Origin of the sequence: Mycobacterium sp. DL99 (assembly GCF_004762045.1) — a bacterium.
GTDB lineage: Bacteria > Actinomycetota > Actinomycetes > Mycobacteriales > Mycobacteriaceae > Mycobacterium.
The window spans coordinates 3,647,008-3,704,678 of the sequence record NZ_SJOM01000007.1 but is presented as its reverse complement, the minus strand read 5'-3'; the positions used below and the strand labels follow the sequence as shown (position 1 = coordinate 3,704,678).

Genomic DNA, 57,671 nt, shown 5'->3' with positions numbered 1-57,671 from the left:
CACGGCGTCGAAGCGGGCTTGTCGATCGACTCGCCCGCCCGCGCCCTCGGCGTGCTCATTCAGCGATAAATCCACGTCAGCGACCGTGCCACCCCCTCAACCCATGGCAAACAGTAACCTGAGGCGCCCGACTCGCTCTCTCCGACAGCACTATTGCCCACCGCATGCGGTGTAGATGAGCTGGGTCACTACGTGCGGCGAATCGTCCTGACGGCAACCCTGATTCGATCGGCGTCGACTACGTCACGGTCAGCATCGTTTTTGCGGTCCCGAGGGTTAACATCAGTGCCGATTCGCCGTTCGGGACGCCAAAAGTGGGTCCAGTTGTCGGTTGTCCGTATGGGTGTCGTGATTCGCACCCCTGGTCAGCGGGCGACGGGTTACTGTCTCGGGTGGCGTTGCAACTGACAGTGGGAGGGTATTGATGAGCGCGTATCGAACCGTGGTGGTCGGCACGGACGGATCTGATTCGTCGTTGCGTGCAGTCGACCGCGCCGGTCAGATTGCCGCCGGCTCGAATGCCAAACTGATCGTGGCAACCGCGTACTTCCCCCAGAGCGAAGATCAGCGTGCCGCCGATGTGCTCAAGGACGAGGGCTACAAGATGGCCGGCAATGCGCCGATCTACGCCATCCTGCGCGAGGCGACCGACCGTGCGAAGGCCGCCGGCGCCACGGACATCGAGGAGCGGCCCGTCGTCGGCGCTCCGGTCGACGCCCTCGTCGAGTTGGCTGAGGACGTCCAGGCGGATCTGCTGGTTGTCGGCAATGTCGGCCTGAGCACGATCGCCGGCCGGCTGCTGGGCTCGGTGCCCGCGAACGTGGCACGGCGGTCGAAGACCGACGTGCTCATCGTCCACACCAGCTGAGCCACACCCGCTGACTGACTACCAACCGCGCTCGCGCCACTCCCCGAGGTGGGGACGTTCGGCGCCGAGCGTGGTGTCATCGCCATGGCCGGGGTATACGACGGTGCGGTCGTCGTAGACGTCGAACACCTTGGCGCTCACATCACCCAGTAGGCGCTCGAAGTCACCGGGCTGCCAGGTCTTGCCGACACCGCCGGGAAACAGGCAGTCACCGGTGAACAGGTGTGTGACACCGTCGGGCGCCTTGAGCGCCAGCGCGACCGAACCCTCGGTGTGACCCTGTAGGTGGATCACGTCGAACGTGAGGTCGCCGATCCGCACGGTGTCCCCGTCGGCCAGGATCCGGTCCGGGGTGACCGGCAACGGTTCGGCGTCGAGTGCATGCGCGGCCGTCGGTGCCCCGGTGACCTCTGCCACAGTCGCCAGCGCCTGCCAGTGGTCGAAGTGCTGGTGGCTGGTGACGATCAGGGACAGCTTGGGTGCCCGCTGCTTGATCACGTCCAGGAGCACCTCAGCGTCGTTTGCGGCGTCGATGAGCAGGGTCTCCCCGGTGGACGTGCAGGTCACGAGGTAGGCGTTGTTGTCCATGGGGCCCACTGACACCTTGATGATCGAGGCGTTCGGGAGGGTACGCCGGGCGGCGGTGCCTGGCTCCTGGTGACCGGTGTACGTGTCGTCAACCGCGATGTGAGGGCTGGTCATAGCGCCACCGTATCGGGCTTGTCGGTGGTCGCACATAGCATGGGCGTGAAGTCTGTCGTGGGAAAGGAAACGCGTGGCTGACCGCCTGATCGTGAAGGGTGCCCGCGAGCACAATCTGCGAGGAGTCGACCTCGATCTGCCGCGTGATGCGCTGATCGTGTTCACCGGCCTGTCCGGGTCCGGCAAGTCCTCGCTGGCGTTCGACACCATCTTCGCCGAGGGCCAGCGCCGCTACGTCGAGTCGCTGTCGGCGTACGCCCGCCAGTTCCTGGGGCAGATGGACAAGCCGGACGTCGATTTCATCGAGGGCCTGTCGCCCGCGGTGTCGATCGACCAGAAGTCGACCAACCGCAACCCCCGCTCGACCGTGGGCACCATCACCGAGGTCTACGACTACCTGCGTCTGCTGTACGCCCGCGCGGGCACACCGCACTGCCCGGTGTGTGGTGAGCGCATAGCCCGCCAGACCCCACAGCAGATCGTGGACCAGGTCCTGGCCATGGACGAGGGCCTGCGATTCCAGGTGCTGGCCCCGGTGGTCCGCACCCGCAAGGGTGAGTTCGTCGACCTGTTCGACAAGCTCAACACGCAGGGCTACAGCCGGGTGCGGGTGGACGGCGTGGTGCACCCGCTGACCGATCCGCCCAAGCTCAAGAAGCAGGAAAAGCACGACATCGAGGTGGTCGTCGACCGGTTGACGGTCAAGGCCAGCTCCAAGCAGCGGCTCACCGATTCGGTGGAGACCGCGCTGAACCTGGCCGACGGGATCGTGGTGCTCGAATTCGTCGACCGTGACGACGACCATCCCCATCGTGAACAGCGCTTCTCCGAGAAGCTGGCCTGCCCCAACGGCCACCCGTTGGCCGTGGATGATCTTGAACCGCGGTCGTTCTCGTTCAACTCGCCCTATGGCGCCTGCCCGGAGTGCACAGGGCTGGGGGTCCGCAAGGAGGTCGACCCTGACCTGGTCGTGCCCGACCCGGACCTGACGCTGGCCGAAGGGGCCATCGCGCCGTGGGCCGTCGGGCAGAGCGCCGAGTATTTCACCCGGATGTTGTCCGGGCTGGGTGATCAGCTCGGGTTCGACGTCGACACCCCGTGGAAGAAGCTGCCGGCCAAGGCCCGCAAGGCGATCCTGGAAGGCTCTGATCACCAGGTCCACGTCAAGTACAAGAACCGCTACGGCCGCACCCGGTCCTACTACGCCGATTTCGAGGGCGTGATGGCGTTCCTGCAGCGGCGCATGGAGCAGACCGACTCGGAGCAGATGAAGGAACGCTACGAGGGCTTCATGCGCGACATCCCGTGCCCGGAGTGCAACGGCACGCGGCTCAAGCCCGAGATCCTCGCGGTGACGATGGCCGCGGGTCAGTTCGGCGCCAAATCCATCGCCCAGGTGGCCGAGCTGTCGATCGCGGACTGCGCGGACTTCCTCAACGCATTGACGCTCGGCCATCGCGAGCAGGCCATCGCCGGGCAGGTGCTCAAGGAGATCCAGTCGCGGCTCGGGTTCCTGCTCGATGTCGGGCTGGACTACCTGTCGCTGTCGCGCGCGGCCGCGACGCTGTCCGGCGGTGAGGCCCAGCGCATCCGGCTGGCCACACAGATCGGCTCCGGGCTGGTCGGCGTGCTCTACGTGCTCGACGAGCCGTCCATCGGCCTGCATCAGCGTGACAATCGCAGGCTGATCGACACCCTGGTGCGGTTGCGCGACCTGGGTAACACGCTGATCGTCGTGGAACACGACCTGGACACGATCGCGCACGCCGACTGGGTGGTCGACATCGGCCCCGCGGCCGGTGAACACGGTGGCCGGATCGTGCACAGCGGCACCTATCAGGACCTGCTGGTCAATCCCGAATCCATCACGGGCGCTTACCTTTCCGGAAAGGAGAGCATCGAGGTCCCGGCGATCCGGCGGCCTACCGACAAGCGTCGTCAGGTCACGGTGGTGGGGGCGCGGGAGAACAACCTCAAGGAGATCGACGTCGCGTTCCCGCTCGGCGTGCTCACCTCGGTCACCGGGGTCTCGGGCTCGGGCAAGTCGACTCTGGTCAACGACATCCTGGCCACGGTGATGGCCAACAAGTTGAACAAGGCCAGGCAGGTGCCGGGCCGGCACACCCGGGTCAACGGGCTCGACCAGCTGGACAAGCTGGTCCGCGTCGACCAGTCACCGATCGGCCGCACTCCGCGGTCCAACGCGGCCACCTACACCGGGGTGTTCGACAAGATCCGGTCACTGTTCGCCGCCACCACCGAGGCCAAGGTCCGCGGCTATCAGCCGGGCCGCTTCTCGTTCAACGTCAAGGGCGGCCGGTGTGAGGCTTGCTCGGGTGACGGCACCATCAAGATCGAGATGAACTTCCTGCCCGACGTCTACGTGCCGTGCGAGGTGTGCCAGGGCGCCCGGTACAACCGGGAAACCCTTGAGGTGCACTACAAGGGCAAGACCATCGCCGAGGTGTTGGACATGTCGATCGAGGACGCCACCGAGTTCTTCGAGCCGATCAGCTCGATCCACCGGTACCTCAAGACCCTCGTCGACGTCGGTCTGGGCTATGTCCGGCTCGGGCAACCGGCGCCGACACTGTCCGGTGGTGAGGCGCAACGCGTCAAGCTGGCCGCCGAGCTGCAGAAGCGGTCCACCGGGCGCACGGTCTACATCCTCGACGAGCCGACGACGGGCCTGCACTTCGAGGACATCCGCAAGCTGCTCAAGGTGATCAACGGCCTTGTCGACAAAGGCAATACGGTGATCGTCATCGAGCACAACCTCGACGTGATCAAGACCTCGGACTGGATCGTGGACATGGGTCCCGAGGGTGGGGCCGGCGGCGGCACCCTCGTCGCGCAGGGCACGCCCGAGGATGTGGCGGCGAACCCGGACAGCTACACCGGCCAGTTCCTCGCCGAGCTGGTCGAGGTGCCCGCACCGAAACCCAAGCGGCGCAAGGTCAGTGCTTGATCGACCCGGTGCAGCCGCTAATTCGGTTGCACCGGGCCGGTGCGGTTCTGGAGACTGGCACGTATGGGCCACGTTGAGGTCGCACACATCAGCCATACGCTGCCGGACGGTCGGCAGCTCCTCGACGATGTCTCGTTCCGGATCGCCGACGGTGCCACGGCGGCACTTGTCGGTCCCAACGGCGCCGGTAAAACCACACTGCTGCGGTTGATCTCGAGCGACCTGGTACCCCAGCAGGGCACGGTCGCGCACAGCGGTGGCCTGGGCGTGATGCGCCAATTCATCGGCGGTATCCGTGATTCGACGTCGGTCCACGAACTGCTGTTGTCGGTCGCGCCGCCTCGCTTGCGGGCCGCCGCGGTCGACGTGGATGCGGCCGAGCTCGCACTGATGGAGCGTGACGACGAATCCAGCCAGATGCGCTACGCCAACGCGCTTGCCGGCTGGGGCGACGCCGGCGGATACGACGCCGAAATTCTCTGGGACGCCTGCTGTATCGCCGCGCTCGGGATGTCCTACGAGTCCTGTCGCTGGCGCCTGGTGAACACGCTGTCGGGCGGCGAACAGAAACGACTGGTGCTCGAGGCGCTGCTCCGCGGACCCGACGAGGTGTTGCTGCTGGACGAGCCGGACAACTATCTCGACGTGCCGGGCAAGCAGTGGTTGGAACAGCGCCTGGGCGAGACGACCAAGACGATCCTCATGGTCAGCCACGACCGAGAGCTCCTCAACCGCACCGCGGAACGGATCGTCACGGTCGAATCGCGGCACGTCTGGATCCACGGTGGCGGGTTCGATGGTTATGCGCAGGCCCGCCGGGACCGCAACGAACGTCTCGAAGAACTGCGACGACGATGGGATGAGGAGCACGCCAAGCTCAAGACGCTCGTCGTCGAGCTGCGCCAGAAGGCCGCGTACAACGACGGTATGGCGTCGCGGTATCAGGCCGCGCTGACTCGGCTGCGCAGGTTCGAAGAGGCCGGTCCACCCGAGGTGCCGCCGCGTGACCAGGACATCAAGATGCGGTTGCGGGGCGGCCGTACCGGTAAGCGTGCGGTCGTCTGCGACAGCCTCGAATTGACCGGTCTGATGCAGCCATTCGACCTGGAAATCTTTTACGGTGAGCGCGTTGCGGTGCTGGGTTCCAATGGTTCCGGCAAATCGCACTTCCTGCGATTGCTGACCGCGGTGGCCGATGAATTGCCTCGTGGTGCCACCACCGCCGAGCCCGTGGCGTACAGCGGTCTCGCGCAACTCGGTGCCAGGGTGTCACCCGGACTGTTCGCTCAAACGCACGCACGCCCGGATCTCGCCGGCCGAACACCGTGCGAGATCGTGATGGTCGAGCACGCCAGGCTGCGCACCGAAGCGATGAGCGCCCTGGCTCGCTACGAGCTGCAGGCCTGTGCAGAACAGCCGTTCGAAACACTTTCGGGAGGTCAGCAGGCCCGGCTGCAGATCCTGCTACTCGAACTCGGTGGCGCGACACTTCTGCTGCTCGACGAACCGACCGACAACCTCGATCTTGCCAGCGCCGAGGCGCTACAGGACGGACTTGCCGCTTACGCGGGTACGGTGGTCGCGGTCACCCATGACCGTTGGTTTGCCCGATCGTTCGACCGCTTCCTGGTGTTCGGGGCCGATGGCTTCGTCTATGAATCGACCGACCCGGTATGGGACGAGTCGAGGGTGATGCGCACGCGGCGTTAGCTTTTCGTCAGCGGCGACCGAATCGGTCACCCAAAGGTGTGGTAGCTCTGGAACGCAAACCAGTGCGGGCCAAGCCGTTTCGTCCAGCTGATGACGTAGTCGCCCGATGACTTGTGTTCGGTCTGTGGCACGCTGCCGTCGGCGCTGTAGGCGAAGCCGTTCCAACCGTTCTGGTCGTCGCGGTACGTGAAGTCGACGAAGTTGTCGGACCGGCCCGCGATGTACTCGATGGGGTAGCCGGCGATATGGCCGGGGTGTTCGCCGAAGGTGGCGTCCTCGTCGAACGCCTGCAGGGCCCGCTCGAACGATGGCTGCGCCAGCCGCCAATGCAGTTGCAGTGGAACGTTTGTGCAGATCAGCGCGATGCCTGCGATCACCGGTACGGGACTTGCCAGCATCACTGCCCAGTCCCGGCGGCCGGCCGTGCGTCGCAGTGCGACACCGACGACGCACCAGATCACCAACAGCGGGATCAGGGCCAGCGTGGCGATATAGAAAACGTCGGATGGTTCGCCGGGAAAACTCGCCCCGTAGAGCTGACCGGCGACGGCGAATCCGGTCAGGGTCAACAGCGCCCAGCCCGCGATGCGCATCAGCGCTTGGAGAGCGGCGACGGGAACCGGGGTTTGGTGCGCACCCCGGCGAGCCATTCGGTCAGCGCGTCGGCGCGCTGCTGCAACGCGCGGGTGCCGTCACGGCCGATCTCCTCGAGCAGGTGCAACTCGATCCGACCGTCGGTGTCCTGACCCCAGCCGCCCACGATCCGGCCGTTCCACCACGCCGTGGGCCCGGCGTTGCCATTGGTGTCGAAAACCTGGCCGCGGTGATCGCCCAGATACCAGTCGCGGTCGAACCAGCCCATGGTGGTGACGTCCAGACCGGGCAGCAGGGCCGCCCACGGCTCGGGCTCCGGCTCTACGTCGAGGTCATCCGGCAGCACATAACCCACGGCGTCGGGAGCGCCTTCCAAGTCCACCTCGACGGCACCGATATCGCGCAACGCGTGGCGGGCCCAGGTCAGGGTGTTGCCGAACCACCACTTGATGTCGGAGACCGTGGCCGGGCCGAACGTCCCCAGCCAGGTCCGCACCAGCTCGGCACGGGCATGGTCGGGCTCGGCCGGCGGCACCGAGGTCCCGAGCCACTCGGACGTGACGGTCCAGCGTGGCCGCGACGTGGTCCAGGTGCCGTCATTGGGCCCCCGCACGATCTCGCCGCGCACCCCGAGAACCGTCAAAACCCTTGGGGAAAGCGGAGTCTCGCCGCCCCAGCGCTTTCCCGGTGCCGGGTTGTAGCTGCCGGCGAGTTCGGGCAGTGCGGTACGCAGCTGTGCCGCAGGAGTGGGCCCGTGCTCGTGCAGGTGGGCCAGTACCGCCTGGCACGCAGTGTCCAGCCAGTGGGCGCCGTCGACGGCCACCCCGGCCTTCTCCACATCGGCGATGAGCTTGCGTTGCTCGTTTCCGGCCACCCGGTCGCTGGCCCCGGACTGCACCAGCGGCAGGTCCCCGGCGCGCACGATCCAGAGCGTGCGACGCATGGCGAGGTGCTTGAGGATCGTGCGTCGCTGATAGAGCTCGCCGTCCAGATCGTCGGCGGTGAAACCGGGCAGCCGCGCCCACAGGGACAGGTACGGGGTGGATGGATCAGTCGCGTGCAGGCCGACGAAGGAGCCCGCGATGTCCACGACCGAGGAGGCCGGCCGGCTCAGGAAATGACGCTGGGCCAGCCGAGCCCGGCGCTCGGCGCTCGTGAAAGTCCGCACGGATCAGGCGTCGTCCGTCTTGTGCATGGACTCGCGGATCTGTTGTAGGCGCTCGGCAGCAGCCTGCTGGCGCTTCTCGTACTGCTCTTCGATCGAGCGGCCCTCCGGGGTCTCGGCGGCCAACTCTGACGCCCCGATCGCGGTGCCGTACCGGGTCTCGATCTTCTCGCGGACCGCGTCGAACGTCGGTACCCCGGCGGCGGTGTAGCCGGTGTCGGCCGGCTCAGAAACCGGCCCTGGGACAGGCCCGGGCAGCGGGCCCGTGCGGGGGGCTGCGGGAACGATCTCGCCCTCCACCACATCGGGCTCCTGGGCTTTTTCGGGTTGATCCGGCTGCTCTGGGTCCTTCGTCACGAAACCCACGTTACCTGCGGGAACTGACATTTCTTGGGATCGGTAGCACGTGGCCCCGCCAAGACTTCAGGACACGACGGAGCCATCGGGGCAACGCGGAACGAAGGGGAAGACGCAATGACCATGAATCGAGTTATCGCAGGCGCCATGGGACTGCTCGCTACCGGTGCGGTGCTGGTGGGTTGCTCGAACGACAAGGCGGCCGACAAGCCCGCGGACAAGCCGGCCGCGTCGGCGACCGACACCAAGGTCAGCTCCGGGAGCAGTGCCCAGGTCAAGGTCGATGGATCCGATCTGGCGGGACTCGACCTGAACTCGGTCACCTGTGTCAAGCAGGGCGGCAAGATCAACGTGGCAAGCGCCGCGATCGGCGGCCAGCAGGGCCTGGGCGTGGTGATGACGGACGAGGCCACTCCGAAGGTCGAGTCGCTCGGCCTGGTCTATGACGGCAGCGCACTGGCGGTCAGCGAGGCGATGGGTGTCAAGGTCGGCTCGGCAGAGGTCAAGGTCGACGGGGACACCTACACCATCACCGGTGAGGCGTCGGGCGCCGACATGAAGAACCCGATGGCCGGGATGGTCAACAAGCCGTTCACCATCACGGTGTCCTGCAGCTGATCTCCCGACATGGCGGGCGTGCCCGGCAGACCTTCTGCCGGGTACGCCCGCCGCTTTTATATGGTGCAGGGGTGACCATCGCCGGCGATCTCGACCGCGCCCGTCACCTGTCGCTGTCTGCCGAGGAGGTCGCTGCCCGCGACCTGCTGGTGTCGCAGCTGCCCCTGATCGAGCAGGCCGACCGCGACGACTACGCGCTCGAGGTGTTCGCCCAACTCGGTGAGATCTACCTGGTGCGCACCGCGTATGAGGGTGTGGTTGAGAGTATTTCCCGCATCCGCGATTGCCTGGCGATCTACGTCGCGATCCGGTCGGGGCAACGCCCCGACCTCGCGGCCGAGGTCACCATGTCCGACCACGACATCGATCACCTGATCTGCCGGTATAGCCGACGCGTCGAGTTTCTCGCTGCCGGACTCGCCGCGGCTCGTGGCGATCATGACGATGCCGCAGCGCATCTGGCGGCGCTGATCGAAGTCCCCGGGAATTATGGTGACTTGCTGTCCGAGCACCGTAACCTGATCTGCCACACCAGAATTCTGATCGCGAGCGGACTTTGCGACGATGACCTGTATGCGGCATCGGTACCGGTGTGGGCCGAGGTGATCGACGTACTCCAGAATGCCGGGCCCGGTGCCGACGACGCCGAGACCGATTACCTTTTCGTCACCGGCGCACTGGGTTACGGCCGGTTCTGCATCGAGTCCGGCCGACTCGACGAGGCCGAACCGTGGTTGCGCCGGGCCGGTGCCCGCGCGCAGGCCCGCGACTGGAAGCTCGCCACCGCCCGCGCCCAGCTCGAGCGAGGGGCCTCGGCCTGGTCGGCCGGTCGTTACGCGGAGACCCAGGACCTGGTCACCGCGGCCTACCCGGTGATCGCCGAACATGCCCGCGCCCACGACGTCTCCCGGAGCTGGCTGTATTTCGGGCTCATCCGGTTGGGACTCGGTCGCCTGAAGGAAGCCGATGAATGTTGGGAGCACGCCGAGCGGCACTGGCGGGAGCTGGGCAAGCCGCTCCACATTCACCGGATCCTGTTGCAACGCAGCTGGATCGCCATCTTCCGTGGCGCCTTCGAGGAGGCGGTACAACTGGTGGAGCAGGCCAGGCAGTTCCTGGACGCGTCGCCGCGACACAGCTGGCTGCAGTATGCCCGGCTCGATGCGCACCTCGGCAACATCTGGCGGGCCGATGCGCTCGTCGAGATGGGTTTCGACGGCGTCGGCGAGCCCGGCCAGGACTGGAACCAGGTCGAGGCCCGGTACGCGGCGGGGGTCGGCGTGGTCGACTGCGCCCCGGGCACGCCGGAGTACCGCCGTGCGATGGTCAAGCTCGACCGGGCCGCCGCTCTGTTGGTTCCCGCCGCGCTGGCAGTCGATTCGGTGCGCTACACGATCACCGACGCCGGAGCCAGGGCCCGCTGGGCCAGCGGCGTCTCGGCTCCGTTGTTGGCGGGGGCGTTCGCTGTGGCCTGGGAATCGGACAATATCGATCTGACGTGTGAACTGGTCGAATACCACAGCGCGCGAGGAACTTTCAGGACAGATCCGGCAGCTGGGCCGGGTTCGGTCGCAGATTGGACCGGAACCGCCACGGCTGTGGTTCCGGTCGAAGCCGAACTCGCGCCGCAACTCGCTGTTGCGGCCGCTGCAGGGCCGGTCGGCGGCGAAGGCGAGCTGACGCGGCTCGGACCGTTGCCCCCGCTGCGGATGGATCCGAGTTCGGGCCCGATCATGAGCCACTACCGGGAGCTGGCGCTGCAGCGGTACGGCCAGGACGTCACCGCGCCCGGTGGGGAATGGACGACGTGGCCATGACCGACACTCTGGTACTGCGGTTCGCCGATGTCGGTATCGCGACCTATGTGAGCCTGCGTGTGGTCGGGCAGCCGCAACGTTCGGTCACCTGGGTGATCGAGGAACCGCACATGCAGGCGGTGGAGGCCGTTCTCAACCCTGCGCTGCCGGACCCGATCGGTACCGAAACCCACGGCGACGCGATTGAACGGGCCGTGACCACAGGCGCGTTCGCCACCGCCGAGGCAGAACTCGACCTGGCCCGGTTGCTGGGCTCGCACCTGATCGGGATCGACGGCTGGCAGCTGCTGGCCGACTGCGTCGCCGACGTGCGGCCCGTGCTGTTCGTGACGCCGAGCCCGCGGTTGGGCCGGGTGCCCTGGGGGCAGCTGGCGATGCCGGGCCCCGACGGCTTCCGGTTGATGGAGTTGGTGGACGTGCTGATGGCGGTGCCGCCCAACATCGTTCACGCACCGCGCACCCCGGCCTGTTGGCAGGACCGCCTCGGACGGCCGCCGGTGCTGGTGCTGGATCCGCGCATTCCCGGACAGCGGCCGGATTCGGCCCTGGGCTCGGTGCTGGGTCGCCCATCGCCGCAGACTCCGCTGTCGGAGCATTTCGGTGACCTGGTGGCCGGCCACGCCGTCCTGCCGAAGGTCGCCGACACCGTCGAGTTGTTCCGTCGCACCGATACCGATCGGCGCTGGTTGGCCGACGCGTGCGCCCAGGACCCGAGCCGGCTGCTCTACGTCGGGCACGCCAGTGCCGCTGACGGTGCCGCCGGACATGCCGATCGGGCCGCGCTCCATCTGGCCGAAGACCGGCCGCTGACCGCGGGGGAGATGATCGCGGCGCGGTTGCCGATCCCACCCCGGGTGGCGTTGCTGGCGTGCGCATCCGGCGGCGACTACCGGTTCGACGAGGCGGCCGGCCTGGTCGCCGCCATGATCCTGGGCGGCGCGCAGTTGGTCACCGCGACGCTGTGGTCGCTGCCGACGACTGCGGGCTTCCGGCAGTTCGGCAATGCGCCCGAGGCCGATCCGATGGCGGACACCATCGTCGGAGTGGATCTGGCACATCGCGACGAGAACGCGGGCCTGGCGGTGAACCGCTGGCAGCGCGCCACGATGCGCCGCTGGCGCGACGGTGACACCACGGCCAGCCCGCTGTACTGGGCCGCGATGGCCACGTTCACCGTCGACGGCGCCCGCTGAATCAGGCCGGGGTCACACACACCGCGACGGTGCTCTCGTCACCGGGCCGGTAGTAGGTGTCGATCACGTTGCCAGGTGAGACTTTCGCCAGTGCCGTCGCGGGAATCAGCGCGCGCTGGCGCACCGGGAACTGACCGCCGCCGCGCCGGCTGACCATCAGATCGAGTTCGACCTCGCGGTAGTCCTCCCGGATCGCGCCGGTGGCGCGCATCCCGGTGATGATCCCGCGCGACCGGGTTCCGGTACGGATCAGGGCAAGCTGAGTCCCGGTCAGTAATCCCTTGCGGACCAGCATGTGGTCGAACTCGGCCACCAGCTCGCCCAGGGTGACCAGACGCTCGTCGGCCTCGTCATTCGGGTGGATACACCGGGCCCGGCGGGCGGCGGTCAACACGGCGCCCGTGCCCAACAGGCACAGGACGGTGATCAGCACGGCGTCGGTCATGTTCCCAGGGTCCGGCCGGGGGAGCGCTACCGAACCCAACTTCGGCTCTATCCTGGTGCCGGTGAGCATCGGGTCCGATACGGCTGGGGCTGAGGCCGGCCCCAATTCGGGCATGACTTCGGCGCAGCCGCGCCGCGCCGTGATCGACCGGGCCTGGCGCGCACTCGGGCCCGGGGTCGAGGTGTTCAGCGGTGACGACGGCGGGCCGCTGCGCCGGACCGTCAAACGGATCATCGACCCACTGGTGCTCAGACTCCGCAGCAACACACAGTTTTCGGCGCCGATTCTGGCGCCCGACGTGGCCGCCGACCTGCACGAGCAGATGGTGCGCAGCGGGCCACATCTGCGTGCTGCGGCGGCCTGGTTCGTCGAACTCAAACTGCAGCGCCGGCGGCTGCGCATCACCAACGGCAATGCCCAGGAGTTGTATTTTCCGGCGTGTTTCGAACTCGCGGTGACGCGGGGCGCTCCGACATCCGATCGATCGCAGGTGGCGGCCGAGGTGCTGGCCGAGCTGCACGAGGGCCGTGACCGCACGGCCATCGAAGCGCTCAACGCGTATGTGGCCGAACCGCAGGTCGTCGACCGGTTGCGGCGCCAACTAGCGCGGAGCTGGGGTGACGTCGTCCCGTCGGACGCCATCACCGGTCCGTTCTTCGCCGGGCTGGCCACCGTGCTCGGCCCGGCCGACAGCCACCGTGCCGAGGCGGCCCGGCAGCGGGTGTGGTCGGCGTTGGTGGCCGACGCCACGCCGTACAACCTGGGTGCCGGGGCACGACATGTCGGGACTGCTCAGCCGTGGTCGATCGTCGACATCGGGCTGAGTTCAGTTCTGCCGCAACAGCCTCCGTCGATCAGCGGGCCGGGCGAGGGGGACCGCCCGCTGGACCGCAGCGTGGTGGACCGGGTCCGTGCGACGTTGCGCCGAGCCCTGGACCGCGATGAGCTGCCCGATCTCCCGCTGCTGTGCGCCGAGGAAGTGGACCGGGCCTGTGCGCCGTGGGGGCTGCTCGCCGAGGACAAACAGGCCGCGCTTCTCACGGGCATCGAGGTGGCGACCGACCTCCATCCGCTCGACGCCTCGGCGTCGGGACGCTATCAACTGTCGGCACGGATCCAGGCCCGGTTGGCCAAGGAGGCGTATGTGCTGCATGCCCGCCGCTATCTGGTGGCCGGCACGGCGGTGCACCCGCGCCAGCAGCAGGTCATCGACGATCTCGGTGCGTTCGCCCGGCCCTACCTGAGCCGGCTGTGGGCGCGGCTGCACGGCCGCGACGTGTGGCAGGAGTCCTGCGCGGACGTCGACGACCTGCGGTCCCTGTTGGAAGGTGTGGCCAGATCGGTCAGCCTCGATCATCGGCAGCGGATCAAGGCGATGCTGGAAGTGCAGGTGGCAGAGTGAAATTGGGTGCTGACGCCGGCCTGTGGAGCACGGGACACCTGGACCACGGTGCGCCCTTGGTCGCAGTGCTGGAGGTCGGCGGCGCCGTGCTGTCGTGGGTGGTGGATGGGGGCGCCGGCGAACCACCTTCCATCGCATTCACCGACCCTGAGCGTGCGGATTGGTTGTGGCGCGTGCTCGGGGAGTCCGGCCACGTCGCTGTCTTGAACGCGCTGCGTCACAGGGAACTGGGACAACGGCTCGACCTGCCCGATGTGCAGCTGCTGCCCGGCTCGACGGATGCGTTGCGGCGCCTGGCGATTGGCCACTGGCTGCGCCGGTGGTGGCCGGCCAGTGACCGCGACGGCATCGCGGCGCTGGAGCGCCCGCTGCTCGATGCGGAACTCGCCCTGCTGACGGTGGCGGCCGAGGACTTCTTCACCGACGACACCCTGGACTCGGACGTGGAGAGCCTGCTGGCACCCCACATGGAGGCGCTGAATTTCCTCGCCGGTCAAGGTGATCCGAGGGTCGACGAGCTGATCGGAGAATGTCGGGAGTTGGCCGCCGAGGTCGGGCTGGACTGGCCTGACACCGTCGTCGCGACGGCCCGGCGTGAGGACTACGCCCTGGCGGCCGGGGCCGGCGACGGATCCGGCCAGGCGGGCCTGATCGCCCGAGGGGTGGCGACGGTCGACTGGGCGGCGGTACCGCCCGCGGTATTCGACGCCGCCGAGGACACCGTCGAGTGGTCGGTTACCGCCGTCGGCGAGGCAACCAGCGCGGTGGTGCGGGTGGCGCTCTCGGGCCCGGATTCATCGGCAGGCATCGGCGTGGAAATGCGCGGCGGCGGCTGCGCCGGCTCCGGTGTCCTCGACGCCACAGGCCGCGCCGTGCTGCCGCTGCGCGCTCCAGATGGGCAGCCGCTCAGCGAGACCCGCGCGTGGAATACGGATTGGTCACAGGCCACGGTGCGGGTCGGCGCGGACGGCGTCGACGAGTCCGCAGCGGACCGGGACCGGGTGCGGGCGTTCGCGCGGGCCCGGCTGGCTGGGGCAGTATCCAATTCGGGGCTCGCCGCGGTATCCGATTCGCGGCTCGCCGCGGCGGCCGACGCGTTCCTTGCCGAGGTACGTGCGGCCGAATCCGACTACTGACGGTTATTTGGCGGCGGTCTGGATGTAGGCCGCCGACGGCGATGTCTGCGGTAATCCGACCGGGGTCACCTGGGGGGTGCCGATCACACCGGCCAGCCAGGGCAGGGCAGCGGAGAACGCGTGGCTGGCGAACGGCCAGTCGTGGGTGCCCTGTTGGGTCACCACCGCGCAGGCGATGCCGTGTTTCGAGCCGAGTGCGCAGAGGGCGTTGGCCGCCTTGGCCTGATCGTTGGCGCGGCCCGCGGGCTTGCCCGCCGTCGACGTGTCGTTGACGTCGAACCAGCCGGCGGTCTGCTCGTACTGGCCGTGTCGGTTGATCGCCGTGCTCGGGTCGAACGCATCCCAGGCCGCGGCGTTCCCGCCGAAGAGCCGGTCGATGGTCTGCGCCTTGGTGCCCGAGTTCGGGCCGATGTCACCCGCGATGTCCACGAATGCACTGAACAACTCAGGGTGCATGACTGCCAGGTCCACCGCGCAGGTGCCGCCCATGGACCAGCCGACGATGCCCCAGCCGGCCGCCGCCGGGTTGACGCCGTAGTGGTTGCTCATATACGGCACAACGTCTTTGGTGAGGTGGTCGGCGGAATTCCCGCGCTTGCCGTTGACGCATTCGGTGTCGTTGTTGAAGGTGCCGCCCGGGTCGGCGAACACCAGCACCGGCGCGTACCCGTGGTGCGCCGCGGCGAAGTCGTCCATCGTCTTGATCACGTTGCCGGCCCGCATCCAGTCGGCTGGGGTGTTGAACTCGCCGCCGATCATCATCACCGTCGGCAACTGTGGCGCGGGATTGGTGGCGAACCACGCAGGCGGCAGATACACGTATTCACCACGATGCCGGAAACCCGATGCGGTGTTGGGGATCTCGACCGGCACCACGCTGCCCTTGGCCGGGATGGTGCCCTGACGTTGCATCGCGGCCACCGTGACCTGATCGGTCTGGTCGGGTAGCGGCCCAGCCGTCAGCTGGTTCCAGGCGGTCTGTACCCACGGGAAGTAGCCCACCCACAGGTTCAGCGCCAGGGCCGTGCACAGCAGGGTCATCGGCACCGCCATGACCGCGGTGCCGCGCCGCCACCAACGGCTGCCGCGCCACCCGGCGAGCAGGACCACAACGGCCACACCCGTCAGCGCGATCCACACCCACAGCGACCGCGGTGCAGGGTTGCCCGCCAGGCCCTCGGAGTCGATGTACCAGTTGGTGCCGACGACCAGGATGCCGCCCACTACGGCGGCCAGCGGCAGCCAGATGAGCGCCCAGCGGCGGGTACGCCAGCCGATTGCGGCGATCAGCACCACGGCGGCGATGACTTGGACGCTGGTCGGTACCCAGCCGTGCATCAAGGACAGGTGGTGAGTGAAGGTCACACCAATATCGTCGTCGCCGAATCTTGGGAACCGCTGTGAACCGCCTGCTAACGAGGTTTGGCCAGAGGAAACGGCAGTGTTTCGCGGATGCTACGTCCGGTGATCAACATGACCACGCGGTCCACACCCATGCCGAGACCGCCTGTCGGTGGCATCGCATACTCCATCGCCTGCAGGAAATCCTCGTCGAGTTCCATGGCCTCGGGGTCACCGCCTGAGGCCAGCAACGACTGCTCCTGCAGCCGCCGGCGCTGTTCGACGGGGTCGGTCAGTTCGCTGTAGGCGGTGCCCAGCTCGACGCCCCAGGCCACCAGGTCCCAGCGCTCGGCAACCCCGGGAACGCGGCGGTGCGGCCGGGTCAGCGGCGATACCGACGTCGGGAAGTCCTTGTAGAACGTGGGTTCTTCGGTGCGGTCCTCGACGAGGTGCTCGTACATCTCCAGCACCACGGCCCCGGCGTCCCAGTGGGTCAGGTACGGGATGTGCGCCGCATCGCAGAGCCGGCGCAGCGTGGCCAGATCCGTCTCGACGGTGACGTGCTCGCCGAGGGCTTCTGACACCGCGTCGTGCACGGTCTTGACTGCCCACCGGCCCGAGATGTCGACCGGTTCTAGGACCCCATCGGCACGCGGCCGCTGGAAGACCTGGGCTCCGTTGGCGGCCTGGGCGGCGTTCTGGATCAGTTCGCGGCAGCCGTCGATCCACACGTTGTAGTCGGCGTGGGCCTGATAGGCCTCCAGCAGGGTGAACTCCGGGTTGTGGCTGAAGTCCACGCCTTCGTTGCGGAACGCCCGGCCCAGTTCGAAGACCCGCTCGACACCGCCGACGCACAACCGCTTGAGGTACAGCTCGGGTGCTATCCGCAGATACAGATCGAGGTCGTAGGCGTTGATGTGGGTCAGGAACGGCCGGGCGTTGGCGCCGCCGTGGATCTGTTGCAGGATCGGCGTCTCCACTTCGAGGAAACCCTTGCCGTACAACGTCTCCCGAATGGCGTGCAGCACGCCGCTACGGGCCCGGATCAGATCCCGCGCCTCGGTGTTGACGGCCAGGTCCACGTAGCGGGCCCGTACCCGGGCCTCCTGGTCGGTCAGGCCCTTCCACTTGTCCGGCAGCGGGCGGAGGCATTTGCCGATCAATCGCCAACTGTCGACCAGCAGCGAGTGCGTGCCGTTGCGGCTGCGTCCCATCGAACCGGTGACCTCGATCAGATCGCCGAGATCGATTGTTTCGGTGAAGTCGGCGGTGCCGGCCTGCGTCAGGCGGGCGTTGTCGAGCAACAGCTGAACTTCGCCTGACCAATCGCGCAGTTGAGCGAACAGCACGCCGCCATAGTCCCGGATCCGCAGGATCCGCCCGGCCACGCTCACGGTGTCACTGTCAGCGGACTCCAGTGCGGCCGCGACGGTATGGCTGGGGGCCTGGCCCACGGGATAGGCGTCCACACCGTTGGCCTGCAACTGGCGCAGCTTGGCCATCCGGACCCGGACCTGCTCGGGTAGCCGTTGTTGATCGTCGTCGGTCAGAACGTCCCGCAGCCCGTTGCGGTCCGGAGCACTGCCGTCGTGGTGCAGCTGGCCCGAATCCACCAGATCGGCCGGGGCCGCGACGTGTTCGCCGGTGTGCTGCTTGTTTCGCCGGGAGAACGGCAGCACCAGGAAACCTTCGGCGATCACCGAGGCCACCCCGACCCGCGGGATCAGCCGGGCATCCTCGTAGCAGGCGTACCGCGGCACCCACTCGGGCTGGTACTTCATGTTCGACCGGTACAGCGTCTCAAGCTGCCACCATCGGGAGAAGAACACCAGCAGGGCCCGCCAGAGCCGGGCCACCGGACCCGCGCCCAGTTGCGCACCCTGTTGGAACGCCGACCGGAACATCGCGAAATTCAGTGAAATCCGGCTGACCCCAATGCCTTCGGACTGCATGCATAGTTCGCTGACCATCAGTTCGATGGTGCCGTTGGGGGACTGGGGGGAGCGGCGCATGACGTCGAGCGAGACGCCGTTGGCGCCCCACGGCACCAACGAGAGCAATGCGACCACCTCAGGTTCTGAGTTGTCCCCGCGCTGCTGCATCGCCTCGACGAGCAGGCAGTCACCGTCGGCCGGGTCGCCGAGCCGGCCCAGCGCCATCGAGAAGCCGCGTTCGGTCTCGGTGTCCCGCCAGGCGTCGGCGCGCCGGATCACCTCGGCCATCTCCGCCTGATCCAGCTCGCGGTGGCGCCGGATGCGCACCGAGGTCCCGGCCCGGCGAGCCCGGGTGACCGCCTGTCGCACCGCGCGCATGTCCGGGCCGGACAGCCGGAAGTTGTCCGGGTGCAGGATGGCCTCGTCGCCGAGTTGCAGTGCGTTGAGTCCGGCCGCCCGGAACGCCTCGGCCGCGGCCGAGCTGGCGCCCATCACGCCCGGCGCCCAGCCGTAGGTCTGGCACAACTGCAGCCAGGCCGCGATCGCCTGCGGCCAGGCCTTGGGATCACCGACAGGATCACCGCCGGCCAGGCACACACCCACCTCCACGCGGTAGGCGATCGCGGCCCGCCCGTTGGGGGCGAACACCACGGACTTGTCGCGGCGGGTGGCGAAATAGCCCAGCGAGTCGTTCTTGCCGTAGGCCTCCAGCAGCCCGCGGATCGCCGATTCGTCCTCACCGGTCAGCGCATTGGAGGCGCGCTGCGACTGGAACAGCACGACGGCGGCCACCATCAGCGCGAGAGCGCCGAACAGGCCGAAGATGGCGTTGAGGAAGGTGTGCGAATAGCCCTCGAAAACCTCGGTCGGGACCGTCGCAAAGCCGCTCACCCGGTTGACGGCATACAGCAGCCGCCACTCGGGGGCCAGCGTGCCGGGGAACAGCTCCAGCAGTCCCCACGCAGCCAGGATGCCGATCGCCATGCCCGCGACCAGCACGACGGCGGATTTGAGCAGCGCCCCGCGCCGTACCTTGGCCCAGAACTGATTGCGGGCCAGCATCAGCAGGGCGATGGCGGCCAGGTGGAATGCGACGCCGATGACCTCGCCGACATCCTCGGCGAGCGGATCACCGCCCGTGGCGAGGTCACCGAGGTTCCAGCCGATGGCGCCCACCATGTAGAGCACCAGGATCCACCAGGCGATCCGCTTGCGGGCCGCGAGCGCGGCGGCCAACAACGCCAGCACGAAGGCCCAGGCGAAGCTGGTGTCGGGGAAGTTGAAGATGTAGTCGTTGACGAACTCGCGCGGCACCTGGATCAACCAGCGCACCGCCGGAGAAACGCTGGCGATCAGCGACAGGGTGGCGATGACCCCGACGGTCCAACCCGCCGCTGCGGGAACCCAGGAGAACCTCGACGCGGGCTGGACCCCGGCGCGGCGGCCGCGGCTGATAACGGTCATAAGCCCGGAGAATAGGCGGTCAAACCGTCAATTGGGTCCATCGCGCGCACAGACAGCTTCCAGGCGATTACCAGACCGGACCGGTGTACTTCTCGCCTGGGCCTTTGCCCGGTTCCTCGGGCGCGGCGCTGGCTTCACGGAATGCCAGTTGCAGACTCTTGAGGCCGTCGCGCACGGGGCCCGCGTGCGGTCCGAGGTATTCGGCCGAGGCCGTCACGAGGCCGGCCAGCGCGGTGATGAGCCTGCGGGCCTCATCAAGATCACGGTGCGGGCTATCCTCGGGATCCTCGGCGGACAGTCCGATCTTCTCGGCCGCGGCGCTCATCAACATGACCGCAGCCCGGGTGATCACTTCCACCGCGGGGATGTCGGCAAGTTCGCGGACGGCGAGGCCGTCCAGATCGCTTGAGTCCTGCGGCGTAGCGTCGGCGGGCGTTTCTGTCGGATCGGTCATGCCTGCTAGACTGTCATGCGCGACCGTCCCGGCTTATGTCAGGGACAGCAAGTGGAGTCCCACTCCCACCGTTGGCCACAAGGTACAACGGTCCGGTCGCCGGTGTCCTCGGACGCCGGTTCTGTGCTCCAGATACTGGAGGTGCAGGCGGCGTAAGCCGTGATCGGTCGGCATTGGGCCCTGCTTTTAGCAGGGCTTTTCTGTTCTTCGGGCAGAGATGCAGATGGGTGGGTCTCCTCAGCAGACCCAACATAGGAGGCCCCATCAGCACTGAGACCCGCATCAACGAGCGCATTCGCGTACCTGAAGTCCGCCTGATCGGACCGAACGGCGAGCAGGTAGGGATCGTGCGCATCGAAGATGCTCTCCGCGTCGCCGCGGATGCCGATCTCGACCTCGTCGAAGTTGCACCAGCCGCAAAACCCCCGGTCTGCAAGATCATGGATTACGGCAAGTTCAAGTACGAGACGGCACTCAAGGAGCGCGAGTCTCGCAAGAACCAGCAGCAGACCGTCGTCAAGGAACAGAAGCTGCGTCCCAAGATCGACGATCACGACTACGAGACGAAGAAGGGCCATGTGGTCCGCTTCCTCGAAGCCGGGTCCAAGGTCAAGGTGACCATCATGTTCCGCGGTCGTGAGCAGTCCCGCCCCGAACTCGGGTACCGGTTGCTGCAGCGGTTGGGCGCCGATGTCGCCGATTACGGCTTCGTCGAGACGTCTGCCAAGCAGGACGGCCGCAACATGACGATGGTGCTGGCACCGCACCGCGGCGCGAAGACTCGCGCCAAGGCGGCGGAGCAGGCCGAGCGCCCCGGCGGCGGGCAGCAGGCTGCACCAGCCGCACCAGAAGAACCAGACGTTACGCAGAACTAGTTTCAAGACAGAACTGAGGATTCATGCCCAAGGCGAAGACCCACAGCGGAGCATCGAAGCGCTTCCGCAAGACCGGGACCGGCAAGATCGTGCGCCAGAAGGCCGGCCGGCGTCACCTGCTGGAGCACAAGGCCTCCAAGCGCACCCGCCGGCTTGACGGCCGCACCGTGGTGGCAGCCAACGACACCCAGCGTGTCAACAAGTTGCTCAACGGCTAGACCTGCCGCTCCCCGTACCGAACGAGAATAGGAACATCCCATGGCACGCGTGAAGCGCGCACTCAACGCCCAGAAGAAGCGGCGTACCGTACTCAAGGCCTCGAAGGGCTACCGCGGCCAGCGGTCCCGCCTGTACCGCAAGGCCAAGGAACAGCAGCTGCATTCGCTGACCTACGCCTACCGGGACCGCCGTGCCCGCAAGGGTGAGTTCCGCAAGCTGTGGATCTCGCGTATCAACGCCGCGGCCCGCGCCAACGACATCACCTACAACCGCCTGATCCAGGGTCTCAAGGCCGCAGGCGTCGAGGTCGACCGCAAGAACCTGGCCGAGATCGCCGTCAGCGATGCCGCCGCGTTCACTGCGCTGGTCGAGGTTGCCAAGGCCGCGCTGCCCGAGGACGTCAATGCGCCCTCGAATGAGGCCGCCTGACGCTCACCGAGCGTTCTGCCCGGGTGGCGGCTGCGGTCAAACTGCAGCGCCACATCGGGCGCCGCCGCGCCGCACGCTTCCTTGCCGAGGGCCCCAACCTCGTCGAGGCCGCGTTGCGGCGCGGACTTGTTTCCGAGGTGTTCGCGACCGAGGCCGCGCTGGATCGCTTCGGCGCGCTGCTGGCCGACGCGCCGGTGCAGTTGGTCACCGAGCGTGCGGCAAAAGCCTTGTCGGACACCGTGACACCGGTCGGCCTGGTGGCGGTGTGCCGGTTGCCGGAAGTCTCCCTCGATGATGTTCTGGCTGCCGCGCCCCGGTTGATCGCGGTACCCGTGCAGATCTCGGAGCCGGGCAACGCGGGAACGTTGATCCGGACCGCCGACGCGATGGGCGCGGACGCGGTGGTGCTGGCCGGCAACAGCGTCGACCCCTACAACAGCAAGTGTCTGCGGGCGTCGGCCGGCAGCATCTTCTCGCTGCCGGTGATCAACGAGCTCGATGAGGCGGCAACCGTTGCGCGGCTTCAGGCCGCCGGGTTGCAGGTGTTGGCCACCACGATCGACGGCGAGGCCAGCCTCGACCATGTGGACCTGGCCGGGCCCACGGCCTGGCTGTTCGGTCCCGAAGCCCACGGCCTGCCAACCGAATTGGCCTCGGCAGCCGACCACCGGGTGCACATTCCGATGCCCGGAAATTCCGAAAGTCTCAACATCGCCTCGGCGGCGTCGATCTGCCTGTATCAGAGCGCCCGCGCCCACCGCATCGGCCAGATCTCAGAGTAGTTTCGGCTCAGCCCGTCCGTCGCGGGCGTAGCGCCGGGGCGATTTTCGGCCCCGTTTTCCGCCGCAGCGCTTCACTCGTGGAGTCAGACGGCCGGTCTAAGGTCGATGGATGCGCCGAGATCGCCGGAGGACGAGCCGTGTGCCAATACTGCGGATGCCGCGACATGCCCCTTCTGCGGGATTACATCGCCGAGCATGAGCGGGCCGTCGATCACGGCCGCGAAGCGGTCCGCGCCCTGGATCGGGGCGAGCTGGACGTGGCCCGTCAGCGGCTGACGGCGATGTTCGAGGAATTGCGTTCCCATTGGCAGGGTGAGGAAAACGGGCTGTTCGCGGTGATGCACCGCGACGAGCTCTACGCCGAGCACATCGACCCGTTGGTTGGCCGAACACCGCGAGCTGGCCGCCTTCCTCGAGGTCGTGGACCTGTCCGACCCCGGGGATCAGCAACGGGTGCGCGATGAGATCGAAGAGCTCTACGCGCACATCGCGAAAGAAGAGGACGGACTGTTCCCGGCTGCGCTCACCGCGCTCGACGGTGTGGACTGGGATGCCGCGATGGCCGGGTGGCGCGAGGCGCACCCGGGTCGCGAGATGATTTCCTAGGGCGTGGACGAGAACCTACGTGACGCGGTATCGGCGAGGCCCGGGTCAGAAGTAGGTGCGGATCATGTCGACGACGAGCGGATCAGTCTCCTGCCGCGCCACGACGGGGATCCATCTCCACTTGTCGAAGGCAGTGCACGGGTGGGAAAGCCCCAGCCGCACAACGTCACCCACGCGGATGTCGGAATCGGGCGGGATGGTCAGGAATGCGTGCTGGTCGTTGACGGCGACGATCTCCGCATCGGTGAGCGGACGCGCGGGCGCACCGAGCTGCGACGCGACCAGCTGCGGGGTGGGGAGTCCCTCGTCGAACGGGACATCCCGCTTTCCGGCGTCCAGCAGTGCCAGCCCGGGTTCCGGGCGTGACACCACCCGCGCCCAGGTGTGCATCGCCGAACGCAGCCGGTACTTTTCACGGCCGCGGGCGAAAGGCGTGACCCCCGTGTAGAAGCCGTCATCGTGGATGATGTAGGCCCCCGCGCGGACCACGACGTGCGTACGGCCACCGGCGAGCGGGGCCAGAACATCCGCCACGAGATCGAAATAGGCGCTGCCACCGGCGCTTACGTACACATCGGCGTCGGTGGGGTAGTGGCCCGCGGCGTCGATGTTCCGGTGCAGCCGCGCCATTTCCTCCAGGTAGTGCCTGACGCGGGCCAGCGACGCCTCGGAAGTGTCATGCGCCAGCGACCCCTCGTAGCCGCATACGCCGGCCAGGCGCAGGGAGTCGGTGGCCGCTATCCGTACGGCCACCGCTGCTGCCTCGTCGACCGAGCGGGCTCCGGTCCGCCCGCCGGCCTCGCCGAGTTCGACCAGTACCGGAATCGGCCGGGCCACCCGGGTGTCGGCGAGCGCCGCGTCCATCGTGTCGACCGTGGCCGTCGAATCCGCCCAGGTGAGCACCTCGAGATCGGGCCGGGCGGCCATCTCCCGGGCCAGCCAGCGCAGGGCAGCCGGGTCGACCAGGGCGTTGGCGAGCAGGATCCGCCGAACGCCAAAGTTCACCGCGACGCGTACCTGGCTCGGTGTGGCAAGGGTGATTCCCCATGCGCCGCTGCGCAATTGACGGTCCCACAGGACCGGCGACATGGTGGTCTTTCCGTGCGGCGCCAGTTCCACCCCATGTGCTGTGCACCAGGTCGCCATGGCGGCGACATTGTCTTCGATGGCCGAATCGTCCAGCGTCATCACCGGTGTGGTGAAGGCGGAGAGGCGGGGCTGGGTGGCCAGGAACTCCGCGGTGGTGAGGCCGTCGGCCTCGACGGGAAGCGCCTTGTCCAATTCCGACAGGCGTTCGGCGCGAAGAGTGTCCCACGCCCGACCGGCCGGCGTGGGCTCGCCTCGCGTCGTCATGCTGATCGTGTCCTCCATGGTGATTCTGGTGCGTTGCACGCACCAGAACGGTGTGAGCTGCTGCGTTGCGAACAATGCAATCTATGTTGCATTTTTCAGTGTGACCTATCTAACATGGCATGTGACACCGCGTCAATCGTCTCGACTCCGAAGGACAGCAGTGCCCGAATTGCCCACAGACCCCGTTGGCAGAGTCGCCTGCCTCGGTGAACCGCTGGTCCTGGCCGGTGCGGAAGCCGGATTGCACCTGGCCGGTGTTCAGGCCGGATTGCACCTGGCCGGTGCGGAAGCCAACGTCGCGGCGGGACTCGTCGCCTGGGGCATCCCCGCCTCCTTCGTCGGTCGCCTCGGCGACGACGGCTACGGGGACCTGATCAGGTCGGAGCTGACCGCGCGCGGCGTCGACATCTCCGCGGTCGAGATCGACCCGACCCGGCCCACCGGGTATTACGCCAATCTCACCGCGCTCGACGAGGCGGGGGAGGTGTGCAGCGTCAGCAAGTGCAGCGGGGCCGGCTCGGCGGCCTCCGCGATGGCGCCCGGATTTCTGGACTCGGCCGCCGTTGTGTCCGTACTCGCGAGCGCGTCGGTCGTGCACTGCAGCGGCATCACACCCGCTCTGTCCGATACCTGCCGGGCCATGATGCGCCGGTTGCTCACCGACCGGCCCGGCATCAACGCGCTGTTGAGCTTCGATGTGAACTGGCGCGAACAGCTGTGGTCCGACGGCGATCCGGCCGAGGTGGTGGCCCTGGCCAACCTGGCCGACGTGGTGCTCCTGGGCGCCGACGAGGCGCTTCGCGTCGCGGGAACCGACGACCCGGTGGCGCTGCGTCGCATCCTGCCGGGTCCGGAGATACTGGTCATCAAGGACGGTGCAGACCAGGCCTTCGCGGTCGACCGGACTGGCGATGTTTTCGTCGCCCAGGCGTTGCGCGTCGACGTCGTCGAGCCGGTGGGCGCCGGCGACGCCTTCGCCGCCGGATTCCTCAGCGGTGTTGTGCGCGGCGAGGATCCGGAATCGTGCCTGCGGCGCGGCCACATCGGAGCCGCCGTCACCCTGACTGTCGTGGCGGATTCGGCCCCGCCACCGCCTGATGCGGCGATCGAGCACCTGCTCGCCTGCACAGACGGAGAGTGGGCGGCGACGAAGGTGAGTGAGGTCGGGTTCACGGTGTGCGGGAGCAAGCGGTGAGTCAAAGTGTCGCGCGGGCACTACAACTCTTGATTCAGCTGGGAAACGGTCCGGCCGGCCTGGACGAGCTCGCGGCCGCAACGGATGTGCACAAGACCACCGTGATGAGGCTGCTGCGCACACTGACCGACGAGCGGTTCACGTTCCGCGACAACAACAATCGCTATCACCTCGGCTCCCGGATCTTCGAACTCGCCGCCCACGGCACCAATCAGCGGGAGATCCGCCAGATCGCCTCGCGACATCTCGTCGAGTTCAACCGCGAATACGGCCGCACCACCCACCTCGCCGCGATGGAAGGCGGCGCCATCGTGTACATCGACAAGCTCGAATCACACGATCAGATCCGGATGTACTCGCGAATCGGCCTGACCGCCAACCTGAATTCCACCGCCGTCGCCAAGGTGATCCTCGCCGACCTGCCAGATGCCGAGCTGCGGCCGATCGTCGCCGCGATGGACTTCACCCGCCGCGCCGCCAACACCATCACGACGCCGGAGGAGTACCTGCGCGAAATCGAGGCCGTGCGGGTTCAGGGCTGGGCCCAGGACCGCGAAGAGAACGAGCCGTCGATCAACTGCGTGGGCGCTCCGATTCGCGGTGCGAACGGCCGCGTCGTCGCGGCGGTTTCCGTATCGGTTCCCGACGTCGTGTTGCCTTTCGAACAGGTCCTCGAACTTCTGCCACCGTTGCAGGCGATGTGCGAACGCATCTCGGCCGAATGCGGCTATCGGCCGTCGTAGCTCGACCGGGAAATCATCGAAAACACCGCAAGCAGAGGAGATTCCACCGTGCCCGATTCCCAGGTCATCCGCACCGATGACGCGCCGGCGCCCGCACACACCTTCAGCCAGGGCATCCGTAAGGGCGGGTTCCTGCAAGTGTCCGGTCAGGGTCCGATGGACCCCGCGACCAACACCTACATCGGCGAGGGTGATGTGCGGGTGCAGACCCGTCGCACGCTGGAGAACGTCAAGGCGATCCTGGCGGCCGGCGGCGCCGGTGTCGACGATGTCCTGATGTTCCGGGTCTACCTCACGACGCGCGACGATTTCGCGGCCATGAACGAGGTATACGGCGAGTTCATGGCCGAGAACGTCAAGTCCGACCAGCTTCCGTGCCGGACAACGGTGTTCGTCGATCTCCCGCACGAGGTCATGCTGGTGGAGATCGACGCGCTGGCCGCCGTCGGCTAACTCGGCAGACTAACTCAGCAGACCGCGTGCCACGTGGGTGATCTGCACCTCGTTGCTGCCGGCATAGATCATCAACGACTTGGCATCGCGGGCCAACTGCTCCACCCGGTACTCGGTCATGTAGCCGTTGCCGCCGAACAGCTGCACGGCATCCATTGCGACGTCGGTGGCGGCCTGCGAGCAGTACCACTTGATCGCGGAGGCCTCGGCGAGGGAGATCGTCGCCCCCTTCTCGGCGGATTCGATGACGCGGAACAGCATGTTGCGCACGTTCATCCGGGCCACTTCCATGTTGGCCAGTTTGAGCTGGATCAGCTGGAACTGGCTGATCTCCTGGCCCCACAGGGTGCGGGTCTTGGCGTAGTCGACGCTCAACCGCAGGCATTCCTCAATCACGCCGAGCGCCATCGCGGCCACCCCGATGCGTTCGGCCGAGAAGTTGGACCGGGCGCTGGCCCGGCCCTCGTCGGGCCCGTCGGATCCTTCGGTCTCACCGAGCAGCCGGTCGCGTCCCAGCCGGACGTTGTTGAAGAACAGCTCACCGGTGCGTGACGAATGGATACCCATCTTGCGGAACGGCTTCGACTGCTCGAAGCCCTCCATGCCGCGGTCGAGGACGAAGGTCAGCACCTTGCGGTTGCGCTTGTCCGCGCCGTCACGTTCATCGAGCTTCGCGTAGACGACCACGACGTCGGCGTCGGGCCCGTTGGTGATGAAGGTTTTCTGGCCGTTGAGGATGTAGTCGTCACCGTCACGGGTGACATAGGACTTCATGCCGCCGAAGGCATCCGAGCCCGAATCGGGTTCGGTGATCGCCCAAGCACCGATCTTCTCGTAGGTCACGAGACCGGGCAGCCAGCGTTCCTGCTGGGCCAGGGTGCCGCGGCTCTGGATGGTCGACACGGTCAGGCCCAGGCTGACCCCCAGTCCGGTGACCAGACCCATCGACACCCGGCACAGTTCGCTGATCAGGACGAATCCCATGCCCGGCGATCCGCTGCCGCCGAACATTCCGCCGCGGGCACCCGAGGGCTTGGCGTCCCCGCTGCGCAGCTTCTCCAGTCGCTTGTCCAGCGACTCCTTGGCGAGGGCGTCAATACCGAACGTGGCGAACAGCTTTCGCACGATCGGGTATGGCTCCATGTCTCCGCTCTCGAGCTCGTCGAGGTGCGGGCGGATCTCCTTGTTCACGAACTCACGAACCGCGTCGCGCACGGCGATGTCTACGTCAGACCAATCAAGCATCTCGACAGCTTAGACAGGTGTCAAAGTCAGGCCGCGGGGCGGCGGGCGGGCCGCCGCAGTGCCGGCAGCGAGAACGTTGTGTGCACCAGGGCTCCGGCCCGGTCCAGCAGGGTCTTGCTGCGCGGCACGTAGTGCATCGGTAGACCCCAGCGGTCGCGTGGTGGGGCCATGAAGCCCGGTGCTTCCACCAGGGGACCGTCGGCGGCCAGCTTCCCGGCCGCGCGGCGGTACGCCGACAGGGCGCGCGGGTGCAGCCTGATCTCGTCGGGCACCGCGACGAACGCCAATTCGACCGCCTTGCCGAAGATCCGCAGCAATACCTCGTCGCCGGGCGTCCACCGCATTCCGGCCTTTTCCCGCACCGCCGGGTCGAACAGGCCGGCCGCGATCCAGCGCTGTGCTCCGACAAGGGGTTTGAACAGTTGGTCCCAGACCGGTGTCGGCATAAGCACGAACCAGGGCTTGGGGATCCGGATGGTGAAGATGTCAAGGGTGGCCCGGTTGATCTCGAGCTCGTCGCGGCACTTGGCGTCCCAGTACTCCTGAAAGTCCTCCCAGCTCTTGGGGACCGGCCGCATGCTCATGCCGTACATGCGGTACCACTGCACATGTTCATCGAACAGCTGTTGCTTCTCGGCTTCGGTCAGGCCGCCGCAGAAATACTCCGCGGTCTTGATGATCAACATGAAGAACGTGGCGTGCGCCCAGTAGAACGTCTCCGGGTTCAGCGCGTGGTAGCGCCGCCCCTGGCTGTCGACACCTTTGATGGTGGTGTGGAAACCCTTGATCTGCGCGCCGGTGTCCGCCGCGCGGTCGCCGTCATAGACCACGCCCATGATCGGGTACACCGACCGGGCCACCCGCTGTAGCGGCTCGCGCAGCAGGATCGAGTGCTCCTCGACGCCGGCGCCGAGTTCCGGATACATGTTCTGGATCGCGCCGATCCAGACGCCCAGCATCCCGGTGCGCAGGTCGCCGAAGTACTTCCAGGTCAGCGAATCCGGGCCGAGTGGATTGTGCTCGGTGCCGGTGGTGGCTCGTGTGGTCATTGGGTCCTCGTTGACTCGTCATGACGTGAATCACAGCTGAGGCCAACGATAGTAGTGACAACGCGCGTTGTCTACGCCGCCGCGGCGCGTCGCCGCGCACTGTTATTCGGCGGCTACCGTCGCGCCACAGCGCTGTGACCAGCCGGGTTTGCCGGCACCGGGAGAGTGTGGGCATACCGGCTCGCAGCATGATTGCCGCCCGGTCCGCGCGCCACTTACTCTGGCGCTGTGGATGGCGAGCCTCTCGATGACCCGTCCGGCCGAGTCGGGGATGTCGAGCAGGCGCCGCAACAGCGCCCGGTGCGGACACCCGGGTTGCCGGGTCCGCTGGGTTGGCTGCAGAGCGCCAACCGCAGCCCAGCCGTCGTCGACCTGGTCCGGCGGTGGCGTCGGGCGTTGCCCGGAGATCCGGATTTCGGTGACCGGCTCTCGGCGTCGGGCGAGGGCGGTCCCCGGGCCGCGGCGCGGGTGGCTCACCGACTGCTGGACCGTGACGCCGCCTCGCGTGAGGTGAGCCTGGGCGCATTGCAGGTGTGGCAGGCGCTGACCGAACGTGTCTCGGGAACCCCGGCCAATCCCGAGGTGACACTGGTGTTCACCGATCTCGTCGGGTTCTCATCGTGGTCGTTGCGCTCCGGCGATGATGCCACGTTGCGACTGCTGCGCCGGGTGGCGCAGGTGATCGAGCCGCCGGTGCTGGAAGCGGGCGGTCACATCGTCAAACGCATGGGCGACGGCATGATGGCGGTGTTCTCCGACCCGGAAACCGCCCTGGGGGCGATGCTCGTCGCGCTAGACGGAGTGAAGAGCATCGACATGGACGGCTACGCGCCGCGCATGCGGATCGGCATCCACACCGGCCGGCCGCAGCGCATCGGGTCGGATTGGCTCGGCGTCGACGTCAACATCACCGCCCGGGTGATGGAACGTGCTGCCAGGGGCGGCTTGATGATCTCGCACACCACGTTGGAGGGCATCTCGGAAGGCGAGCTCACCACCCTGGGTGTGACCGTCAAACGTGAACGGCGGCAGATATTTTCGGCGAAGCCGGAGGGTGTTCCCGACGATCTGATGATGTACCGGGTGAAAATTCCCAGGCGGCTGCCGGCCGGCGAACATGAGGGTGACGGGGTGCCGGGCGCATAGGGGTGCGGTGCTCAGGGGGAGCGTCGGTGCTGGGCGCACTCACCGCAGCGCGGCTCGGGTTGGTGGGTCGGTCGATGACGGTGGCGACGAGAAGGTGCAGGGGTGAGACGGGTTGGAGTCCGAGTCCGTCGCCGGGTATGGCGATGGGGATACCGGCCGGGGTGCCGGCGGGGTTGTCGTCCCAGCCCCAGTAGGTGGCGGTGATGCGGTCGCGTAGCGCGGTGTCGGTGAGGGTGGGTTGTGCGTGTTCGGCGAAGCCGGGTTGGTTGTCCCAGTCCCAGTGGCCGGCGGTGAGGTGGGTCAGGGTGAGTCCGATGTAGGCGATCAGTGCGCGGATGACGGGGCGGTCGTCGTCGGTGAAGACGTCGTCGGGTTCGTGGAACAGGGTGGTGATGACGTGTTCGAGTGCGCGCAGTGATTGGGCCGAGTAGTCCAGGGCGACCCCGTAGGGTTCGGCCAGCCCGGCCAGTCCCGCTACCGCGGGCGAGATCCCGTCATCCCATTCATCAGCCAACTTCTGACGATCCACCTGGCAACCTTCTGTAGCAATTGTTGTATCCGAGGCACGAGCTTTCCGCCGGCGAAGACTGCGCACCGTACAGCGGTTGACCGGGGCAGCTGAATATGCGAAAAGGCTACGTCGGCAAACAGTCCTGAGGCGGCGAGATTGATCCGTTCACAAGCGTAACGGCATTCATCGGACGTCTCGCGCGCTAATTTGATTTGGCTGCCCAGCGGTCGTAGTAGCCGCGGGCTTTGGGTTGGCCTTTGGTGATGCCGAGGCGGAACAGCCTGAATGGATTCGCGGCGTTTCTGTCGTCGTTGGTTTGCACTCGATACGCGGCGAGGGCGGGGTCGCCGGGATCGGTGAGGTAGTCGACGTAGACCCAGCGTGAGGGTCGGTTGCGGCGCAGTATTTCGCCGAGGTACCAGCAGGCGCCTGCGAGTAGGTCGGTGTTGGCGGGGTCGTTGATGCCGGCGGGGTTGTCGTCCCAGCCCCAGTAGGTGGCGGTGATGCGGTCGCGTAGCGCGGTGTCGGTGAGGGTGGGTTGTGCGTGTTCGGCGAAGCCGGGTTGGTTGTCCCAGTCCCAGGGTCCGGCGGTGAGGTGGGTCAGGGTGAGTCCGATCCCGCTACCGCGGCCGAGATCCCGTCATCCCATTCATCAGCCAACTTCTGACGATCCACGTCGTAATCGTCTCCGATCTCGGCTGAGTTCGTTGTCGCAGGTTCAGTCTGAGCCGGTGGAAACGGATTCGAAGCCTGATCAGGCCATCGCCTATGATCGCCGGGTGGCTGAGCAGCCCAGTGATCTCTCAGAAGAAGCCCTGACCAAAGCCGTCAGCGCGGCCCGGCATGCCTTTGAGCTGGCCGGTGACCTTGACGCGCTCGCGCGCGCCAAGACCGAGCACCTCGGCGATCGTGCCCCGATCGCCCTGGCACGCCAGGCGTTGGCGACCCTGCCGAAGGCTGACCGCGCCGACGCCGGCAAACGGGTCAACATTGCCCGCGGCGAGGCCCAGCGTGCGTACGACGAGCGGCTGGACGCGTTGCGCGCCGAGCGCGACGCCGCGGTGCTGGTCGCCGAGCGCATCGATGTGACGTTGCCCTCGACGCGCCAGCCGGTGGGCGCCCGGCACCCGATCACGATCCTGGCCGAGAACGTCGCCGACACCTTCGTCGCGATGGGCTGGGAGCTGGCCGAGGGGCCCGAGGTCGAGACCGAGCAGTTCAACTTCGACGCCCTGAACTTCCCGCCCGATCACCCGGCCCGCAGCGAGCAGGACACGTTCCAGATCGCCCCGGACGGCTCACGTCAGGTGTTGCGTACCCACACCTCGCCGGTGCAGATCCGGGCGCTGCTGGAACGCGACCTGCCCGTCTATGTCGTTTCGATCGGGCGGACCTTCCGCACCGACGAACTCGATTCAACCCACACGCCGGTGTTCCACCAGGTGGAGGGGCTGGCGGTGGACAAGGGCCTGACCATGGCGAATCTGCGCGGCACGCTGGACGCGTTCGCGCGGTCCCAGTTCGGGCCGGAGGGACGCACCCGGTTCCGTCCGCACTTCTTCCCGTTCACCGAGCCGTCCGCCGAGGTCGACATCTGGTTCCCGGGCAAGAAGGGCGGCCCCGGCTGGGTCGAATGGGGCGGCTGCGGCATGGTCAACCCGAATGTGTTGCGCGCCTGCGGTATCGACCCCGACGTCTACTCCGGATTTGCCTTCGGCATGGGATTGGAGCGAACCCTGCAGTTCCGCAACGGAATTCCTGACATGCGCGACATGGTCGAGGGCGATGTCCGGTTCTCGCTGCCGTTCGGGGTCGGTGCCTGATGCGGATTCCTTTCAGCTGGCTGCGTGAGGCCGTTCGTGCCGGCGCGCCGGATTGGGATGCGTCGGTCGAGGAACTCGAGCAGACGTTCATCCGGATCGGACACGAGGTCGAGGAGATCATCCCGATCGGCCCGGTGAGCGGACCGCTGACCGTCGGCCGGGTTGCCGAGATCGAGGAACTCACGGAGTTCAAGAAACCGATCCGGGCCTGCAAGGTTGATGTCGGTATCCAGAATGTGGACGGCGAGCATCGCGACATCGTCTGCGGGGCGACGAATTTCGCGGTCGGCGACCTGGTGGTGGTGGCGCTTCCGGGAACCGTATTGCCCGGCGACTTCACCATCGCCACCCGCAAGACCTACGGCCGGGTTTCCGACGGCATGATCTGCTCGGCATCAGAGATGAACCTGGGCGTCGACCAGTCAGGCATCCTGGTGCTGCCCGAGGGCACCGCCGATCCGGGTACCCCGGCGGCGGAGATCCTTGGTCTGGACGACGTGGTGTTCCACCTGGCCATCACGCCGGATCGCGGTTACTGCCTGTCGGTGCGAGGTCTGGCTCGCGAGATCGCGTGCGCCGATGATCTGGACTTCGTCGATCTGGCCGACGTACCGCCGTTGCCCGCCGAGGGTGAGGCCTGGCCGCTGACCGTCGAGCCCGGAACGGGCGTGCAGCGTTTCGGGCTGCGCCCGGTCACCGGCATCGATCCGGCGGCAGTGACGCCGTGGTGGATGCAGCGACGGCTGATGCTCAGCGGCATCCGTGCCATCTCGCCGGCCGTCGACGTGACCAACTACGTCATGCTCGAAATCGGCCACCCGATGCACGCCCACGACAGCAGCCTGATCACCGGCGGTTTCGCGGTGCGCTTCGCCCGTGACGGCGAAAAGGTCGTCACCCTCGACGATGTCGAGCGCACCTTGAACTCGGCCGACGTGTTGATCGTCGACGACGTCGCGACCGCCGCGATCGGCGGCGTAATGGGCGCGGGCACCACTGAGGTACGTGATACCACCACTGATGTGCTGCTGGAAGCCGCAGTGTGGGATCCGGCCGCGGTGTCACGCACGCAGCGCCGCCTGCATCTGGCCAGTGAGGCCGGCCGCCGTTACGAGAGGTCGGTTGACCCGGCCATTTCGGTTGCCGCACTGGATCGTTGCGCGACCCTGCTGGCCGAGATCGCCGGCGGTACCGTCGCGCCGACGCTCACCGACTGGCGCGCGGACGGGCGCACCGACTGGTCTCAGCCGGCCATCGAGATCCCGGCCGACCTGCCGGACCGCACCGCGGGCGTCGAATATGCCGCGGGCACCACGGCACGGCGGCTCACGCAGATCGGCGCTGTTGTAACCGGGACCGATCCGCTCACCGTGACCCCGCCGAGCTGGCGACCCGACATGCGTCAGCGTGCCGACCTCGTCGAGGAAGTGCTGCGGCTGGAGGGCCTGGAGTCCATCCCGTCGGTGCTGCCGACAGCACCGGCCGGGCGTGGCCTGACCGCGGTGCAGAAGCGGCGCCGGGCCATCGGAAAGTCACTGGCGCTGGCCGGATTCGTCGAGGTCCTGCCCACACCGTTCCTGCCTACCGGCGTGTTCGACACGTGGGGCCTGGCCACCGACGACCCTCGACGCAACACCACCAAGGTGCTCAACCCGCTGGAGGCCGACCGGCCGCAGCTGGCCACCACGCTGCTGCCCGGATTGCTGGAAGCGCTGGGCCGCAACGTATCCCGTGGCGCAGCCGATGTCGCGCTGTTCGCGATCCAGCAGGTGGTGCATCCCACGGCCGAGACCCGGTCCGTCGAACGCATCCCGAACGACCGCAGGCCCACCGACGAGGAGATCGCCGGGCTGGACGCCTCCTTGCCGCATCAGCCACAGCATGTCGCTGCGGTGCTCGCCGGGCTGCGGGAGCCTGCCGGACCGTGGGGCCAGGGACGTCCGGTGGAGGCCTCCGACGCTTTCGAGGCGGTACGGGTGATCGGCCGGGCGGCCGGGGTGGAATTCACCCTGCGCGCCGCCCAGGAGCTGCCGTGGCATCCGGGCCGCTGTGCCGAGGTGGTCGTCGGCGACACGGTGGTGGGTTACGCCGGCCAGCTGCATCCGGCGGTCGTCGAGCGGGCGGGCCTGCCAAAGGGCTCGTGCGCCGTCGAACTCGACCTCGATGCCGTGCCGATCGTCGAGGTGCTGCCCGCGCCGTCCGTGTCACCGTTCCCCGCGGTGTTCCAGGACATCAGTGTGGTGGTCGGTGACGAGGTGGCCGCGGCCGCCGTCGTCGACGCCGTCCGTGACGGGGCCGGCGAGCTGCTCGAGGATGTCCGGCTGTTCGACGTCTACACCGGCCCGCAGATCGGGGAGGGCCGCAAGTCCCTGACCCTGGCGCTGCGGTTCCGGGCTGCCGACCGGACCCTGACCGAGGACGAGGCCAGCGCCGCCCGCGACGCCGCCGTCGCGGTCGCCGGCGAGCGGGTCGGCGCCGTCCTGCGCGGCTGATTTCATTCTGCTCGGCGCAACAACTCGACGCCGTCACCGCGCAGGTGCGGAAGCGCAGCCGATTCACGTCCGGTCGCGAGCAGGAGCAGCGCCGAGACGGGCCCCTCGATGAGCGGCCCGGCCCCAGCAGCCCAGCCGGTGTCGACCGCGCATAACCGGTACGGAGCCAGCCTCGTGGTGGCCCGGAACGGGAACCGCGGATTCCAAACCCGTTCGAGTGCCAGCTGTGCTGCCTCAGTGGGCATTTCGTGGTGAAGGTTCAGTGGTACCGCGATGTCCTGGCCGTGCACGAGAAGGTCCATCAGCCGATCGGTTGCTGTGGTGCCGACGGCGGTGAAGCGCGACCCGATCGTGTTGCGCATCTCGTTGAGCAGCTGACGGTCGTCGCTCTTCGTGGCATGGCGAATCGCGGTAGTGCACACCATGCGGTCGAGGCTGCCGCGAGCGCGCAACAGGTTGACCAGAATTCGACCGACATTGGCCTGGGTCGACAGCGTCACGTGGGCCACCACGTCTCGGACCTGCCATCTGTCGCACAGGCTGGCGTGGCGCCATTGCGATGCGCTGAGCTGTTCGAGTAGTTGCAGCAGGCTGCGTCGTTCTGCGTCGACGGCGCGCCAGATGTCCTCGGTGTGCATGCGGCTTACGCTAGGAACTCCAGTCGGGTGGAGGTTCAAGGCACTGTGACGCACGGCACAAGCATCGGTGAGTTGTCGCGGCTCACCGGCGTATCGGTGCGGACGATCCGTTACTACTGCGATGAAGGCCTGCTGGACGCACGTCGGAGTTCCGGTGGCCACCGCGTTTTCGAGGCCTCGGCGGTCGAGTCGCTCACCCTGGTCAGACGGTTGCGGGCGGCTGGTCTCGGCCTGAACGCCATCGGCGACATCCTGGCCCGCCGGGTATCGATCGGTGACGCCGTGGCGGTCGAGCGACGAGCCGTCGACGCGGAGTTGGCCGGCCTGGCGAGGCGTCGGGCCTCGTTGGAGGCGTTGTCCACCGCGCAGGGGGGACGTCGTGGACACGACGTTCTCGTCGAGTTCTGGCGGCGATTGTTCGCAGGGGCGACGTCGGCGGACGTATTCGACGGGTTCGTGGAGATGACCGTGCCGCGACCACCGGGGGAGGCAAGCCCGGCGCGTGTTGTCGCGTACGCAGAACTTGTGGCCCTCGCCCGGCAACCGGCATTCGGCGCGGTGATGGCCAGGCAACTGTGGCGGTTCGAACCGGGTCGCATCAGCGATCGTCGGGGGCTCGTGATCGGCGTCGCGGAGGCTTGTGACATGGCCTTACTGCTCGTGCACTCCGGACGGCCGCCGTCGGGTGGGCCGGCTGTCGACAGATTCGTCGACGCCCATGCCCGGGCCCGCCAGGATGCTGACACGCCCCCGTTTCGGCGTGCGCTCATCGCAAACGCGGGCGCCGACACCGATCCCGATGTCCGTCGGTACTGGGATCTTTTCAGTGAGATCGCAGGTGAGACGACTACGGTGGGTTCCATCCAGCGCTGGCTTTACGACGGGCTCCGCCTCGGCGCCGCATAGCCAATTAATGAATTTGCATCTGCATGCATAACAATGCAGAATTGCGGTATGACTTCGATAGCGGTGGCCGGCGCCAGCGGCTACGCCGGCGGAGAGATCCTGCGATTGCTGCTCGGGCATCCGGCCTACGCTGACGGCCGGTTGACCATCGGGGCGTTGACCGCGGCCTCCAGTGCCGGGACGACGGTGGCTGAGCATCACCCGCACCTGCTGCCGTTGGCCTCCCGTGTCCTGGAGCCCACCACCGCCGAGGTGCTGGCCGGTCATGACGTGGTGTTCCTCGGGCTGCCGCACGGTCATTCCGCTGCGCTCGCCGAGCAGCTCGGTCCCGACACCCTGATCATCGACTGCGGTGCAGACTTCCGGCTGACCGACGCCGCCGACTGGGAGAAGTTCTACGGTTCACCGCACGCCGGCAGCTGGCCCTACGGGCTGCCCGAGCTGCCCGGCGCCCGGGACCGGCTCAAGGACACCAAGCGCATCGCGGTGCCGGGTTGCTATCCGACCGCCGCACTGCTGGCGCTCCTGCCCGCCGTGGCCGGCGATCTCGTCGAACCGGCCGTCACTGTCGTAGCCGTCAGCGGCACTTCGGGTGCGGGCAAGTCCGCCAAGGTGGACCTGCTGGGTTCCGAGGTGATCGGCTCGGCACGTGCCTACAACATCGCCGGCAAGCACCGGCACACCCCGGAAATCGCCCAGGGACTGCGGTCGGTGACCGACAAGGACGTCACCGTCTCGTTCACCCCGGTGCTGATCCCCACCTCCCGCGGCATCCTGGCCACCTGCACCGCCCGCACCGAGGCATCGGAGGCCGAGGTCCGGGCCGCTTACGAAAAGGCTTACGACGCAGAGCCGTTCATCTACCTCCTGCCGGAGGGGCAGCTGCCCAAGACCGGGTCGGTGATCGGCAGCAACGCCGCGCAGGTCGCGGTCGCCGTCGACGAGCAGGCGAAGACACTGGTGGCCATCGCCGCCATCGACAACCTCACCAAGGGAACCGGCGGCGCTGCGGTGCAGTCGATGAATCTGGCACTGGGCTGGCCCGAAACCGAAGGACTTTCGATCGTGGGAGTGGCACCTTGACCGAGTCAACGCAAACCGGGACGGCCCAGGCCGCCAAGCTGATCCGTACCCAGGGCGTGACCGCCCCGGCAGGTTTCCGGGCCGCCGGAATCGCCGCCGGTATCAAGGCATCCGGCGCACCGGACCTGGCCCTGGTATTCAACGAGGGACCGGACTACGCGGCAGCTGGGGTGTTCACCCGCAACAAGATCAAGGCCGCGCCCGTGAAGTGGTCACAGCAGGTGCTCACCACCGGGCGGCTGCGCGCGGTGGTGCTGAACTCGGGCGGCGCCAACGCCTGCACCGGCCCGCTGGGCTTCCAGGACACCCACGCCACCGCCGAGGCCGTCGCCACCGCGCTGAGCGACTGGGGCACCGAGACCGGCGCCATCGAGGTCGCGGTGTGCTCGACGGGCCTGATCGGTGACCGGTTGCCGATGGACAAGGTGCTGGCCGGCGTCACCGAGATAGTGCACGAGGTCGCCGGTGGACTGACCGGCGGAGACGACGCCGCGCGGGCCATCATGACCACCGACACCGTGCCGAAACAGGTTGCGCTGCACCATGCGGTGGAATCGGGGGAGAACTGGACCCTCGGCGGGATGGCCAAGGGTGCCGGCATGCTGGCGCCGTCACTGGCCACCATGCTGGTGGTGCTGACCACCGATGCCGTCGCGGATTCCGCGGCACTGGACACCGCGCTCAAGCGGGCCGCGGCGCTGACCTTCGACCGGCTTGACGTTGACGGCAGCTGCTCGACCAACGACACCGTGCTGCTCCTCGCGTCGGGCGCCAGTGAGATCGCGCCGAGCCAGGACGATCTCAACGAGGCCGTGTTGCGGGTCTGCGACGACCTGTGCGCGCAGCTGCAGGCCGATGCCGAGGGCGTCACCAAGCGGGTTGTCATTACCGTGACCGGCGCCGACACCGAGGACGACGCGCTCGTCGCGGCACGCGTCATCGCTCGCGACAGCCTGGTCAAGACCGCACTGTTCGGCTCCGACCCGAACTGGGGCCGGGTCCTGGCCGCGGTCGGTATCGCCCCGGTCAAGCTGGATCCCGAACGGATCAGCGTGTCGTTCAACGGTTCTCCGGTGTGCATCGACGGGGCCGGCGCCCCGGGTGCCCGTGAGGTCGACCTGTCCGACGAGGACATCATCGTCGTCGTGGACCTGGCCGTGGGCTCGCATGAGGCATCGATCAGGACCACCGACCTGTCACACGCCTACGTCGAAGAGAACTCGGCCTACAGCTCATGAGCCAGGCCATCGAGCGGGGCGTCAAGGCCCAGGTGCTCGCCTCGGCGCTGCCGTGGCTCAAACAACTGCACGGCAAGATCGTCGTCGTCAAGTACGGCGGCAACGCGATGACCGACGACACCCTCAAGGCGGCCTTCGCCGCCGACATGGTGTTCCTGCGCAACTGCGGCATCCATCCCGTGGTGGTGCACGGCGGCGGGCCGCAGATCAGCGCGATGCTCAAGAAGCTCGGCATCCCAGGCGATTTCAAGGGCGGCTTCCGGGTGACCACTCCCGAGGTCCTCGATGTGGCGCGCATGGTGCTGTTCGGTCAGGTGGGCCGCGAGCTGGTCAACCTGATCAACGCCCACGGCCCCTACGCGGTGGGTCTCACCGGTGAGGACGCGCATCTGTTCACCGCGGTGCGGCGCAGCGTCACCGTGGACGGGGTGGCCACCGACATCGGGCTGGTCGGCGACGTCGAACACGTCAACGCCGACTCGCTGCTGGATCTCATTGCCGCGGGCCGGATTCCGGTGGTCTCGACCATCGGTCCCGATGCCGACGGGGTGGTGCACAACATCAACGCCGACACCGCGGCCGCGGCGCTGGCTGAGGCGCTGGGCGCGGAGAAGCTGGTGATGCTCACCGATGTGGAGGGCCTCTACACCGACTGGCCCGACCGCTCCTCGCTGGTCACCGAGATCGACACCGCGGCACTGACACAACTGCTGCCGTCACTGGAATCGGGCATGGTGCCCAAGATCGAGGCCTGCCTGCGGGCGGTGGCCGGCGGCGTGCCGAGTGCGCACGTGATCGACGGCCGCGTCGAACACTGCGTGCTGGTCGAGCTTTTCACCGATGAAGGAACTGGAACCAAGGTGGTGGCGAAGTGAGCCTGCAGGACCGCTGGGAAGCGGTGATGATGAACAACTACGGCACCCCGCCGTTGGCTCTGGCCAGCGGAGAAGGCGTCGTGGTGACCGACACCGACGGCAAGTCCTATCTGGACCTGCTCGGCGGTATCGCGGTCAACCTGCTCGGGCACCGCCACCCCGCGGTCATCGAGGCCGTCACCACCCAGCTCAACACGCTGGGGCACACGTCCAACCTGTACGCCACCGAGCCGGGCATCGCGCTGGCCGAGGCGCTGGTCGGGCATCTGGGAACTCAGGCCCGGGTGTTCTTCTGCAACTCGGGCACCGAGGCCAACGAGGTCGCCTTCAAGATCACCCGGCTCACCGGCAAGACGAATATCGTTGCCGCCCAAGGTGCCTTCCACGGCCGCACGATGGGGTCGCTGGCGCTGACCGGCCAGCCCACCAAGCAGGCCCCGTTCGAGCCGTTGCCGGGCAACGTCACCCATGTGCCCTATGGCGACGTGGAAGCCCTTGCCGCCGCGGTCGATTCGCACACCGCCGCGGTGTTCCTGGAACCGATCATGGGGGAGGGCGGCGTCGTCGTCCCACCCGCCGGATACCTGGCTGCCGCCCGGGACATCACCACGAAGAACGGCGCGCTACTCATCCTCGACGAGGTGCAGACCGGCGTCGGGCGCACCGGCGCGTTCTACGCCCATCAGCACGACGGCATCACCCCCGACGTGGTGACCCTGGCCAAGGGGCTGGGCGGCGGACTGCCGATCGGTGCCTGCCTGGCCATCGGTGCCGCCGGAGATCTGCTGACCCCGGGCCTGCACGGCAGCACCTTCGGCGGCAACCCGGTGTGCACCGCGGCCGCACTGGGCGTACTCAAGGCACTGGCGGACGGGGACCTGATCGCCCGCGCCGGGGTGCTCGGCAAGACCCTGAGCCACGGCATCGAGGAGCTGGGCCATCCGTTGGTCGATCACGTGCGCGGAAAGGGTCTGCTGCAAGGCGTGGTGCTGACCGCGCCGAGCGCCAAGGCTGTCGAGGCCGCCGCCCGCGACGCCGGCTTCCTGGTCAACGCCCCGGCCGCCGACGTGATCCGGCTGGCGCCGCCCCTGATCATCACCGAACCGCAGATCGAGACCTTCCTGACCGCTCTGCCCGCCGTGCTCGATACCGCTGTGGAGGCTTCCTCATGACCATCCGGCATTTCCTGCGTGACGACGATCTGTCACCCGACGAGCAGGCCGAGGTCCTCGCCCTCGCCGCCGAGCTGAAGAAGGCGCCGTTCTCGCGGCGTCCGTTGGAAGGCCCGCGCGGCGTCGCGGTGATCTTCGAGAAGAACTCGACCCGCACCCGGTTCTCGTTCGAGATGGGTATTGCCCAGCTCGGCGGGCATGCCGTGGTGGTCGACGGCCGCAGCACCCAGCTGGGCCGCGAGGAGACCCTGGAGGACACCGGGGCGGTGCTGTCCCGCTACGTCGACGCCATCGTGTGGCGGACCTTCGCCCAGGAGCGGCTGACCGCCATGGCGTCGGGATCCTCGGTGCCGATCGTTAATGCGCTGTCCGACGAATTCCACCCCTGCCAGGTGCTGGCCGACCTGCAGACGCTGGCCGAGCGCCGGGGCAACCTGGCCGGGCTGCGGATGACATATCTGGGCGACGGGGCCAACAACATGGCGCACTCGCTGATGCTCGGCGGGGTCACGGCGGGCATCAACGTCACGATCGCCGCGCCTGCCGGCTTCGAACCGGATCCGCATTTCGTCGACGCCGCCAAGCGCCGTGCGGCCGAGACCGGGGCGACGGTCTCGCTCACCGACGACGCGAGGGCCGGGTCCGACGGAGCCGACGTGCTCGTCACCGACACCTGGACCTCGATGGGGCAGGAGAACGACGGCCTCGACCGGGTGCGGCCGTTCCGTCCGTTCCAGGTCAACGCCGAACTTCTCAAGCTCGCCGACCCGGCAGCCATTGTGCTGCACTGCCTTCCGGCGCACCGTGGGCACGAGATCACCGACGAGGTGATCGACGGCCCGCAGAGCGCGGTGTTCGACGAGGCCGAGAACCGGTTGCACGCCCAGAAGGCTCTGCTGGTCTGGTTGCTGGAGAACAGGTGAGTGCACCGACGCGTGCCGGCCGCCAGGCCCGCATCATCGCTCTGCTGTCGTCCAGGCAGGTGAGCAGCCAGACCGAACTGGCCGCACTGCTGGGCCAGGAGGGCATCGAGGTCACCCAGGCGACGTTGTCGCGGGACCTGGAGGAACTCGGCGCGGTGAAACTGCGTGGCGTCGACGGCGGCGTCGGAGCGTATGTGGTGCCCGAGGACGGCAGCCCGGTGCGGGGTGTGTCCGGTGGCACCGAGCGGTTGACCCGCTTGTTGGGGGAGTTGCTGGTATCGACCGACGCCAGCGCTAATCTTGCCGTGCTGCGCACCCCGCCCGGGGCCGCGCATTACCTGGCCAGCGCGATCGATCGCGCCGCCCTGCCGTATGTGGTCGGCACCATCGCCGGTGACGACACCATCCTGATGGTGGCGCGCGAACCGATGACGGGGGCCGAACTTGCCAACACCATCGAAAACTTGAAGTAGAGCTCAAAACAAGGAGATTGCTCATGTCCGAACGCGTCATCCTGGCGTACTCCGGAGGTCTGGACACCTCGGTCGCGATCAGCTGGATCGGTAAGGAGACCGGCAAAGAGGTTGTCGCCGTCGCCATCGATCTCGGTCAGGGCGGCGAGGACATGGACGTCGTGCGCCAGCGTGCCCTGGACTGCGGCGCGGTCGAGGCGGTCGTGGTCGACGCCCGTGACGAATTCGCCGACGAATACTGCCTGCCGACCATCAAGGCGAACGCGCTCTACATGGATCGCTACCCGCTCGTGTCGGCCATCAGCCGCCCCCTGATCGTCAAGCACCTGGTCGACGCGGCGCGTGCCCACGGCGGCACCGTCGTCGCGCACGGCTGCACCGGCAAGGGCAACGACCAGGTGCGGTTCGAGGTCGGGTTCGCCTCCCTGGCGCCCGAACTGGACGTCATCGCGCCGGTCCGCGACTACGCCTGGACCCGCGAGAAGGCCATCGCGTTCGCCGAGGAGAACGCCATCCCGATCAACGTCACCAAGCGTTCACCGTTCTCGATCGACCAGAACGTATGGGGCCGCGCGGTGGAGACCGGTTTCCTCGAGGACCTGTGGAACGCGCCGACCAAGGACGTCTACGACTACACCCAGGACCCGACGGTCAACTTCAACGCTCCCGACGAGCTGATCATCAGCTTCGACAAGGGCCGCCCGATCGCGATCGACGGTCGCCCGCTCAGCGTCCTGGAGATCATCCAGGAGCTCAACACCCGGGCCGGCGCTCAGGGCGTGGGCCGGTTGGATGTGGTCGAGGACCGGCTGGTGGGCATCAAGAGCCGCGAGATCTACGAGGCTCCGGGCGCGATGGTGCTGATCACCGCGCACACCGAGCTCGAGCACGTGACGCTGGAGCGTGAGCTGGGCCGGTACAAGCGCGGCGTGGACCAGAAGTGGGGCGAGCTCACCTATGACGGCCTGTGGTTCAGCCCGCTGAAGCGCTCGCTGGAGGCGTTCGTCGAGCACACGCAGCAGCACGTGTCCGGTGACATCCGGCTGGTTCTGCACGCCGGGAGCGTCATCGTCAACGGTCGTCGTTCCGGTGAGTCGCTGTACGACTTCAACCTCGCGACCTACGACGAGGGCGACAGCTTCGACCAGAGCGCGGCCAAGGGCTTCGTGCAGCTGCATGGTCTGTCGTCCAAGATCTCGGCCAAGCGCGACCTGGGCCTCTGATGCCGAGCAGACGTAAAACTGCCCAATTTCCAGTGTTTCTAGGCAGTTTTGCGTCTGCTCGCGGGAAGAAGTGACATGAGCACCAACGACGGAACCACCAACGAGGGCTCGCTGTGGGGCGGCCGGTTCGCCGACGGTCCCTCGGCCGCCCTTGCCGCCCTGAGCAAGTCGACCCACTTCGACTGGGTGTTGGCGCCGTACGACGTCAAGGCGTCCAAGGCGCATGCCCGGGTCTTGCACCGGGCCGGGCTGCTCACCGACGAACAGCGCGACGGGCTGCTCGCCGGCCTGGACAGCCTGGGTTCCGATGTCGCCGACGGCAGTTTCGAGCCGCTGGTGAGCGACGAGGACGTGCACGGTGCGCTGGAGCGCGGGCTGATCGACCGGGTCGGGCCCGATCTGGGTGGCCGGCTGCGTGCCGGCCGCTCCCGCAACGACCAGGTCGCCACGCTGTTCCGGATGTGGCTGCGCGACGCCGTCCGCCGCGTCGCCGACGGTGTGCTCGAAGTGGTCAACGCACTGGCGGTACAGGCCGCAGCGCATCCGACGGCGATCATGCCCGGCAAGACTCACCTGCAGGCCGCCCAGCCGATCCTGCTCGCGCATCATCTGCTGGCCCACGCTCATCCGCTGCTGCGCAATGTCGACCGGCTCGCCGATTTCGACGATCGCACCGCGGTCTCGCCCTACGGCTCGGGGGCGCTGGCCGGCTCTTCGCTCGGCCTGGATCCTGACGCTATCGCCGAGGACCTCGGATTCGCCTCGGCCGCAGACAATTCCGTCGACGCCACCGCGGCTCGGGATTTCGCCGCCGAGGCGGCGTTCGTGTTCGCGCAGATCGGGGTTGACCTGTCCCGGCTCGCCGAGGACATCATCCTGTGGAGCACAACCGAATTCGGGTATGTCACGCTGCACGACTCCTGGTCGACCGGCAGCTCGATCATGCCGCAGAAGAAGAACCCGGACATCGCCGAGTTGGCCCGCGGTAAGTCCGGACGGCTGATCGGTAACCTCACCGGCCTGCTGGCGACGCTCAAGGCGCAGCCGCTGGCCTACAACCGGGACCTGCAGGAGGACAAGGAACCGGTCTTCGACTCGGTAGCTCAGCTGGAGCTGCTGCTGCCGGCGATGGCCGGTCTGGTCGGCACGCTGACCTTTGACGAGGCCAGGATGGCCGCGCTGGCGCCGGCCGGTTACACGCTGGCCACCGATATCGCCGAATGGCTGGTCCGCGAAGGTGTTCCGTTCCGCGTCGCCCACGAGGCCGCGGGTGCCGCGGTGCAGGCCGCCGAGGGGCGCGGCGTCGGGCTCGAGGAGCTCACCGACGACGAATTCGCCGCGATCAACCCGGCGCTCACCGCACAGGTGCGCGAGGTGTTGACCGTTGAGGGTTCGGTGAACGCGCGCAGCGCCCGGGGCGGTACCGCACCCGTTCAGGTCGCCAAGCAGCTCGGCATGGTCCGTGAGACGGCCGAGAGATTGCGCGCCACCCTACGTTGAGGCGCCGAATCGATCGCCGACTTCGCCGCCGATCGATTCGGCATTGATTGTCAGAAGCCGATGCCCGAGTACATCAACTCGTCCGGGTCGTACCGCTGCCGGACGGCGGCGAGTCGCTCCAGGTTGCCGCCGAAGTAGCGTGCCGCCGCTGTGTCGGGTTCGACGTAGTTAACGTAGCCACCGACCGAACTCGCCTGAACCGTGTCGTGTGCACTCTGCAACCAGCGATCGGCAGCGGCAACGGTCGTGGGTGCGGGCGTCTCGGCATACCACTGAATGCACGCCGCCTGCCGACGCCACGGAAACGCCGTATCGCCCGAATCAACGTCGCTGACCGCTCCCGAGAGCGACTCGATCACGGTGGTCGCCGAACCCGCGGCCTGCGGCCATGCCGATGTGGCGGCGACGATCGATTCCGCGGTGGCCGGGGCCATCTTCCCGACGATGTCGGAGCCCGCCACGAACGCCCGCGGGTGAGTCGCTTGGGCACCGCCTTCGAAATAGTGGACGAAGTCCATCCGACTAAGGGTTCGGCTCGTACCGATTGCGGGCCGCACTCCGATCGCGGCGCTCAGGTCAGCGGCTCTGCTCGGACCGTCTCCGGGCGGAGTCGCCAACACCATCGTGCAGTCCCCGGAACCCCCACCCTTCGTGATGTTGACCATGCCCCAGATCGCTCGGTCCGCGGTGCGCAGCCACTCATGCCAGCCGATGATTGCCTGCTCGGTCGCAGCTTCGGGGAATACCAGGGTGATGACGTCCCTGTCGGTAATCGGAAACGTCCGGAACGTGAAGGATGTGACCACGCCGAAGCTGCCGCCTCCACCGCCCCTCAGGGCCCAGAACAGATCCGCGTGGTCGTCAGGCGCCGCGGTGATCGCTTCACCGCTGGGTAACACGACGGAAGCCGATACCAGCGCGTCGCAAGTCAGGCCGGAAAGCCGGGCATCGGACCCGAAGCCCCCGCCCAGCGTCAAACCGGCGACGCCAACTGTCGGGCAGCTGCCGCCTGGGATCGCCCGTCCATGCGCCGCCAGGGTCGTGTGCAACGAATTCAATTGTGCTGCAGCCGAAACCGTCGCCAATCTGCGTTTGTCGTTGTAGGCAACACCGCCAGGCATCTGCCGTAGGTCGATGATCATCGCGGCAGGTGCCGCCGAAGCGCCGATATAGGAGTGCCCGCCACTACGAGCGGCGACCTTGATGCCGTTCTTCGCGGCGAACACCATGGCCTTCTGCACGTCGCTGGTCGACTTCACTGCGACAACCGCCGCCGGTGCACAGTTGGCGAATCGCATATTGAAGACGTTCTTTGCCGCGGTGTACCCGGCGCCGGCCGGCAGAATGAGCTGGCCTTCGATCGCGTCCTCGAGGGCAGCCCAGTCCGGCGGACCGGACACCACGGGCGGAGGTTGCGGACGCGGAGCCGCGGGTGACTGGCACGAGGCCAGCAGCGAACCGGCGGCCACGCCGAGCGCGCCACGAACGAAGACCTGACGTGAGACCTCCGGTGCCATTGCGGAATCGTATGGCTTACGCCAAAGGCGGTGTCCTTGAAGGTGGATCGTCGGGACGGGCGACGCTGGGAATCGCTGCCGAGCTGCGCGCCCGGTCGCAGCGCTGAGGCACTAGAGGCCGAGCTGACTCGGAGCGTCCGAGGCGACGATCACGGTCCCCAGATCATCAGATCCTGCATGCCGTTGTTCATCGTGATGGTGTTCGGCGCAGGGCCGGTTACGTCGAAGTGGATCTTGCCGGTGGATTGCCCGCCCTGCGGGATGGTGCCACCACTGATGTTGGTCGGGCTGGCGACGAACCACAGCACCCGGTAGGCGGCCTGGTTCGGGGCGACTGCATTGAACTGTGAGATCGCGGGCGTGACGCTGCCGGCAACGGCGTGGACGGTCGCGGTGGCCTCCCACAACTGGCCGGCGACCCGGTAGCCCGGCATCGGATCGGTGCTCGGCTTGAGGTTGCCCACCATCCAGGAGTAGGTGACCTGACCGACGCTGTCGGTGTCTTTCAGTGTGCTGCCCAGCTTTCCCACCATGGGATATGCCGCTGTTGCGCTCGGTGCGAGGAGGATCGCGATCGTCGCCGCGATCAGGGCGGACAGGGCGGCCTTCAGTACTGTGGTGATCTTCATGATGCCCTCCACAATCGGTAAAGCACTGACGTATGTCAGCTAACTCCGATGAGGTGGAACCCGTCGATACTTCCCGGAACTGATTCGGGGATCTCGGTCCGTTCGGCCAGGTTGGTCAGCGACGAATCAGGCTGTGCCCTCAGCCGATCTGCTCGCCGAGTTCGAACCAGCGTTCCTCGACCTCGGTGACTTCGTCCTCCAGCGCGCGGATGGCGGCCACCTTGACCGCGAGTCCCTCGAAATCGGACTGGTCGTGGTCCGCCATCGCCGTCCGGGACCGGTTGATCTGTTGCTGCAGTTTCTCCAGCCGGCGTTCCAGGGCGGACAACTCCTTCTGCGCTGCCCGCAAGTCGGCGCCGGACAGCCCGTCCGCTGCAGTGCCGGCGGTCGGTGCCGGCGCCGCGCCGGTCGCTGACCCATGCGCGGCCCGCAACCGCAGGTACTCATCCACCCCGCCCGGCAGATGCCGGAGATGCCCGCCGAGGATCCCGTACTGCTGATCGGTGACCCGCTCCAGGAAATAGCGATCGTGGCTCACCACGATCAGCGTGCCGGGCCACGAGTCGAGCAGATCCTCCATGGCGGAGAGCATGTCGGTGTCCAGGTCATTGGTCGGCTCGTCGAGGATCAGCACGTTGGGCTGTGCGAGCAGGATCAACAGCAGTTGCAGGCGACGTTGTTGCCCGCCGGAGAGGTCCTTGACCGGTGTCGACAACTGGGCGCTGGAGAACCCGAGACGCTCCAGCAACTGCCCGGGCGTGAGTTCCTGGGCCTTCGACCCGCTGCCGAACACATACGTCGTGCGCAGGTTGGCCAGTACCGTCCGCACCGGATCGCCGAGGTGGGGCTCAAGCTCGTCCACGGTCTGGGTGAGGGTCGCGACCTGCAGCGTCTTACCGTGTTTGACCCGTCCCGAGGTCGGTTGCACCGAACCGTCGATAAGGCCCAGCAGCGTCGATTTTCCGGCGCCGTTGACGCCCAGGATCCCGGTGCGCTCACCGGGGGCGACCCGCCACTCGACCTGATGCAGCACTTCGCGGTCGCCGTAGCTCACCGACACATCCAGCAGGTCGACGACCTGCTTGCCCAGCCGTGACACCGCCAGGGACTGCAGCGCGACCTTGTCCCGGATCTCCGGCACGTCGGCGATCAGCGCGTTGGCCGCATCGATGCGGAACTTCGGCTTCGAGGTGCGGGCCGGAGCGCCGCGGCGCAGCCAGGCCAGTTCCTTGCGGGCCAGGTTCTGCCGGCGCGCCTCGATCGTGGCCGCCTGCCGGTCGCGTTCCACCCGCTGCAGGATGTAGGCGGCGTAGCCGCCGTCGAACGGTTCGACGATGCGATCGTGCACTTCCCATGTGGTCGTACAGACCTCGTCGAGAAACCAGCGGTCGTGCGTCACCACCAGCAGCCCACCGGACGACGCGGACCAGCGCTTCTTGAGGTGCTCGGCGAGCCAGGTGATCGCCTCCACGTCGAGGTGGTTGGTCGGCTCGTCAAGCGCCAGCACGTCGTGATCCCCGGCCAGCAGCCTGGCCAGAGCGACCCGGCGCCGCTGTCCGCCCGACAGCGTGCGGAGTTCTGCGTCCCAGGGCAGGTCACCGAGCAGGCCGGAGATGACATCGCGCCCACGGGGGTCGCCGGCCCATTCGTGTTCGGGCACGTCGCCGACCACGGCGTGGCCGACGGTGTCGGCGTCGTCGAGGGTGTCGGCCTGATCGAGTACGCCGACCCGCACACCACCGCGCACGGTGACCCGTCCGGAATCCGGTTCCAGCCGGCCGGCCAGCATGGCCAGCAGGCTGGATTTGCCGTCACCGTTGCGGCCGACGATGCCGATCCGGTCGCCTTCGCTGACACCGACGGTGACCGCGTCGAACACCACCCCGGCGGGGTATTCCAGATGCAGGGTTTCGCCCCCGAGCAGGTGTGCCATCGCCGCCGACCCTATCTGCCGGTGGCCGTGACAGCGGCATCGCATGGGGCCACTGCCGACGTCGGGGTGATCACATCGGGAACCGGTAGCTGTTGTGCCATGATGACCACGTCAATCGGGGGTCGGGGTTGAGTTGTCGTGTGGGGAGCAAGCTGGTGGATTTCTCGGCAGTGACCAAACCGGTCGAGCGGTTGCTGGCGACCGCTCAGAACGGTCTGGAGGTGCTGCGCTACGGGGGCCTGGAGACCGGTTCGGTGCCGTCGCCCTTCCAGATCATCCAGAGCGTGCCGATGTACCGGCTCCGGCGGTACTTCCCGCCGGACGTCCGTCCCGGCGTCCAGAATCCGCGGCCGCCGGTGCTGATGGTGCATCCGATGATGATGTCGGCCGACATGTGGGACGTGACGCGCGACGACGGTGCGGTCGGCATCCTGCACTCCGCGGGTGTCGACCCTTGGGTGATCGATTTCGGTTCACCGGACAAGGTCGAAGGCGGCATGCAGCGCAATCTCGCCGACCACGTGGTGGCGTTGTCGGAGGCCATCGACATCGTCAAAGAGGTCACGGGCCGCGACGTGCACCTGGCCGGTTACTCGCAGGGCGGGATGTTCGCCTACCAGGCCGCGGCCTATCGGCGGTCCAAGGACCTGGCCAGCATCATCGCCTTCGGGTCCCCGGTGGACACCCTGGCCGCGTTGCCGATGAACCTTCCGGCCGGCGTCGCCGCGGGTGCGGCGGATTTCATGGCCGATCACGTGTTCAGCCGCATCGACATCCCGGGCTGGTTGGCCCGCACCGGGTTTCAGATGCTGGACCCGATCAAGACCGCACAGTCGCGTCTGGAGTTCCTGCGGCAGCTGCACGACCGCGAGGCCCTGCTGCCGCGCGAGCAGCAGCGCCGGTTCCTGTCCTCGGAGGGCTGGATCGCGTGGTCGGGGCCGGCGATCGCCGAGCTGCTCAAACAGTTCATCGCCCACAACCGGATGATGACGGGCGGCTTTTCCGTCCACGGTGACCTGGTCACGCTGTCCGACATCGACTGCCCGATCCTGGCCGTGGTCGGCGAGGTCGACGACATCGGTCAGCCGGCCGCGGTCCGGGGCATCAAGCGGGCCGCGCCGGATGCGGATGTCTACGAATATCTGATCAGGGCAGGGCATTTCGGTTTGGTCGTGGGTTCCAAGGCCTCCACCCAGACCTGGCCGACTGTGGCGCAGTGGGTGAAATGGCTTGGTGGAGAACAGATGCCGGAGGGTGTGGTCCCGATGGGATCGCAGTCGGCCGATCATCCGGAGGGCGGGGTGTCGTTCTCCACCCGCGTCACCCACAGTGCCACCGCCGCCACCGAGATGGCGTTCGGGGTGGCCCGCTCGGCGGCCGAGGCCTTGGTGACGGCGAACAAGAACGCCAGGACCCTGGTCATCGAGACGGCCCGGACGCTGCCGAGGCTGGCCCGGTTGGGTCAGGTCAACGACCACACCCGGATCTCGCTCGGCCGGATCATGAGCGAGCAGGCGCGCAGCGTGCCCAACGGTGAGGCGCTGCTGTTCGACGGCCGGGTGCACACCTACGAGGCGGTGGACCGCCGGGTCAACAACGTGGTGCACGGCCTGATCGACGTCGGGGTGCGTCAGGGCGCCCGCGTCGGCGTGCTGATGGACACCCGGCCCAGCGCCCTGGTCGCGATCGCGGCGCTGTCGCGGTTGGGGGCGGTGGCGGTGCTGCTGCCGGAGGCGGATCTGGCCGAGGCCGCCCGTCTCGGCGGCGTGTCCGAGATCATCGCCGACCCGAGCCACCTCGACATGGCGCGTGAACTCGGGAAGCGCGTGCTGGTCCTCGGCGGCGGTGAAAGCCGTGATCTGCACCTGGAGGAGTACGACGACGTCGCGTCTGTCGTCGATATGGAGAAGATCGACCCCGACGTCGTCGAGCTTCCCGGCTGGTACCGGCCCAACCCGGGCCTGGCCCGCGACCTGGCCTTCGTCGCCTTCAGCGAGGTCGGCGGTGAGCTCGTAGCCCGCCAGATCACCAACTTCCGATGGGCGCTTTCGGCGTTCGGTACCGCGTCGGCGGCCAATCTCGGCCGAGGTGACACGGTCTACTGCCTGACCCCGCTGCATCACCAGTCCGGCCTGCTGGTCAGCCTGGGCGGTGCGGTGGTCGGCGGCTCACGCATCGCGCTGTCCCGCGGGCTGCAGCCCGACCGGTTCCTGCAGGAGATCCGGCAGTACGGCGTCACGGTCGTGTCCTACACCTGGGCCATGCTGCGCGAGGTCATCGACGATCCGTCGTTCTCGCTCACCGGAAGCCACCCGGTTCGGTTGTTCATCGGCTCGGGCATGCCCGCCGGGTTGTGGAAGCGGGTGGTCGACGTGTTCGAGCCGGCCCAGGTCGTGGAGTTCTTCGCCACCACAGACGGGCAGGCTGTGCTGGCCAACGTGTCCGGCGCCAAGATCGGCAGCAAGGGCCGCCCGCTGCCGGGCGGCGGCACCGTCGAGCTGGCCGCCTACGACGCCGATGACGACCTGATCCTGGAGGACGAGCAGGGTTTCGTGCGCAAGGCCGAGGCCAACGAGGTCGGCGTGCTGCTGGCTCACCCGCGCGGCCCGGTCGATCCGACCGCCGTGGTCAAGCGGGGCGTGTTCGCGCCGGCCGACACCTGGGTGTCCACCGAGTTCCTGTTCCGTCGTGACGAGGACGGTGACTACTGGCTGGTCGACAACCGGGGTGCGGTGATCCGGACCGAACGCGGTCCGGTGTTCGCGACGAGCGTCAACGACGCGGTCGGCCGCCTGGACGCGGTCGACATGTCGGTGACGTACGGCGTCGCGGAGGGCGGCCGGCAACTGGCGGTGACGGCGCTGGCGCTGCGTCCGGGCGGCAGCGTCCCGACGGCCGATCTCACCCACGCGCTGGACGATCTGGCCGCGGGTAACCCGCCCGACGTGGTGCACGTGGTGGCCGACATGGAACTCGGCGCCTCATACCGCCCGCTCGTCGGTCCGCTGCGGGCGGCGGGCATCCCGAAACCGGGCCGCCGTAACTGCTGGTACTTCGATGCCGATACAGGTACGTACAAGAAAATGACGTCGGCCAGCCGGGCCGAACTCGTCGCGGGAGCCCCCGATGACGAGCCGGCGACCGACTAGCCGACGGGGTGCCGGGGCAGGAAAGCGCTGTTAGGCTCCGGCAGACGGCAGACGGCAGAACGACTGGAGGATCGATGACATCGGGATCGGGTGCGAACAGCTGGTGTCGGATCGTCACCGGAACGGTGACGGGCGGTGTGCTGGTCCTGGGGCTGCTGGTGGGCGCAGGTGCGCCGGTAGCGGCCGCCGATCCCGCTCAGCCGACCCCTGCCGCGGATGCACCTGGATCCGCTGCTCCCGCGGCGCCGCAGATGACCGCCGACGAGGCACTGTCCATCATCGCCAAGGATTACGACACGGGCGAGGGTGGTGGCCAGATCTCGACGCTGATCCACGACATCATGAAGCTGCGTGCGCAGGGGTACAGGCCATCGAACGCCAACCGTGAAGCCATCACCGCGGCGCTCGACAAGCGCCCCAATCAGGTTCCGCTGATCAACGCCCTCAAGAGCACGCTGTCGTACCAGCGCAAGTTGCAGGCACAGTCCAACGCCCAGGTTCCGAAGCAGAGTGGTCTCAACCCCGGGGTGGGCCAGTTCCCGGGTGGCATCGCTCCCATTCCGGGCGGGGGCGGCGGCGAGCCCGGCCCGAGTGGCGGCATCTCGATCCCGCTGGGCTAGCGTCACCTGGTGGTCGACGACAAGCTCTTGAGCATCCTGGTGTGCCCGCAGGACCGCGGGCCGCTGCTGCTGGCCGGTACGGACTGGCTCTACAACCCCCGGTTGCGGCGGGCATACCGGATCGAGGACGGCATCCCGGTGCTGCTCGTCGACGAGGCCGTCGCCATCGAGGACGACGCCGAGCATCGCCGGCTGCTGGAATTGGCCGGATCAGGGGAGTCCGGGTAGGTCACCCGTGAGGTAGCGCTGCAGGGTGGGTGCGATGGTCTCGACGATCTGATCCGCCGGCAGCGTGGCGAAGGGTTCCAGTTCCAGGATGTAGCGCGCCATCGCGACCCCGACCAGTTGCGAGGCGACGAACTGGATGCGCACGCGAGAACTTCCGGGCGGGCTGTCTACCCGGGGCCCGATTTCGCCGATGATGATCTCCTGGAGAAACGACCGCACCAGCGATACGTCGTTGCCGGCCAGGATGGAGCGCAAGGTCGCCACGAAGCCCTTGCCGATCTCAGAATCCCACAGCGGCAACAGGATTGACGGCAAGGTATGTCCGATCTGCTCGACCGGCACGTCTTTGAGCTTCCCGATCACGGTCATGGGATCGATGGGAATGTGGATCGCGGCGGCGAACAGCTGGGTCTTTGTGCCGAAGTAGTGGTGCACGAGGGCGGCGTCCACCCCGGCGTCGGCCGCGATCGAGCGGATCGATGTCTTGTCGATTCCGTTGCGGGAGAACAATTCCCGTGCGCTGGTCAAGATGCGCTCGCGTTTGTCCGACGGGCCGGCGGGGCGGCCGGGCCGTTTGCGTTCTCGTTCGGAATCGATGTCGGTGCTCACGGCTTCCTAAGGTGTTCGGCGGCGCAGGGTGGCCGCGGCCAGACACAGTGCCAGCACAGCAAACCCCACTACGATCGCGATGTCACGGGCCGCGACGGCGGTGAGCTCTGGGTGGGCACCGACCTGCTGCAGGGCTTCGAGCGCATAGCTCGCAGGCAGCACGTTGCTGATCCACTGCAGCCATTCCGGCAGCGCAGCGCGCGGCACAATGATGCCGCACAACAGCAGCTGCGGCGCGATCACCACGGGCATGAACTGGACCGCCTGGAACTCGGTCCGGGCGAACGCGCTGCACAACAGGCCCAGCCCCACGCCCAGCACGGCGTTGATGATCGCGATCAGGAACACCAGGATGGGGCTGCCCGCGGTGTCGAATCCGAGGAACCAGAACGAGACGATGCAGGCCAGGGTGGCCTGGGCCGCGGCGGCGATCGAGAACGCGGTGCCGTAGGCGGCCAACAGGTCGAAGCGGCGCAGCGGTGTGGTCAGGATCCGCTCGAGGGTTCCCGAGACGCGTTCGCGCTGCATGGTGATCGAGGTGATCAGGAACATCACGATCAGCGGGAAGACGCCGAGCATGATCAGACATGCGTTGTTGAACGGCGTCGGGTGTCCCGGCGGGTGCGGCGCATTCTGGAACATGAAGTACATCAGCGTGATGATCAGGCTGGGTACCACCAGGATCATGGCGACACTGCGGTGGTCGGCCGCCAGTTGCCGCAGGATCCGGCCGGTCGTGGCGAGGTAGGCCGCCGGGCTCAGTCGGCCCGGTTGATCGCGCCCGAGTCGCTGCGCCGGATGACGGTGAGAAACGCTTCCTCCAGGGACGTACATTCCGTGTCCTTCCGTAGCTGGTCCGGGGTGGTGTGGGCGAGCAGTCGGCCGTCACGCATGAGCAGCAGGTCGCCGCAGTGGTCGGCCTCGTCCATCACGTGGCTGGAGACCAGCAGTGTGGTGCCGCGCCGCGACAGTTCGTTGAACTGTTCCCACAGGTCGACGCGCAGTACCGGGTCGAGGCCCACGGTGGGTTCGTCGAGCACCAGGAGTTCGGGCTCGGACACCAGCGCACAGGCAAGTGAGACCCGGGTGCGTTGGCCGCCCGAGAGGTTGCCGCAGTAAGCGGTGCGGTGATCGTCGAGGCCGACCGACCGGATGGCGCTGGCGGCCGAGTCCGCAGACGTTCCGTACAGCGCGGCGAAGTACCGCACGTTGTCGATCACCCGCAGGTCGTCGTAGATCGTCGGATCCTGCGTCACGTATCCGACCCGATGGCGCAGCGGTGCCGAGCCGGCGGGGTGCCCGAGCACGGTGACCGTGCCCGCCGCGACGATCTGGGTTCCGACGACGCTGCGCATCAGGGTGGACTTGCCGCAGCCGGATGGGCCGAGCAGGCCGGTTATGGTGCCGCCGGCGATCTGCACGGTGAGATCGCGGATCGCGGGCCGGCCACCCCGGGTGACCTGCAGTCCGGCGATGTCGATGGCCGGGGGAGCGGCGCCGGCCGGGAATCCTGGGGAGAATTCATCAATCGATGAAGTCATCATGTGGTGAATACTGCGCTCCGGTGTGGCCGGTGTCAACGGTGGATGTTGCGAAGTGCAGAATCGCTCGGGTGGGCTTGCAGATGGGCACCGAGCTGTTGACTGGTGCCCCCTTGCTCGCGGCCCGCCGACTGTTGGGAGCCGAGCTGACCGGTCGCGGCGTCAGCTCTGTCATCGTCGAGGTGGAGGCGTACGGCGGCCCACCCGACGGGCCCTGGCCCGACGCCGCCTCGCACTCGTTTCGCGGTGCGGGCGGTCGGAATCTCGTGATGTTCGGCCCGCCCGGGTACCTGTACACCTACCGCAGCCATGGCATTCACGTCTGCGCGAATGTGGTCTGCGGGCACGACGGCATCGCGGGGGCGGTACTGCTGCGAGCGGCGTCGGTGTGCGAGGGCGCCGACGTGGCCGGCGCCCGTCGTGGCCCGGCGATTCGCCCGGCGGCGCTGGCGCGGGGGCCGGGCAACCTCTGTTCGGCCCTGGGAATCACCATGGAGGACAACGGAATTGACCTGTTCGACGCCGACAGCCCGGTCCGCTTGACATTGGGTGATCCGCTTCCGTCGGTCGACGGCCCACGGGTCGGCGTGAGCAAGGCCGCCGACCGCAGATGGCGGTTGTGGCTGGCGGACAGGGGAGAGGTGTCGGCCTACCGGCGCAGCCCGCGCGCCCCCGCGCCCGGTGCCAGTGATTGATCTCGGCAATGCGGCATGATCGTCGTCATGAGCATGGGAATCCTCGATGAGCTGGACTGGCGTGGCCTGATCGCCCAGTCGACCGACCGCGACACGCTGGCCAATGACCTGGCCAAGGGACCCATGACTGTCTACTCGGGCTTCGACCCGACCGCGCCGAGCCTGCACGCGGGCCATCTGGTGCCGCTGCTGACGCTGCGCCGGTTTCAGCGTGCCGGGCACCGGCCCATCGTGCTCGCCGGCGGGGCCACCGGAATGATCGGCGACCCCCGCGATACCGGGGAACGCACACTGAACACCGCCGACACGGTCGCCGACTGGGCCGGTCGCATCCGCGGCCAGCTGGAACGGTTCGTCGAATTCGACGACACCCCGACCGGCGCCATCGTCGAGAACAACCTGAACTGGACCGCCGAGCTCTCGGCCATCGAATTCCTCCGTGACCTCGGCAAATACTTCTCGGTGAACGTGATGCTCGACCGGGAGACAGTGCGTCGCCGGCTGGAGGGCGACGGCATCTCCTACACCGAGTTCAGCTACATGCTTCTTCAGGCCAACGACTTCGTGGAACTGCACCAGCGCCACGGCTGCGCGTTGCAGATCGGCGGCTCCGACCAGTGGGGCAACATCGTGGCCGGCGCCCGGTTGGTCCGCCAGAAGCTGGGCGCCACGGTGCACGCCATGACGACTCCGCTGGTCACCGACTCCGAGGGCAAGAAGTTCGGCAAGTCGACGGGCGGCGGCAATCTGTGGCTCGATCCCGAGATGACCAGCCCATACGCCTGGTACCAGTACTTCGTGAACACGGCCGATGCCGACGTGATCGGCTACCTGCGGTGGTTCACCTTCTTGTCCTCGGATGAGATCGCCGAGCTGGAGGACTCCACCCAGAACCGCGCGCATGAACGCGCCGCGCAGCGGCGATTGGCGCGTGAACTCACCACGTTGGTGCATGGGGAAGGCGCGACGACGGCGGTCGAGCTGGCCAGTCAGGCGCTGTTCGGCCGGGCCGAGCTGACCGACCTCGACGAATCCACCCTCGGCGCCGCGCTGCGGGAGGCAAGTAGTGGACAGGTCGCCGAGTTGAAGCCGGGCGGCCCGGATTCGATCGTCGATTTGTTGGTCGGCACGGGATTGGCGGCGAGTAAGGGAGCTGCACGCCGCAATGTCGCTGAGGGTGGCGTCTATGTGAACAACATTCGCATTGAAAGCGACGAGTGGATACCACGGCAATCCGATTTTCTGCATGAGCGTTGGCTCGTGTTGCGACGTGGCAAGCGGCACATTGCCGGGGTCGAGCGCGTAGGCGCGTAGGCCCACCGACGACCGGGCTCTGACCTGGGAAAACGTCGGAGCAACCAGGCGATTTGACTCGCTGTTAGCGCTCACGTAACTTATTGCAGGTCAGAGCGACACGGACAAGCGCCGGGGAGCGAAGACGGAATCCGAGAGAGACACCCATTACGGTGGGTCTTCTCACTGTCCGTGGTAGAGTTCAGCGGCTTTTAGCCGCGGGGTTTCTGTGCGGCAAACTCGGGCGTGTTGTTTGAGAACTCAATAGTGTGTTTGGTGGTTTTTGTTTGTTGTTTTTGGCCACGCTCTTTTTCCCGTTTAGGGTGTGGTTGTTTGT

At 67.5% G+C, this 57,671-nt stretch carries 51 protein-coding genes and 1 pseudogene (1 of these 52 running past the window's edge); 33 read left to right on the top strand and 19 right to left on the bottom strand.

The genetic code is table 11. The features are described 5' to 3' along the window. Positions 1-75 carry the 5' portion of a glycosyltransferase family 39 protein gene (locus EYZ64_RS18235; protein WP_135455411.1) on the bottom strand. Its footprint begins 1,464 nt before the window's first position, so the window shows 75 of its 1,539 coding nt (coding positions 1-75); the start codon lies at positions 73-75; its stop codon lies off the left edge, out of view. A gap of 349 nt (positions 76-424) precedes the next feature. Between EYZ64_RS18235 and EYZ64_RS18230 the strand changes: the two genes are divergently transcribed. Then, entirely contained in the window at positions 425-868 is a 444-nt protein-coding gene (locus EYZ64_RS18230; RefSeq protein ID WP_044524035.1) for a universal stress protein, read from the top strand. An 18-nt stretch (positions 869-886) separates the two neighbouring features. Here the strand turns inward: EYZ64_RS18230 and EYZ64_RS18225 are convergent, their stop codons facing one another. Next, positions 887-1,570, bottom strand: a complete 684-nt coding sequence (locus EYZ64_RS18225; protein WP_135455409.1) for an MBL fold metallo-hydrolase — start codon at positions 1,568-1,570, stop codon at positions 887-889. A gap of 73 nt (positions 1,571-1,643) precedes the next feature. On the opposite strand from EYZ64_RS18225, the gene uvrA reads away from it, so the two are divergent. After that, positions 1,644-4,538 carry an excinuclease ABC subunit UvrA gene (uvrA, locus tag EYZ64_RS18220; protein WP_135455407.1) on the top strand — a complete coding sequence of 965 codons (2,895 nt, stop codon included), beginning with the start codon at positions 1,644-1,646 and terminating at the stop codon, positions 4,536-4,538. A 63-nt stretch (positions 4,539-4,601) separates the two neighbouring features. Continuing rightward, complete coding sequence (locus tag EYZ64_RS18215) at positions 4,602-6,248, top strand: ABC-F family ATP-binding cassette domain-containing protein (protein ID WP_135455405.1); 1,647 nt, start codon at positions 4,602-4,604, stop codon at positions 6,246-6,248. A 26-nt stretch (positions 6,249-6,274) separates the two neighbouring features. Here the strand turns inward: EYZ64_RS18215 and EYZ64_RS18210 are convergent, their stop codons facing one another. The 3 genes from EYZ64_RS18210 to EYZ64_RS18200 are packed head-to-tail and all read right to left on the bottom strand — an operon-like array spanning position 6,275 to position 8,364. After that, complete coding sequence (locus EYZ64_RS18210; RefSeq protein WP_135455403.1) at positions 6,275-6,841, bottom strand: hypothetical protein; 567 nt, start codon at positions 6,839-6,841, stop codon at positions 6,275-6,277. Further along, entirely contained in the window at positions 6,841-8,010 is a 1,170-nt protein-coding gene (locus EYZ64_RS18205; protein WP_135455402.1) for a winged helix DNA-binding domain-containing protein, read from the bottom strand. Before EYZ64_RS18205 ends, EYZ64_RS18210 begins: the two co-directional genes overlap by 1 nt. Before the next feature lie 3 nt (positions 8,011-8,013). After that, positions 8,014-8,364 carry a hypothetical protein gene (locus EYZ64_RS18200; protein WP_450070540.1) on the bottom strand — a complete coding sequence of 117 codons (351 nt, stop codon included), beginning with the start codon at positions 8,362-8,364 and terminating at the stop codon, positions 8,014-8,016. A 123-nt stretch (positions 8,365-8,487) separates the two neighbouring features. Here EYZ64_RS18200 and EYZ64_RS18195 point away from each other — a divergent pair, with 123 nt between their 5' ends. The 3 genes from EYZ64_RS18195 (at position 8,488) to EYZ64_RS18185 (ending at position 11,992) form a co-directional block, all read left to right on the top strand. After that, on the top strand, positions 8,488-8,982 hold the full coding sequence (locus EYZ64_RS18195; protein ID WP_135460100.1) for a lipoprotein LpqH: 495 nt from the start codon (positions 8,488-8,490) through the stop codon (positions 8,980-8,982). Positions 8,983-9,053: 71 nt separating this feature from the next. Next, entirely contained in the window at positions 9,054-10,799 is a 1,746-nt protein-coding gene (locus EYZ64_RS18190) for a tetratricopeptide repeat protein (protein ID WP_135455398.1), read from the top strand. Then, entirely contained in the window at positions 10,796-11,992 is a 1,197-nt protein-coding gene (locus EYZ64_RS18185) for a CHAT domain-containing protein (RefSeq protein WP_210115529.1), read from the top strand. Before EYZ64_RS18190 ends, EYZ64_RS18185 begins: the two co-directional genes overlap by 4 nt. Before the next feature lies 1 nt (position 11,993). Here the strand turns inward: EYZ64_RS18185 and EYZ64_RS18180 are convergent, their stop codons facing one another. After that, entirely contained in the window at positions 11,994-12,437 is a 444-nt protein-coding gene (locus EYZ64_RS18180) for a hypothetical protein (RefSeq protein ID WP_135455394.1), read from the bottom strand. A gap of 61 nt (positions 12,438-12,498) precedes the next feature. On the opposite strand from EYZ64_RS18180, the gene EYZ64_RS18175 reads away from it, so the two are divergent. Both EYZ64_RS18175 and EYZ64_RS18170 read left to right on the top strand, forming a co-directional pair. Further along, positions 12,499-13,839, top strand: coding sequence for a hypothetical protein (locus EYZ64_RS18175; RefSeq protein ID WP_502702976.1), 1,341 nt, complete (start codon positions 12,499-12,501; stop codon positions 13,837-13,839). Continuing rightward, positions 13,836-14,975 (top strand): hypothetical protein, encoded by a 1,140-nt coding sequence (locus EYZ64_RS18170; protein WP_135455392.1) that lies wholly within the window; start codon positions 13,836-13,838, stop codon positions 14,973-14,975. Before EYZ64_RS18175 ends, EYZ64_RS18170 begins: the two co-directional genes overlap by 4 nt. 3 nt (positions 14,976-14,978) lie before the next feature. On the opposite strand, the gene EYZ64_RS18165 is transcribed toward EYZ64_RS18170, so the two are convergent. From EYZ64_RS18165 to EYZ64_RS18155, 3 genes are all read right to left on the bottom strand, one after another. Next, positions 14,979-16,340: an alpha/beta hydrolase gene (locus tag EYZ64_RS18165; protein WP_135455389.1), complete on the bottom strand. Its 1,362-nt coding sequence runs from the start codon at positions 16,338-16,340 to the stop codon at positions 14,979-14,981. A 47-nt stretch (positions 16,341-16,387) separates the two neighbouring features. Then, positions 16,388-19,714 (bottom strand): bifunctional lysylphosphatidylglycerol synthetase/lysine--tRNA ligase LysX, encoded by a 3,327-nt coding sequence (gene lysX, locus EYZ64_RS18160; protein ID WP_135455387.1) that lies wholly within the window; start codon positions 19,712-19,714, stop codon positions 16,388-16,390. Between the two features lie 67 nt (positions 19,715-19,781). After that, entirely contained in the window at positions 19,782-20,168 is a 387-nt protein-coding gene (locus EYZ64_RS18155; RefSeq protein ID WP_286175051.1) for a DUF1844 domain-containing protein, read from the bottom strand. Between the two features lie 263 nt (positions 20,169-20,431). On the opposite strand from EYZ64_RS18155, the gene infC reads away from it, so the two are divergent. The 5 genes and pseudogenes from infC (at position 20,432) to EYZ64_RS18130 (ending at position 23,079) form a co-directional block, all read left to right on the top strand. Beyond that, positions 20,432-21,043, top strand: coding sequence for a translation initiation factor IF-3 (infC, locus tag EYZ64_RS18150; RefSeq protein WP_167858141.1), 612 nt, complete (start codon positions 20,432-20,434; stop codon positions 21,041-21,043). A 23-nt stretch (positions 21,044-21,066) separates the two neighbouring features. Then, positions 21,067-21,261, top strand: coding sequence for a 50S ribosomal protein L35 (gene rpmI / locus EYZ64_RS18145; protein ID WP_135455383.1), 195 nt, complete (start codon positions 21,067-21,069; stop codon positions 21,259-21,261). Positions 21,262-21,301: 40 nt separating this feature from the next. Then, positions 21,302-21,691: a 50S ribosomal protein L20 gene (gene rplT / locus EYZ64_RS18140; RefSeq protein ID WP_135455381.1), complete on the top strand. Its 390-nt coding sequence runs from the start codon at positions 21,302-21,304 to the stop codon at positions 21,689-21,691. A gap of 23 nt (positions 21,692-21,714) precedes the next feature. After that, entirely contained in the window at positions 21,715-22,473 is a 759-nt protein-coding gene (locus EYZ64_RS18135) for a TrmH family RNA methyltransferase (RefSeq protein ID WP_135455379.1), read from the top strand. A gap of 164 nt (positions 22,474-22,637) precedes the next feature. After that, a pseudogene (locus EYZ64_RS18130) lies at positions 22,638-23,079 on the top strand (hemerythrin domain-containing protein). Between the two features lie 45 nt (positions 23,080-23,124). Here the strand turns inward: EYZ64_RS18130 and EYZ64_RS18125 are convergent. Next, a complete protein-coding gene (locus EYZ64_RS18125) occupies positions 23,125-24,432 on the bottom strand; it encodes an amino acid deaminase (RefSeq protein WP_135460097.1) in 1,308 nt (435 codons plus the stop codon). 160 nt (positions 24,433-24,592) lie between these two features. Here EYZ64_RS18125 and EYZ64_RS18120 point away from each other — a divergent pair, with 160 nt between their 5' ends. From EYZ64_RS18120 to EYZ64_RS18110, 3 genes are read left to right on the top strand one after another with little or no spacing between them, the layout of a single operon-like run. Further along, complete coding sequence (locus EYZ64_RS18120; protein WP_502702975.1) at positions 24,593-25,627, top strand: sugar kinase; 1,035 nt, start codon at positions 24,593-24,595, stop codon at positions 25,625-25,627. Then, positions 25,624-26,370, top strand: a complete 747-nt coding sequence (locus EYZ64_RS18115; protein WP_135455375.1) for an IclR family transcriptional regulator — start codon at positions 25,624-25,626, stop codon at positions 26,368-26,370. Before EYZ64_RS18120 ends, EYZ64_RS18115 begins: the two co-directional genes overlap by 4 nt. A gap of 48 nt (positions 26,371-26,418) precedes the next feature. Further along, positions 26,419-26,823 carry a RidA family protein gene (locus EYZ64_RS18110; protein WP_135455373.1) on the top strand — a complete coding sequence of 135 codons (405 nt, stop codon included), beginning with the start codon at positions 26,419-26,421 and terminating at the stop codon, positions 26,821-26,823. A gap of 9 nt (positions 26,824-26,832) precedes the next feature. Here the strand turns inward: EYZ64_RS18110 and EYZ64_RS18105 are convergent, their stop codons facing one another. Beyond that, a complete protein-coding gene (locus EYZ64_RS18105) occupies positions 26,833-28,068 on the bottom strand; it encodes an acyl-CoA dehydrogenase family protein (protein WP_135455371.1) in 1,236 nt (411 codons plus the stop codon). 26 nt (positions 28,069-28,094) lie between these two features. Further along, positions 28,095-29,117, bottom strand: a complete 1,023-nt coding sequence (locus tag EYZ64_RS18100) for an oxygenase MpaB family protein (protein WP_135455368.1) — start codon at positions 29,115-29,117, stop codon at positions 28,095-28,097. Positions 29,118-29,345: 228 nt separating this feature from the next. Between EYZ64_RS18100 and EYZ64_RS18095 the strand changes: the two genes are divergently transcribed. The 3 genes from EYZ64_RS18095 to pheT all read left to right on the top strand — a co-directional run bounded on the left by EYZ64_RS18095 (position 29,346) and on the right by pheT (position 35,089). Then, the gene (locus tag EYZ64_RS18095; protein WP_502702974.1) at positions 29,346-30,263 is read left to right on the top strand and encodes an adenylate/guanylate cyclase domain-containing protein; all 918 of its coding nucleotides are present in this window, start codon (positions 29,346-29,348) and stop codon (positions 30,261-30,263) included. A gap of 1,290 nt (positions 30,264-31,553) precedes the next feature. Next, positions 31,554-32,597: a phenylalanine--tRNA ligase subunit alpha gene (pheS, locus tag EYZ64_RS18090; protein ID WP_135455365.1), complete on the top strand. Its 1,044-nt coding sequence runs from the start codon at positions 31,554-31,556 to the stop codon at positions 32,595-32,597. Beyond that, positions 32,597-35,089, top strand: coding sequence for a phenylalanine--tRNA ligase subunit beta (gene pheT, locus EYZ64_RS18085; protein WP_135455363.1), 2,493 nt, complete (start codon positions 32,597-32,599; stop codon positions 35,087-35,089). Before pheS ends, pheT begins: the two co-directional genes overlap by 1 nt. A gap of 2 nt (positions 35,090-35,091) precedes the next feature. Here pheT and EYZ64_RS18080 read toward each other — a convergent pair whose 3' ends face one another. Continuing rightward, positions 35,092-35,727: a maleylpyruvate isomerase family mycothiol-dependent enzyme gene (locus EYZ64_RS18080; protein ID WP_135455361.1), complete on the bottom strand. Its 636-nt coding sequence runs from the start codon at positions 35,725-35,727 to the stop codon at positions 35,092-35,094. 45 nt (positions 35,728-35,772) lie between these two features. On the opposite strand from EYZ64_RS18080, the gene EYZ64_RS18075 reads away from it, so the two are divergent. The 9 genes from EYZ64_RS18075 to argH all read left to right on the top strand — a co-directional run bounded on the left by EYZ64_RS18075 (position 35,773) and on the right by argH (position 45,120). Next, on the top strand, positions 35,773-36,633 hold the full coding sequence (locus tag EYZ64_RS18075; RefSeq protein ID WP_210115527.1) for a MerR family transcriptional regulator: 861 nt from the start codon (positions 35,773-35,775) through the stop codon (positions 36,631-36,633). 48 nt (positions 36,634-36,681) lie between these two features. After that, positions 36,682-37,716, top strand: a complete 1,035-nt coding sequence (gene argC, locus EYZ64_RS18070; protein ID WP_135455357.1) for an N-acetyl-gamma-glutamyl-phosphate reductase — start codon at positions 36,682-36,684, stop codon at positions 37,714-37,716. A gap of 38 nt (positions 37,717-37,754) precedes the next feature. Beyond that, positions 37,755-38,954 (top strand): bifunctional glutamate N-acetyltransferase/amino-acid acetyltransferase ArgJ, encoded by a 1,200-nt coding sequence (gene argJ / locus EYZ64_RS18065; protein ID WP_502703021.1) that lies wholly within the window; start codon positions 37,755-37,757, stop codon positions 38,952-38,954. After that, a complete protein-coding gene (gene argB / locus EYZ64_RS18060) occupies positions 38,951-39,829 on the top strand; it encodes an acetylglutamate kinase (protein WP_135455353.1) in 879 nt (292 codons plus the stop codon). The genes argJ and argB overlap by 4 nt, the downstream gene beginning before the upstream one ends. Next, positions 39,826-41,001: an acetylornithine transaminase gene (locus EYZ64_RS18055; RefSeq protein ID WP_135455351.1), complete on the top strand. Its 1,176-nt coding sequence runs from the start codon at positions 39,826-39,828 to the stop codon at positions 40,999-41,001. The genes argB and EYZ64_RS18055 overlap by 4 nt, the downstream gene beginning before the upstream one ends. Further along, on the top strand, positions 40,998-41,924 hold the full coding sequence (gene argF / locus EYZ64_RS18050) for an ornithine carbamoyltransferase (RefSeq protein ID WP_135455348.1): 927 nt from the start codon (positions 40,998-41,000) through the stop codon (positions 41,922-41,924). Before EYZ64_RS18055 ends, argF begins: the two co-directional genes overlap by 4 nt. Further along, positions 41,903-42,397, top strand: a complete 495-nt coding sequence (locus EYZ64_RS18045) for an arginine repressor (protein WP_210115668.1) — start codon at positions 41,903-41,905, stop codon at positions 42,395-42,397. Before argF ends, EYZ64_RS18045 begins: the two co-directional genes overlap by 22 nt. A gap of 23 nt (positions 42,398-42,420) precedes the next feature. Beyond that, complete coding sequence (locus tag EYZ64_RS18040; protein WP_135455344.1) at positions 42,421-43,620, top strand: argininosuccinate synthase; 1,200 nt, start codon at positions 42,421-42,423, stop codon at positions 43,618-43,620. 75 nt (positions 43,621-43,695) lie between these two features. Beyond that, positions 43,696-45,120: an argininosuccinate lyase gene (argH, locus tag EYZ64_RS18035; RefSeq protein WP_135455342.1), complete on the top strand. Its 1,425-nt coding sequence runs from the start codon at positions 43,696-43,698 to the stop codon at positions 45,118-45,120. 50 nt (positions 45,121-45,170) lie between these two features. On the opposite strand, the gene EYZ64_RS18030 is transcribed toward argH, so the two are convergent. From EYZ64_RS18030 to EYZ64_RS18020, 3 genes are all read right to left on the bottom strand, one after another. Next, a complete protein-coding gene (locus EYZ64_RS18030) occupies positions 45,171-46,637 on the bottom strand; it encodes an FAD-binding oxidoreductase (protein ID WP_135455340.1) in 1,467 nt (488 codons plus the stop codon). 149 nt (positions 46,638-46,786) lie between these two features. Then, positions 46,787-47,266 carry an MPT63 family protein gene (locus tag EYZ64_RS18025; protein ID WP_135455338.1) on the bottom strand — a complete coding sequence of 160 codons (480 nt, stop codon included), beginning with the start codon at positions 47,264-47,266 and terminating at the stop codon, positions 46,787-46,789. 139 nt (positions 47,267-47,405) lie between these two features. Beyond that, a complete protein-coding gene (locus tag EYZ64_RS18020; RefSeq protein WP_135455336.1) occupies positions 47,406-49,199 on the bottom strand; it encodes an ABC-F family ATP-binding cassette domain-containing protein in 1,794 nt (597 codons plus the stop codon). Between the two features lie 152 nt (positions 49,200-49,351). Here EYZ64_RS18020 and EYZ64_RS18015 point away from each other — a divergent pair, with 152 nt between their 5' ends. The 3 genes from EYZ64_RS18015 to EYZ64_RS18005 all read left to right on the top strand — a co-directional run bounded on the left by EYZ64_RS18015 (position 49,352) and on the right by EYZ64_RS18005 (position 53,196). Then, positions 49,352-52,348 carry an acyl-CoA synthetase gene (locus EYZ64_RS18015; protein WP_210115667.1) on the top strand — a complete coding sequence of 999 codons (2,997 nt, stop codon included), beginning with the start codon at positions 49,352-49,354 and terminating at the stop codon, positions 52,346-52,348. A 74-nt stretch (positions 52,349-52,422) separates the two neighbouring features. Further along, a complete protein-coding gene (locus tag EYZ64_RS18010; protein ID WP_135455334.1) occupies positions 52,423-52,968 on the top strand; it encodes a hypothetical protein in 546 nt (181 codons plus the stop codon). A 9-nt stretch (positions 52,969-52,977) separates the two neighbouring features. Beyond that, the gene (locus tag EYZ64_RS18005) at positions 52,978-53,196 is read left to right on the top strand and encodes a Trm112 family protein (protein WP_135455332.1); all 219 of its coding nucleotides are present in this window, start codon (positions 52,978-52,980) and stop codon (positions 53,194-53,196) included. On the opposite strand, the gene EYZ64_RS18000 is transcribed toward EYZ64_RS18005, so the two are convergent. Genes EYZ64_RS18000 through EYZ64_RS17990 form a run of 3 tightly spaced genes read right to left on the bottom strand, consistent with a single transcriptional unit; the run spans position 53,179 to position 55,349 of the window. Then, a complete protein-coding gene (locus EYZ64_RS18000; protein ID WP_135455330.1) occupies positions 53,179-53,805 on the bottom strand; it encodes a TetR/AcrR family transcriptional regulator in 627 nt (208 codons plus the stop codon). The two genes, EYZ64_RS18005 and EYZ64_RS18000, sit on opposite strands and share 18 nt — an antisense overlap. A gap of 6 nt (positions 53,806-53,811) precedes the next feature. Beyond that, entirely contained in the window at positions 53,812-54,639 is an 828-nt protein-coding gene (locus tag EYZ64_RS17995) for an ABC transporter permease (RefSeq protein ID WP_167857873.1), read from the bottom strand. Continuing rightward, a complete protein-coding gene (locus EYZ64_RS17990) occupies positions 54,564-55,349 on the bottom strand; it encodes an ABC transporter ATP-binding protein (RefSeq protein ID WP_135455327.1) in 786 nt (261 codons plus the stop codon). Before EYZ64_RS17990 ends, EYZ64_RS17995 begins: the two co-directional genes overlap by 76 nt. 80 nt (positions 55,350-55,429) lie before the next feature. Here EYZ64_RS17990 and EYZ64_RS17985 point away from each other — a divergent pair, with 80 nt between their 5' ends. After that, the gene (locus tag EYZ64_RS17985) at positions 55,430-56,041 is read left to right on the top strand and encodes a DNA-3-methyladenine glycosylase (RefSeq protein ID WP_135460093.1); all 612 of its coding nucleotides are present in this window, start codon (positions 55,430-55,432) and stop codon (positions 56,039-56,041) included. Positions 56,042-56,068: 27 nt separating this feature from the next. After that, a complete protein-coding gene (gene tyrS / locus EYZ64_RS17980) occupies positions 56,069-57,355 on the top strand; it encodes a tyrosine--tRNA ligase (protein WP_167857872.1) in 1,287 nt (428 codons plus the stop codon). Positions 57,356-57,671: the final 316 nt, after the last annotated feature.

Excerpts from the sequence above, each read along its gene's own strand:
- tyrS (WP_167857872.1), top strand. The coding sequence starts at position 56,069 with ATGAGCATGGGAATCCTCGATGAGCTGGACTGGCGTGGCCTGATCGCC.
- lysX (WP_135455387.1), bottom strand. The coding sequence starts at position 19,714 with ATGACCGTTATCAGCCGCGGCCGCCGCGCCGGGGTCCAGCCCGCGTCG.
- EYZ64_RS18210 (WP_135455403.1), bottom strand. The coding sequence starts at position 6,841 with ATGCGCATCGCGGGCTGGGCGCTGTTGACCCTGACCGGATTCGCCGTC.
- argC (WP_135455357.1), top strand. The coding sequence starts at position 36,682 with ATGACTTCGATAGCGGTGGCCGGCGCCAGCGGCTACGCCGGCGGAGAG.
- EYZ64_RS18020 (WP_135455336.1), bottom strand. The coding sequence starts at position 49,199 with ATGGCACACCTGCTCGGGGGCGAAACCCTGCATCTGGAATACCCCGCC.
- EYZ64_RS18225 (WP_135455409.1), bottom strand. The coding sequence starts at position 1,570 with ATGACCAGCCCTCACATCGCGGTTGACGACACGTACACCGGTCACCAG.
- rpmI (WP_135455383.1), top strand. The coding sequence starts at position 21,067 with ATGCCCAAGGCGAAGACCCACAGCGGAGCATCGAAGCGCTTCCGCAAG.
- EYZ64_RS18105 (WP_135455371.1), bottom strand. The coding sequence starts at position 28,068 with ATGCTTGATTGGTCTGACGTAGACATCGCCGTGCGCGACGCGGTTCGT.
- EYZ64_RS18080 (WP_135455361.1), bottom strand. The coding sequence starts at position 35,727 with ATGCACACCGAGGACATCTGGCGCGCCGTCGACGCAGAACGACGCAGC.
- EYZ64_RS18180 (WP_135455394.1), bottom strand. The coding sequence starts at position 12,437 with ATGACCGACGCCGTGCTGATCACCGTCCTGTGCCTGTTGGGCACGGGC.
- EYZ64_RS18025 (WP_135455338.1), bottom strand. The coding sequence starts at position 47,266 with ATGAAGATCACCACAGTACTGAAGGCCGCCCTGTCCGCCCTGATCGCG.
- EYZ64_RS17995 (WP_167857873.1), bottom strand. The coding sequence starts at position 54,639 with ATGTACGTCCCTGGAGGAAGCGTTTCTCACCGTCATCCGGCGCAGCGA.
- argB (WP_135455353.1), top strand. The coding sequence starts at position 38,951 with ATGAGCCAGGCCATCGAGCGGGGCGTCAAGGCCCAGGTGCTCGCCTCG.
- EYZ64_RS18230 (WP_044524035.1), top strand. The coding sequence starts at position 425 with ATGAGCGCGTATCGAACCGTGGTGGTCGGCACGGACGGATCTGATTCG.
- argH (WP_135455342.1), top strand. The coding sequence starts at position 43,696 with ATGAGCACCAACGACGGAACCACCAACGAGGGCTCGCTGTGGGGCGGC.
- EYZ64_RS18185 (WP_210115529.1), top strand. The coding sequence starts at position 10,796 with ATGACCGACACTCTGGTACTGCGGTTCGCCGATGTCGGTATCGCGACC.
- EYZ64_RS18030 (WP_135455340.1), bottom strand. The coding sequence starts at position 46,637 with ATGGCACCGGAGGTCTCACGTCAGGTCTTCGTTCGTGGCGCGCTCGGC.
- pheT (WP_135455363.1), top strand. The coding sequence starts at position 32,597 with ATGCGGATTCCTTTCAGCTGGCTGCGTGAGGCCGTTCGTGCCGGCGCG.
- EYZ64_RS18010 (WP_135455334.1), top strand. The coding sequence starts at position 52,423 with ATGACATCGGGATCGGGTGCGAACAGCTGGTGTCGGATCGTCACCGGA.
- EYZ64_RS18040 (WP_135455344.1), top strand. The coding sequence starts at position 42,421 with ATGTCCGAACGCGTCATCCTGGCGTACTCCGGAGGTCTGGACACCTCG.
- EYZ64_RS17990 (WP_135455327.1), bottom strand. The coding sequence starts at position 55,349 with ATGATGACTTCATCGATTGATGAATTCTCCCCAGGATTCCCGGCCGGC.
- EYZ64_RS18195 (WP_135460100.1), top strand. The coding sequence starts at position 8,488 with ATGAATCGAGTTATCGCAGGCGCCATGGGACTGCTCGCTACCGGTGCG.
- EYZ64_RS17985 (WP_135460093.1), top strand. The coding sequence starts at position 55,430 with ATGGGCACCGAGCTGTTGACTGGTGCCCCCTTGCTCGCGGCCCGCCGA.
- EYZ64_RS18100 (WP_135455368.1), bottom strand. The coding sequence starts at position 29,117 with ATGACCACACGAGCCACCACCGGCACCGAGCACAATCCACTCGGCCCG.
- EYZ64_RS18155 (WP_286175051.1), bottom strand. The coding sequence starts at position 20,168 with ATGACCGATCCGACAGAAACGCCCGCCGACGCTACGCCGCAGGACTCA.
- argF (WP_135455348.1), top strand. The coding sequence starts at position 40,998 with ATGACCATCCGGCATTTCCTGCGTGACGACGATCTGTCACCCGACGAG.
- EYZ64_RS18125 (WP_135460097.1), bottom strand. The coding sequence starts at position 24,432 with ATGACGACGCGAGGCGAGCCCACGCCGGCCGGTCGGGCGTGGGACACT.
- EYZ64_RS18215 (WP_135455405.1), top strand. The coding sequence starts at position 4,602 with ATGGGCCACGTTGAGGTCGCACACATCAGCCATACGCTGCCGGACGGT.
- rplT (WP_135455381.1), top strand. The coding sequence starts at position 21,302 with ATGGCACGCGTGAAGCGCGCACTCAACGCCCAGAAGAAGCGGCGTACC.